Below are 57,671 nucleotides of genomic sequence, written 5' to 3'. Positions count from 1 at the left end.
GGGCTTGAGGGTGTGCGAGCCGTTGACCGGGCCCCGGCTGGAGAACGACGCGGTGGAGTCGTCCCGGTCGACGGCGCCGACGGTCAGGACGCTCGGCGCGCAGCCGGGCGAGGAGACCGTGTTGAGGGAGGGTCCGGCGTTGCCGGCCGCGATCACGAACAGGGTGTTCCTGTTGGCGCGGGCCAGTTCCTCGGTGGCCGTGGCCATGGGGTCTGAGCAGTCCGTGGGCGACGGGTCGCCGAGGCTCATGGAGACGACGTCGGCGTGCTGGTCGACGGCCCACTGCATGCCCGCGATGATCCACGACGTGGCCCCGGAGCCGGAGTCGTTGAGGACCTTGCCCATGAGGAGTTCGGTGCCCGGTGCGACTCCGCGCTTCTTGCCGCCGCTCGCCGCGCCGGTGCCGCCGACCGTGGAGGTGGTGTGGGTGCCGTGCCCCTGGTGGTCGGTGGTGTCGGGCGAGTCGGTGAAGTTCTCGGTGGCGCCGATCCGGCCCATGAGGTCGGGGTGTTCGACGTCGACGCCGGTGTCGAGCACGGCGACCTTGGTGCCCTTGCCGTCGTATCCGGCGGCCCAGGCCTCGGGGGCGTGGACCTGCTTGGTCGACCTGTCGAGGGTGGCCTCGACCTTGCCGTCGAGCCACAGCTTCTTCAGGTTCCCGGCCGCGCGGGAGCGCGGGGAGGTGATGTCGGCCCAGAAGGAGGCCGCGTCCTTCTTGGCGGCCTGGAGGGCGACGCCGTCGACCGGGTCGAGGACGAGGCCGCGTTCGGCGCCGCGCGGGGTCGCGGGCACGCTGCGGGCGACGTCGACGGACTTGTCGTAGACGGCGATGAGCGGTGTCACGTCGGAGTGCGCGTCGTCGTACCCCTGGCGCACCAGGCCGGTGACGTTGAAGAGTTCCTGGTCGACGCGGCCGGCGGCGATCGCCGCGGTGGCGCTGTCGGGGTAGACGTAGAGGTCGTCGCCGCTCTGCCGGGTCTGGACGAGTGGGGTGCCGCCGTCGTCGGCGGGCAGCGCGATCGCGGAGCTGCGCCCCGACGCGTCCTTGGTGACCAGGATCCGGTCGCCGGTCACGAGTGTCACGACCGAACTCGTGTCGCCGTGCGCCGCGGCGGCGGCGGTCCCGGTCAGGGGTCTCTCGTTCGCTGCGGAGTCCCCGGGCGTCGCCGCCGCGGAGGTCAGGGCCGTGGTGGCGGCCAGGACGACGGCTGTCGCCGCGCCCAGACATGTACGCGATATCGCGCGCATCGCTCTCCCAAATCCGTGCACCGGCGGATGCCCGCCGGTGTCACACGTCTGCCGGGTTCGCCCATGCCCGTACGAGCAGGCAGGCGGCGGACGAAGCCCGGTCGGTGCTGCGGTGGCCCCACCCTGGCAGACCGTCGGCCGATGCAGAGATGCCAGGTCACGGCGGCTTTGTGCCGTGGCAGCTTCCCGCCATCGGGCCAACTCGGCGCGGACGGCGGCCTTCTGACGCCACTTCACGCAGGTGTGTCAGGGGCCGTGTCAGGGGTGTGACAGGGCGGTGTCAGGCCCGGTCGGGAGGGTGGTGGACATGAAGACTTCGGCGATCGCAGTGTCAGGGCTGCGCAAGGCATACGGCGACAAAGTGGTGCTCGACGGCATCGACTTCGAGGTCGCCACCGGATCGGTGTACTCCATGCTCGGCCCGAACGGGGCGGGCAAGACGACGACGGTGAACGTCCTGACGACGTTGCTGAAGGCGGACTCGGGGACGGTGCGCGTCGCCGGGCACGACGTGGCGACGGAGACCAGGCAGGTGCGCGCGGCCATCGGCGTGACCGGGCAGTTCGCGGCCGTGGACGAGCTGTTGTCGGGCCGGGAGAACCTGCGGCTGATGGCGGACCTGAAGCGGGTGCGCTCCGCGAGCCAGGTGGTCGCGGGGCTGCTGGAGCGGTTCGACCTGGTGGACTCCGCGGACGCGCTGGCGTCCACGTACTCCGGCGGGATGCGCCGGAAGCTGGACCTGGCGATGACGCTGATCGGGAACCCGCGGATCATCTTCCTGGACGAGCCGACTACGGGTCTCGACCCGCGCAGCCGGCGCACGATGTGGGGGATCGTCCGCGAGCTGGTCGCCGAGGGCACCACCCTCTTCCTGACCACCCAGTACCTGGAGGAGGCCGACCAGCTCGCGGACCGGGTCGCGGTGCTCGACCAGGGCCGGCTGGTCGCCCAGGGCACCCCCGAGGAACTCAAGCGCCAGGTCCCCGGCACCCACGTCCGGCTGCGGTTCGCCGGCCTCGAACAGCTCGGCGCGGCGGCGCGGATCCTGCCCCGGGCCGTGCGGGACGACCAGGAGCTGATCCTGCGCGTGCCCAGCGACGGCGAGTCGAGGTCGCTGCGGGCGCTGCTGGACCGGCTCGACGAACACGGGCTCAGCGCCCAGGAGTTCTCCGTGCACACACCGGACCTGGACGACGTCTTCCTCGCCCTCACCGGACGCACGAGCACACAGGGCACGCAAGGCACACAGGGCACGGACGGCGCGGGCAGCGCGAACAGCACGGAGGCGATCGCACGATGAGTACGGTGACGACATCGGTGGCCGACGCGGCGATCATGCTGCGGCGCAATCTGAAGCACACCACGCGCAACCCGCTCGTACTGTTCAACGCGGTGCTGTTCCCCATCGTCATCATGCTCATGTTCGTCTGGGTGTTCGGCGGCGCCTTCGACACGGGCGAGAGGAAGTACATCGACTACGCGACGCCGGGTCTGCTGGTGATGGCCATCAGTTACGGGCTGGGGTCCACGGCGACGGCCGTGAACTCCGACATGACGAAGGGCATCATCAACCGGTTCAAGGTCATGGACGTGTCCCGCGGTTCGGTGCTGACCGGGCACGTCGTCGTCACCACGGTGCGCTGTCTGGTGGCGGACGCGGCGATCCTCGGGGTGGCCTTCGCGATGGGGTTCGACCCGGGCGCGAGCGCTCTCGACTGGCTCGGCGCGATCGGTCTCCTCGTGCTGCTCAGCTTCGCGGCCGGCTGGCTCACCGTCGCCGTCGGGCTGGCCGCGAAGACCGCGGAGTCGGCGGGCCTCGCCACCGTTCCGCTGATCATGCTGCCGTTCCTGAGCAGCGCGTTCGTGCCCGCGGACACGATGGGGACCGGTGTGCGGCAGTTCGCGCAGTACCAGCCCTTCACGCCGGTCATCGAGACACTGCGCGGGCTGCTGGAGGGCGACCCGTCGAGGGGCGACGCGATCGCGGCCGGCGCCTGGTGTGCCGGATTCGCCCTCGTCGGGTACGTGTGGGCGGTCGCCACGTTCAAGAAGCGAGCGTGACCTCGGCCAACCGGGTCCAGTCGGCCGCCGTCCCCGCCCGCACCGCCTCGGCGAACCCCTCTTCGCCGAGGCGGTGCCGCGCGCTCCGCTCGATCCGTTCCGCGTCGGGGTGGGAGCGGTCCGGGAGTCCGCGTACGCCCGTGCTCGCGGCGAGGAGCCGTGCGGCGGCCTCGTGTTCGCCGCGGCGCAGCGCGAAGTCCGCGACGCCGACCAGCACATGGGCGATCAGCGGTGCGTGTCCTCCCTCGGACGCCGCCCGGCAGGCCGCCGCGCGGTGCGCACGGGCCTCGTCGAGGTCGTCGGTGAGATACCCGAGCAGGTCGTGTGTCACCGCGCGGTTGTTCGGGCGCCGTGCTTCGTCGCCCAGAATGCCTGTGGCGAGGCCGAGTTGCCGGCGCGCCTCACCCATGTCGCCGCCCCACCGGGCGAGTTCGGCCTTCACGAGGGCCAGGTCGGCCAGCGCGTCCGACCAGGTGACCCGTTCCGCGCACCGCTGCGCCTCGGCGACGGCGGACGCGCTCGCGTCCGCGTCGCCCATCAGCCAGTACAGCTGCGCCTGCCGCGCGCGCATCCGGATGACGTCCTCGACGGCGCCCATCTCGCTGACGACGGCGGTCGCCTGCTCGTAGTAGGCGCAGGCACCGGCGAACTCGCCGCGCACGGCGATCCGGTCCGCGAGTTCGGTCAGGGCTATGGAGGTCCCGAACCGCTCGCCGAGCGCCCGGAATTCGGCGAGTGCCGTCTCCAGGTGGGCGTCCGCGTCGCGTCCGCCCTGCCCGAGCACGATCCGCATCTTGCCGAGGTGCAGCCGGGCCAGCGCACGCGCCCACGGATCCTCGTCGTCCAGGAGCAGTTCGAACGCCGGCAGGAACGCGTCGGGCGTCCGCAGCATGCGTTCCAGCGGGGTGACGAACCCGATCAGGGGGTGCGCGGACCGGCTGCGGCCGGCGAACCGGTGGGCCTTGTGGATCCACTCCGCGGCATGATGTTCGTCGCCCCGCCCGGAGCTGACGAACATCGCGATGAGGGCGTACGCCGTGGCGCGGACCTCGTCCGTCACCTCGCCGGGCGTCTCGGTGGCCGCGGTCATCAGTTCCAGGCCCTCGGCCCGGTGCCCGCTGAGCCACCAGTACCAGCCTGCGCCCGCCGCGAGCCGCGTGGCCGCCTGCGCCTCGCCCGCCGCGAGCGCGCCGCGCATCGCGGCACCGATGTTGTCGTGCTCGGCGCCGAGCCCGGCCAGCCACCGCAGTTGGCCGGCGCGGCGAAGATGCGGCTCCGCGGTCTCGGCGAGTTCGGTGAAGTGGGCGAGGTGCGCGTGGCGCGCCCGCTCCGACTCCCCCGCCTCGGCGAGCCGGTGCGCCGCGTACTCCTTGACGGTGCCGAGCATGCGGTAGCGCGGGGCGCCGTCGCCCTCGGCGAGCAGCAGCGACTTCTCGGTGAGCGCGGTGAGCAGTTCGAGCACCTGCTCCTGCTCGACCGCGTCACCGGCGCAGACCCGTTCCGCGGCGTGCAGACTCGCGCCGCCGCTGAACACGGAGAGTCTGCGCAGGACCGTCCGCTCGGCCTCGGTGAGCAGTTCCCAGCTCCAGTCGACGACCGCGCGCAGCGTCCGGTGGCGGGGCAGGGCGGTGCGGCTGCCGCCGGTGAGCAGCCGGAACCGGTCGTCGAGCCGGCCCGCGAGCTGCTCGACGGACATGGTGCGCAGCCGGGCCGCGGCCAGTTCGATCGCGAGCGGCATCCCGTCCAGTGCCCGGCAGACGCGCACCATCGTCGCCCGGGTGCGGGCGTCGGCCGCGAGGTCCCGGCGCACCGCCCCGGCCCGGTCCCGCAGCAACCGGACGGCGGGCGCGGAGTCGATCTCGGCGGGGCCGGCGTCCGCGCCCGGCAGGGCCAGCGGCTCGACGTGCCACAGTGCCTCCCCGGTGATGCCGAGCGGTTCCCGGCTGGTCGCGAGGATCCGCAGCCGCCGGCACTCCCCGAGCAACCGGTGGGCGAGGACCGCCGCGGACTCGATGACGTGCTCGCAGTTGTCGAGGACGAGCAGCGCCTCGCGGTCGCGGATCGCGGCGACGAGCCGGTCGGTCACCTCGGTGTTCGGGGCCTCGCCGAGCAGGGTGTCCCGCAGGCCGAGTCCGGTGAGCGTCGCCTGTGCCACGTCGCCGGCCGCGCCGATGGCGGCGAGTTCCACCAGCCAGGCCCCGTCCGGCAGGTCGCCGAGCAGGGTGCGCGCGGTCTCGGTGGCGAGCCTGGTCTTGCCCGAGCCGCCCGGTCCGATGACGGTCGTGAGCCGGTGTTCGGCCAGCAGCTCGCGGACCGCGGCGACGTCGGCGTCCCTGCCGACGAAGGTGGTCAGCTCGGCGCGCAGGTTGGTCCTGCGGGCCCCGTCCGGTGCGCGTCGCCCCAGCTCTCCGCGGAGCACGGCGACGTGCAGCGCGGCCAGCTCCGGCGAGGGGTCGGCGCCCAGCGCGTCGGCGAGGGCGTCCCGCGCCCGCTGGTAGACCAGCAGTGCCTCGCTGTCGCGGCCGGCCGCGGCCAGGGCGCGCATCAGCGCGGCGACGAGCCGTTCGCGCACCGGGTGTGCGGCCACCAGGTCGGTCAGCTCCGTGATCAGCGCCGTACCGCGCCCGAGGGTCACCTCCGCGTCGGCCCGCTCCTCCAGCGCGGTCAGCCGTACCCCTTCGAGCCGGACGACGGCTGCGTCGAACGCGGCGCTGTCCGGCAGGCCGACGTCTTGCAGGGCCGCACCCCGCCACAGTTCCAGGGCCTCGCGCAGCAGTCGCGCCCGCCGCGAGGCGTCCTCGGCGCCGGCCCGCGCCGCGGTGACGAGGCGTTCGAAGCGCACGGCGTCGACGGCGTCGGGCTCCACCGTCAGCCGGTAGCCGTCGGTCTGCCCCTCGACCACCCCGTCGGGCAGTGCTTTGCGCAGCCGGGACACCAGGCGTTGCAGGGCGTTCGTCGCGTCGACGGGCGGGAGTTCACCCCAGATCCAGTCGACGAGCGACGCCTTCGGGACCACCTGGCCCGCTCTGAGAGCGAGGACGACGAGCAGCCCGCGCAGCCGCGCCCCCGGCACGTCGACCAGGCAGCCGTCGTCGCCCCGCACCTCCAACGGCCCCAGCATCCCGATCCGCACGCGCCGATTTTGCCACGGCCGCGGGACGGGCCGACCGCGCCGGGAGGGGGCGGGCTCGCCGGGGAGGGGGCGGGCGCGCCGCGCCGGGAGGAGGGGGTCGGGCCGCGGCCCCTTGCTGGTGCCCCGTGCGAGGCGGTCAGTAGCGCAGCAGCGCGGCGACTCCGCCCGCCCCGGCGAGCGTGCCGTCGGGGACGAACAGCACCTGTGTGTCCGCCGCGATCGCCCGGTCGACGAGCTGCTCGACGACGTCGGTGGCCACGCCCAGGGAGTGGGGCGGGGGCTCGATGTCCTGCTTCGGTTCCGGCAGGGTCACCGGCCTGGACATCTCGACCAGTTCCAGCATCCGGCCGTCGCCGGTGATCCGGCCCGCCAGGGTCAGCCCCTCCTCCACGATCAGGTGCTGCACCCGCTTGTCGGCGACCGCGGTCCACACCTCCGCCGGGCCGCCCGCGTACTTGCCCTGCCCGTGGGCCTCGTTCAGCGCGTTCAGGGCCTCGGCCACCTGCCGCCGGTAGAACTCGGCGAGGACCGGCTGCAGCCGCCTCATCAGGTCCTGCGGGCGGTCCTTGTCCATCCCGGTGAGCGGCAGGGTCCCGGCGACGTGGTTGCCGTACGTGGTGATGCCCTTGAACGCCGAGAGGATCTTGTCGCCGCCGATGACGAAGAGCGGCAGCCCGGCGTGCTCGCCGAGCGCGTCGCCCAGCCGCTTGTCGACCCTGCGCAGGTACTGCTGGACGCGCTCCTCGTGGCCCTCGTACGGCGCGGAGTGGGGGATCAGTCCGGGCAGGGCGTCCTCCGGCGACGGGATCTCGGGGGCGCACGGGAAGCCGTGGTGGTCGATCTGCACCAGTCGGCGCACCGAGCCGTGGTAGAGGCGGCACATGTCCTGGTCGAGGACGAGCACCAGGTACGGCCGGGACCGCTGCTCGGCCCCCACGAGGTAGCGGGTCAGGAACGACGAGGAGAACTCGACCCGCGGTTCCACGTCGGTGAGCGACGTCATCTGCCACACCTGGACCGGCTCGTTCGCGGCCAGGTAGACGACCATGGCGTCGTCGGGATGGAAGGGATCGACCTCGCGCTCGATCACGGCGGGATCCAGCACATGGTCCCGCAGCTCCAGCTTGATCTCCCGCCCCACGTCGGGGTCGTCCGCCAGCCGCCGCTTCGCCTCGGTGACGAGGTCCCGCAGGGTGATCCGGTTCTTCTCGCTGAAGGGGAAGTCGGGATCGGTCGGCACGACCAGCGTGATGGCGGGGTAGGGCCGCTCCTCACTGAGAGCGGCCCGGATTTCGGGAGTCAGCTCTGAGGTGTGCATCTTGTCAGCGTCGCACCGGGCGTCGGGGCCCGCACCTCGAAGCGGGCCCCTGCCCGGTCGCCGCCCGGAAGGGGGCGGCGTAGCGTGAGCCGTAACCGTGAGCGGCGCCAAGGAGTCGAGTCATGCGTAAGAACTCTCCGGTAAAGGGACATCACGGCCTGGGTGCCCGGGGGCAGGGCAAGCTGCTCTACTTCCACACGCAGATCCCCGAGACGGCCGTCCGGCAGGCGAAGAGCCAGCCGCCGGTGGGCCGCCGGCAGCAGCACGACCACCGCCAGGCCGACGGCCGCTGGACCGCCTGACACCGACCACCCGACGCCTCCGTCCACCGGCACCGGCACAAGCACCGGCGCCTCAGTCCACCAGCAGCAGCCGCACCGTCTCCCCCGGCTGGACGGACACCAGCCGGTCAGGGAGGCGGATGTCGATGGGCGCGGCGTGCGAGGACGGTACGGCGGCCTCCAGCAGCCCGGAGCACAGCCACAGGCGCACACCCCAGTGGTGCCGGTAGCGCAGGGTGAAGCCGTAGGAGGAGAGCTCGGGCAGCGGGACCGGGTCGAGCCACAGGGCGCCGTCGCGGGTCTCCAGGCCGGTCAGTCCGCGCTGGACGAGGACGAGGGTGCCGGCCATGGCGCCGAGGTGGATGCCCTCGCCGGTGGTGCCGCCCTGGATGTCGGCGACGTCCCCGCGCAGGGCCTCCGCCACACAGCCCCAGGCGTCGGCGCGGCGGGCGCGGGTCAGGATCCAGCCGTGGACCAGCCCGCTGAGGGTGGAGCCGTGGCTGGTGCGGCGCAGGTAGTAGTCGACGGTGGCCGACCAGGTGTCGTCGCGCAGGTGGTGGCCGAGCCGGGCGAACAGGGAGCGGAGTTCGGCCGGTGAGAAGAGGTAGCCGAGCATCAGCACGTCGGCCTGCTTGGACACCTTGTACCGGTTGACGGTGTCGCCCTCGGCCTCCAGGATCCGGTCCAGGCGGCGGATGTCGTCGTACCGCTTCCGGTAGCCGTCCCAGTCCAGTTCGGCGAGGTCGCCGTAGCCGTCGAACTGGCTGATCACACCGTCGTGGAAGGGGATGTTCAGGCCCCGGGAGACGTCCTCCCAGCGGGCGGGTTCGTCGGGCTCCAGGCCGATGCTCTCGGTGAGTTCGCGGCGGCGGGGCTCGGGCAGCGTCTCCAGCAGGTCGAGCGCGCGGGCGAGCACCCAGGCCGCGGTGACGTTGGTGTACACGTTGTCGTCCAGGCCGGGTCCGGCCGCGTCCGGGTAGGCGTCGTGGAACTCGTCGGGGCCGACGACGCCCCGGATGCGGTACCGGGCGAGACGCTCGTCCCAGGCGGCCGAGTCGGCCCAGAAACGGGCGATCTGCAGGAACATCTCGGCGCCCTCGCCGTGCAGGAAGGCGGTGTCGCCGCTCGCCTCGGCGTACTGCCACACGTTGTACGCGATCGCCGAGCCGACGTGCCACTGCAGCCGGGAGTGGTCGGGCAGCCAGCGTCCGGAGCGCGGGTTGAGGTGCAGTTCCTGGGTCTCCTCGCGGCCGTCGCTGCCGCTCTGCCACGGGTACAGCGCGCCGCGCCGGCCGAGTTCGCGGGCGGCGCGGCAGGCCGTGTCCAGGCGGCGGTGGCGGTAGCGCAGCAGGGCGCGGGAGACCTCGGGCAGGTGCAGGTCGAGGTAGGGCAGGACGAACAGTTCGTCCCAGAAGACGTGTCCCCGGTAGGACTCGCCGTGCAGTCCGCGCGCGGGGACGCCGACGTCGAGGTCGGCGGTGTGCGGGGAGAGGGTCTGCAGCACATGGAAGAGGTGCAGGCGCAGGATGCGGCCCGCCTCGCCCGGCACCTCGAGTCCGGCGCCGCGCCACAGCTGCTCCCAGGCCGTGGCGTGCGAGTCGAGCAGTTCCTCGAAGCCGGGTGCGGCGGCGACGCGGTCGACGGCCGCGCGCAGCGGGTCGCTGATGGCGGGGTCGTGGGAGGTGTGCAGGGCGACGCACTTGTCGATCGTGACGGTACGGCCGGGGGTCAGCCGCAGGCGCAGCCGCTGTACGGCACGGCGGGGCTCGTGCGCGTAGGTGAGGTCCGCGTCGGCGAGGACCGCGTCGGCGAGGACCGCGTCGGCGAGGACCGCGTTGGTGAGGACCGCGTCAGTGGGGTCCACGCCTGTGAGGACCTCGCCGGTGGCGTCCGTGCCGGTGGGGCCCGCGCCGCCGGCGTCCGTGCCGGTGGTCAGCCGGGAGGCGAGGCCGACGAGGATGTCCGAGGTGCGGGTACGGCAGCGCAGCCAGGTCGTGCCGGGTGCGGCGGTGCCGGTCTCGACGTGGGTGAGGTGGCGGCCGTCGAGGTCGCGGTAACGGGCGACGCCGGAATTGGTGACCGTGCCGTCGAGCGCCGCCTCCACCTCCAGATCGCAGGCGGCGCCCTCGGCGGTGAGGTCGGTACGCAGGGCGGCGAGGTGGGGGTCGGCCATGTGGACGAGGCGGAGTTGACGCACCAGGAGCGTGCCGCCGGCGGGGAGCCGGTAGCGGGTACGGCGCTCCAGGACGCCCGGGTCGAGGTGGAGGGCGAGATGGTGCAGGTCCACGGGGGTGGTGTCGGGATTGAGCCAGTCGCCGCCGGCGGGGCGCAGGCGCAGCGGGAGCCAGTTGGGCAGGTTGACCATGTCCTCGTTCTCGACCCGCCGGCCGGCGACCTCGCAGGTGAGGCGGTCGTAGCAGCCGGCCGCGTAGGTGCCGGGGTAGTGCACACCGTCGGCGACGCACTCGGGCAGGGCACCGCGGGTGCCGAAGCGGCCGTTGCCCAGGGTGCACAGGGACTCGCGCAGGCCCTCCCGCGCCGGTTCGTAGCCGTCGTACTCCCACAGCAGACCGGTCACCGCGCGGCCTCCCTTCGCGTGTCGGGGCCGGGGTGCTCCGCGAATCCGCGTATCCAGCCTGCGCGAATCCACACCTGTGGTCCATGGGCGTACACACGCGCCTCGCCCGGCCGGGCCCCGGGAGGCCGGCCGGGCGAGGCGCCGGTTCGATCGATCGGACGGTCGATCGGACGGACGGTCGGACGGTTGATCGGACGGACGACCGGTCAGGGGTAGCTGACCAGGTCGGCCACGTTGGTGGTCGAGTTGGAAGGGCCTCCCGTGGTGTTGATGACGTGACTGATGGTGCCGGTGCCGCCGAGGGAGACGGTCACCATGCTGGTGAAGCGGACGTTCGGGTTGTTCGGTGCCTCGATGGCGTGCGCGGCGCTCACGCCCGGGTTCACGTTGAAGTAGCAGTAGCTGCCGAGTCCGTAGGCCTGGTGGCTGGTGACGTTGTCGGCGACCTTGTAGGCGTCGTAGCCCTGGGTGGAGCCGTTCATCCAGGCGGCCTGGTTCGGCGGGTCGTACGGCATCTCGTTCTGGAAGAAGTAGGTGCGCCCGCCGTTGCCGTTCCAGAGCACCTGGTGTTTTTGGAAGTGCTCGACGAACAGCCCGTACATGGTCACGTCGTCGCCGTTGACGACGAGCCCGGTGTCGGCGGTGTTGCTGGTCCAGCCGACGCCGTCGCCGTGGTCGGCGCGCCAGATCCACATGTGGTCGCCGATGACGTTGTCGCTGTTGACGACGAGGCTGGTGGCCGCCTTGCCGACGCCCGCGCCGCCGATGCGGAAGTAGACGTCGTGCAGGGAGGTCGGGTCGGCCGCGTGGGAGGCGGCGGAGCCGGCGGGACCGACCTCCAGCAGGGACTTCGAGCTGGTGGTGCCGGCGTCGAAGAGCAGACCGGCGATCTTGACGCCGTCGACGTCGTCGACGGTCATCGCGGTGACGCCGTTGTCCGGGACGAGGGTGGCGAGGCCGAGCCCGAGGACGACCGTGTCGGGCCGCGTGACCTTCAGGGTCTGGTCGAGGTGGTAGACGCCGGGGGTGACGAGCAGGTTCTGTCCGGCGGCGAGGGCGGAGTTGATCTGGGCGGCGGTGGCGCCCGGCTTCACGACGTAGAACTGGCTGAGCGGCAGCGAGGTGCCCGCCGGAGTGCCGCCCGCCCAGCTGGTGGCCGTGGAGTTGGAGCGCACCGAGGGCACGAACACCTGGTAGGCACCGGCGCCGTCGACGTACAGGAACGGCTTCTCCCGGGTGACCGGGCTCTGACCGACCGTGGTGTACGGCGGGTTGGGGAAGCTGGTGCCGGGAACGCCCTGGCTGCCGACGAACACCATGTTCCAGTTGGATCCGGTCCAGCTGCCCATCTGGGAGTTACGGGTCAGCCACTGCTGCTGGCTGCCCGACCTGACCTGTCCGTCGATCTTGCTGTCGGCGAGGAGACCGCCACTGGACCAACCGCCGTCGTCCAGCGCGAGGTTGCCGCGCAGATGCATCCGCCGGTACGGCGCCGCCTGCGAGACCGCCCAACGGTCGTTGCCGCCGGTCGGGTTGACGGACAGGTTCTCGGCGCCGCGCCAGAAGTTCTGCGTGGCGTTGCCCTGGAACCAGTCGGCCTCCGCATGCACGGCTCCGTTGACGGAGACCGCGTCCGGGCTCAGGCCGAGGCCCAGCACCTGGGTGTAGAAACCCACGTTGACGTCCGCGCTGTAGGCGCCGGGCTTGAACAGCACGGCGTAGCGCTGGGAGCCGAACTGGTTCGTCTCCTGCTGCTGGAAGATGGTGTTCAGCCTGGCCTGGATGGTCGAGGCGGACATCGACGGGTCGAAGACGACGACGTTCGGGCCGAGGTCGGGGTCGGCGGTGGACTGGTTCACGGGCACCACCTGGAAGCGCTGGGCGGCGGTGCCGTTGCACGTGTACTGGACGAACTGCACGCTGTCCGCGAGCGAGGCGCCCGGGTCGTCCAGGCACTTGCCGCTGTTGCGGTTCACGAAGTGGAAGGCGCCGCCGCCGTCGTCGACGGGCAGCCACTGCTGGTTGGCGCCGCCGCCGTAACTCCACAGCTGTATGGGCGCGTTGTCGGCGGTGGAGACGTTGGTGACGTCGACCACCTGGTGGGTGTCGTTGCGGTTGTCGATGTGGACGTAGCCGTTGCCGGCGTCGGTGAAGGTCCACTGCTGGGCGTTGGTGCCGTTGCACGCGTACTGCTGCACGACGGTGCCGTTGGCGCTGCCGGCCGCCCTGGCGTCGAGACAACGGCCGCTCGCCGCGTTCATGACAGTAACAAAGCCGCCGGGCACCGCACTGGCCGCGGCACGCGCGGGCGCGCCGGTGAGCATCGACGCGGCCGCCACGGCGACCAGCGCGACCGCGGTGGACCTCGCGCGGCGTGAGAAGGATGGCACGGGTTCTCCTTGCCGAAGGACCGGGAGCGGGCGGGTCAGCCGGTGTAGCCGGCGAAGACGCGGGTGTAGTCCCAGTCGGACTGGGAGACGCCGGAGCAGCTGTCGGCGGGGCCGCCGGTGCACGGCCGGTCGCGGTTGGCGGACCAGAAGGTGAGGCGGGCCAGGTGGTGCGCCTGCGCGTAGGCGAGGATGGTCCGGAAGTCGTTGACCGTGACCGTCTCGTTGTTGTCGGTGATGCCGTTCATGGACGAGATGCCCATGTCCCGGTAGGCCTGGTCGTCGCTGTAGCCGTACGCGTTCTTCAGCGCGTTCTTGAGGCCTTCGGCGGCCTGCGTGGTCAGGTTGCCCATGTTCTGTCCGGCGCCGCCGAAGTCGAACGGCATGATGGCCCAGGCGTCCACGGACAGCCCGGAGGAGGCGGCCCGGTTGATGAGGCTGGTGTCGGGGCCGGACTGTCCGGTGCCGATGGTGATGTACACCGTCAGGCCGGGGTTGTTGGCCTTGACGGTCTTCAGCGCGTCGACCGTCCGCTGCTGCACGGTGCCGCTGCTGTAGGCGTCGGCCTCGATGTCGATGTCGATCGCCTTCAGGCCGTAGGCGTTGATCACCTTCTGGTAGGCGCCCGCGAGTTCGCCCGCGCTGGAGCAGGAGCTCTCCAGCTTGTTGCCGCTGTACCCGCCGAAGGACGGGATGATGTCACCGCCGTTCGCCCGCACCGTGTTGACGGTCTGCTGGTCGACCCCGCCGGTGAGCGCGCGCCCGCCGTCCCACTGCGGGTTGCAGTAGCCGTTGCTGAGCACGAAGGCGAGCGTGAACCACTTCACGCCGGTGGCTTGGGTGATGGTGCTGGGGTTCGGCGGGCTGCCCCAGCCGTTGTACAGGTACGGGGCCACGGCCATCGGCGCGGCGGGGGACGTGCCGCCGCCCGCGGCGGGCGCGTTCCACTTCTGGTTGGCGCCGCCGGAGCAGCTCCAGATCTGGATCCGGCTGCCGTTGGCGGGGTTGTTGTCGGTGACGTCCAGGCACTTGTCGGCCACCGGGTTGACGATGTCGTGGGCGGCGGTGACGGTCCACTTCTGGTTGGCGCCGCCGGAGCACGACCAGAGCTGGATCTTGGCGCCGTTCGCGGTCGAACGGTCCGTGACGTCGAGGCACTTGCCGAGGGCGCGGATGGTGCCGTCGCTGCCGACCGTCCACTGCTGGGCGTTGGTGCCGTTGCAGTCGTAGAGCTGGACGGGGGTGCCGTCGGCGGGGTTGGCGCCGGCGACGTCGAGACACTTTCCGGCGAGGCCGGTGATGGCACCGGTGTCGGCGTGGGCGGGAGCGGCGGTGAGCAGACCGGTGGCGAGCGACAGAACGGCGAGGGAGACGACCGCGGGGAGTGGTCTGGCCATGTGAGGGGTGGCCTTTCGCGTGGGGGAACGGCGGGGGACGGTCCCAACACACAAGAGACGCCTGAGTGTTGAGAATCGGGAGTCTTTGTTTAAGGCGTGAAGTTAAAGGTCCGGACCACAGGCGTCAAGAGGTGCGGCGGCTGGCGTTGGGTGGGAGGCGGCCGGGGGGTGGCCAGAGGCGGACACGCGCCGCCCGGCCCCGGTCTCCGACGCCCCGACCGTCGGCCGCCCCGGCCCTCTACCGACCCCGCCCCGCCGACCGACCGCGCCGACCCCGCAGGCCGCTCCCGGCCGCCGCTCCCGTCCGGCCGCCGCTCCCGCCCGGCCACGCCCCCGCTCAGGCCGCGGGCACCTGGCCGTCCCGCTCGGCGAACTGGGTGCGATGCAGCTCGGCGTACCGGCCGCCCGCCGCGAGGAGTTCGTCGTGGGTGCCCCGCTCCACGATCCGGCCGGCCTCCACGACCAGGATCTGGTCGGCGGCCCGCACGGTGGACAGCCGGTGGGCGATCACCACGGCGGTCCGGCCCTCCAGAGCCTCCGCGAGCGCCTCCTGGACGGCCGCCTCCGAGGTGTTGTCCAGGTGGGCGGTGGCCTCGTCGAGGATGACGACCCGCTGTCTGGCCAGCAGCAGACGCGCGATGGTCATGCGCTGGCGCTCACCGCCGGACAGCCGGTACCCGCGCTCGCCGACCACCGTGTCGAGGCCGTCGGGCAGGGATTTGACGACCTCGGCGAGGCGGGCGCGGCCGAGCGCGTCCCACAGGTCCTCGTCCGACGCGGACGGGGCGGCCAGCAGCAGGTTGGCGCGGACGGTGTCGTGGAAGAGGTGGCCGTCCTGGGTGACCATGCCGAGGGTGGCCCGCAGCGAGGCGGCACTCACGTCCCGCACGTCGGCCCCGCCGATGCGGACCGCGCCTGCGTCGACGTCGTACAGGCGCGGCAGCAACTGCGCGATGGTGGACTTGCCGGCGCCGGAGGACCCGACGAGGGCCACGGTCTGGCCGGGTTCGGCGCGGAAGGAGATGCCGTGCAGCACCTCGGCCCCGCCGCGGGTGTCGAGGGAGGCGACCTCCTCCAGGGAGGCGAGGGAGACCTGATCGGCGGACGGGTAGGAGAAGGTGACGTCGTCGAACTCGACGGCGACCGGCCCCTCGGGCACCGCCGTGGCGTCCGGCTTCTCCTCGATGAGCGGCTTCAGGTCGAGCACCTCGAAGACCCGCTCGAAGCTGACGAGCGCGCTCATCACCTCCACCCGGGCTCCGGCGAGCGCGGTGAGCGGGGCGTACAGGCGGGTGAGCAGCAGGGCGAGGGAGACGACGGCGCCCGCCTCCAGGGTCCCGTGCAACGCGAACCAGCCGCCGAGGCCGTAGACGAGGGCCAGCGCGAGGGCCGAGACCAGGGTGAGGGAGGTGATGAACACCGACTGGGCCGTGGCCGTGCGCACACCGATGTCACGGACGCGGGCGGCGCGGGCCGCGAACTCCGCGGACTCCTCCTCGGGGCGGCCGAACAGCTTGACCAGGGTGGCGCCGGGCGCGGAGAACCGTTCGGTCATCCGGGTGCCCATGGCCGCGTTCAGCGCCGCCGCCTCCCGCTGCATGCGCGCCATGCGGCTGCCCATGCGGCGGGCCGGCAGGACGAACACCGGCAGCAGCACCAGCGCGAGCACAGTGATCTGCCAGGACAGGGTGAGCATCACGGCGAGGGTGAGCAGCAGCGTCACCACGTTGGTGACCACGCCCGACAGGGTGTTGGCGAAGGCCCGCTGGGCTCCGATCACGTCGTTGTTGAGCCGGCTGACCAGAGCGCCCGTACGAGTACGTGTGAAGAACGCGACAGGCATGCGCTGCACATGATCGAACACAGCCGTTCTCAGATCGAGGATGAGTCCCTCTCCGAGCGTCGACGACAGGCGCCGCCCGAGAATGCCGAGCCCCGCCTCGGCGAGGGCGACCACCGCGATGAGCAGGGAGAGCCGTACGACCGTCCCGGAGTCGTGGCCCGCCACGATCGCGTCGACGACGTGGCCGGCGAGGACCGGGGTGGCCACGGCGAGCAGGGCCGTCACCACCCCGAGCAGAACGAAACGGATGATTCCGGCGCGGTGCGGACGGGCGAAGGCGGCGATGCGGCGCAGTGTGGCGCGGGCGAAGGGGCGGCGCTCCTGCTGCGCGGTCATCACGCTGTGCAGCTGCGTCCAGGCGGTGGTCTCCATACTCATGGAAGAGAACGTAGGACCTCAAGCGTCGTTGAGGTCAATGGACCGCCACTCCTATCCCCTTCACCCCCTTCACCCTCTTCATCACGTTCATCCCCTTCATCTCCTTCGTCCCCCAGGGCTCACGTGATCCTCCCCTCCCGCTCCCATCCGCCCCGCTCCCATCCGCTGCCCGTCCGTAAGCCGCCGTCCGTGCCCGCGCCATGCGGCGTTGACATGGCACGGAAAGCCTCTGCGGATGTGACAGCGGTACGACTCCCCGACTTCTCCGGCCTGCGCGGCCTGCGCGGCCTGCGCGGCCTGCGCGGCCTCCGCGGCAACCGCGGCCTCCACGGCCTCCGCGGCCTGCGCGAGGGGCGCCTTCCCGGGCTCGCCCGGCGCGTCCCCGTGCGGCAGATTCTCTGCCTCCTGCCGGTCGTGCTCGTCGCGATCGTCGCGGTCCGGCACCGGTCCGTGCTCGTCGACGGCTTCGGCCAGTTGCAAAGCGCCCACTGGCCCTGGCTGCTGGCGGCCGGCGCCGCCACCTGTCTGACCTGGGTCGCCGCCTCCTTCTCCCGGCAGGGCGCCGTCATCCAGCCGCTGCCCCGCTGGCGGCTGCTGGCCACCCAGTTCGCGGCGGGCTCGGCCAACCACCTGCTGCCGACGGGGCTCGGCGCGGGCGCGGTGAACCTGCGCTTCATGAGCGTGTGCGGGGTGCCGCTCGCCCGCTCCTCCGCCGCGCTCGCGCTGTACTTGCTCGCCGAGTCCGTCGGCCGGCTGAGCCTGCTGGCCGCGCTGCTGCTCGCCTTCCCGGACGCACTGCGGCTCGGCACCCTGCTGCCCGACGGGGACGCCGGACCGGTGCTCCTGGCCGCGGGCGCGGTGCTGGCGGTGGCGGTGGCCGCGCTGGCCCTCGTACGACGGCTGCGCGAGCCCGTGCTCCGCTTCCTGCGCACCGCCCTCGGCGAGGCCCGCTCGGTGCACACGCGTCCGTCCCGGGCGCTCGCGCTGTGGGGCGGCTCGTTCGCCTTCCCCGCGCTCCAGGCCGCCGGTCTGGTGGCGGTGGGGCAGGCGCTGGGCCTGCCGGTGCCGCCGGCCCACATGGCGCTGGCGTACCTGGCCGCGACGGTCGCCGTGGCCCTGGTGCCCACACCGGGCGGGATCGGCTCCGTCGAGGCGGCGCTGATCATCGCCCTGGTGGCGGCGGGCGGCCCGGTGGCGGTGGCGACGGCGGTGGTGCTCGCCTACCGCATCATCACCGTCTGGGTGCCGCTGGTGCCGGGCGCGCTGACGCTGGGGGCCCTGGTGCGGCTGAAGGTCATCTGAGGCACAGTGGCCCGACGAGCCGCAGCCGAGGAAACCGGAGCGGCCGAGGCGACGAGAGCAGCCGAGGCAGCCACAACAGCCGAGGCGACAAGAGCAGCCGAGGCAGCCACAACAGCCGAGGCGGCCTGAGCAGTCGAAGAGGGAGCGTCCGCCGTGCCGGTCCGCGTGGAGCACCAGGAGCACGTCACCACGATCGTCCTGTCCCGCCCCGACGTCCGCAACGCCGTGGACGGCCCGACGGCCGCCGAACTGGCCGCCGCGTTCCGCGCGTTCGAGGCCGACGACAACGCCCGGGTGGCGGTGCTGTGGGGCGAGGGCGGCACGTTCTGCGCGGGCGCCGACCTGAAGGCGATGGGCACCGGGCGCGGCAATCGGGTCACCGAGGAGGGCGACGGGCCGATGGGTCCGACCCGGATGCGGCTGTCCAAGCCGGTGATCGCGGCCGTCGCCGGGCACGCGGTGGCGGGCGGCCTCGAACTGGCCCTGTGGTGCGATCTGCGGGTCGCCGAGGAGGACGCCGTGTTCGGGGTGTTCTGCCGCCGCTGGGGCGTCCCGCTGATCGACGGGGGCACGGTACGGCTGCCCGGGCTGATCGGGGCCGGCCGGGCCATGGACATGATCCTGACCGGCCGCCCGGTCCCGGCCCGCGAGGCCTACGACATCGGCCTCGCCAACCGCCTCGTCCCGCCCGGACGCGCCCGCGCCGAGGCCGAGGAACTGGCCGCCGCCATCGCCCGCTTCCCGCAGGACTGCCTGCGTGGCGACCGTGCCTCGGTGCTGGAGCAGGACGGGCTGGACGAGGAGAGCGCGATGCGCGGTGAACTCCGCCACGGAATGGGCGTGTTGGCGCAGGCCCAGCTGGGGGCGCGGCGGTTCGCCGGGGGTGCGGGCCGGCACGGGTCCTTCTCCGACCTCTGACGGCGCCACTCCCCGCCCACGAGGGTCCTACTCCCCCGCCTCCAGCCACTTCAGCACCGCGCCCGCCGCCTCGGTCCCGGCACGCCGCGCCGCTCTCGCGCGCTGCCCGGGGTGCAGCAGGGCCCCGGTCGCGAACACGCCGGGACGTGAGGTGTCCGGGCCGGTGCCGAGCGTGATGGCGCTCTGGCGGGCGAGTTCGTCGGCGGCGACGAAGTCACCGGTGAAGACGACCGTGTCGCAGGCGAGGGTGGCCGTACGGCCGTCGCGGTGGCGGACGCGGACACCGGACAGGCGTCCGTGGCCGAGGAGTTCGGTGACCGTGGTGTCCGTGAGGAGCGGGACACGGTGGCGCAGGCGCGCCGCCCGGACACGGAACTGGTCCGCCCGGACACGAAGCTGATCCACCCGGACACGAAGCTGATCCACCCGGACGCGGAGCTGGTCCGCCTGGGCGCTCGGGTGGTCCGTGACCAGGGCGACGACCTCGGCCCCGGCGGCGCGGACGGTGCCGGCCGCCGCGTACGAGACGCTCTCCGCGCCGACGACGACCGCGCGGGTGCCGATCGACTGCCCGAACAGGTGGACCGCCTGCTGGAGTTCGCCGGTGGTGTACACGCCGGCGGGCCGGGTGCCGGGCACCAGCCGGGCGGCGCGGGGGCGCTCGCGGGAGCCGGTGGCCAGGACGACGGCTCGGGCCTCGATGGTCTCCGGGCCCTGGGGGCCGACGGTCGTGAGGGTGCGCGGGCCCGCCCAGTCCAGGACGGTGACGCCGGTGCGCGGCACCGCTCCGGCGCGGGTGGCGGCCTCGGTGAGCAGCCGGGCGTATCCGGGGCCGGTCAGCGGATGCGTCCAGGTGCCGAAGCCGCCGTGCGCGCAGTGCCGTGGCACCCCGCCGGCCTGTGTCTCCCGCTCCAGTACCTCGACCCGGCCGGCACCGGCCGCGGCGATCCGGGCGGCGGTCGCGAGCCCTGCGGGGCCGGCTCCGACGACGAGCACGTCGACCCGGCGCGGTGGGGGCTGCGCGGTCACGGGCCGGCCTCCTCGAAGAGCCGCCGTACCGCGGCACCGCAGTAGAAGCCCTGGCAGCGGCCGGCACGGGCGCGGGTGCGACGGCGCAGGCCGTCCAGGGTGCGGGGCGGGATCGTACTGGCGAGGGCGTCGCGGATCTCGCCGCGGGAGACGCGCTCGCAGTGGCAGACGAGGGTGCCGTACTCCGGGTCGGCGGCGATGAGTCCGGGCCGCTGGTACGGGCGCGGGAAGGCCTCGCCGAGGTTGGGCATGCGCACCGGGGCGGGCTCCCGGGTCGGGCCGAGGCCGAGACCGTTCTGCGCCAGCAGGCCGACGACGTGGGCCGCGATCGCCATGGACGCCGTCAGTCCGGTGGACCGGATGCCGCCGACGGTGACGTACGCCTGCCCGTGGTGTGCGGTGATGCGGTAGTCCTCGTGCTCGGTGGCCGCTCGCAGGCCGGCGTAGACGGCGGTGACCTCCTCCTCCAGCAGCGCGGGCAGGATACGGCCGCCCTTCTCCCGCAGCCCGGCGAGGCCTTCGGCGGTGGACTGCGTGGCCCGCTTGTCGTGCAGGTCCTCGGCGGTGGGACCGAGCAGGACGTTGCCGTGGACGGTGGGGGCGACGAGGACGCCCTTGCCGAGAGCGGTGGGGACGGGCAGCAGGATGTGCCGGAGGAGAGGGCGGGCGAGCTTGTCGTGGACGATGAGCTGGCCGCGGCGCGGTGTGACGGTGAAGTCGTCGTGCCCGAGGGCCCGGTCGAGGGTGTCGGCGCCCAGTCCTGCCGCGTTGACGAGGTGGCGGGCGCGCAGGGCGCCTCTGGAGGTGGCGAGCACGTGGCCCTCGGCGCCCGCGCCCCGACTCGCTTGCTCCACAAGGGTGTTCAGGTGCAGATGGACACCCGCGCGGACCGCCTGGGTGGCGTGGGCGAGGGTCGTCGTCCAGGGGCATATGACGCTCTCGCCGGGCACGTGCAGCGCGCCCAGTGCGCCGGGGCCGAGGTGCGGCTCACGGCCGTACAGTTCGTCGGCGTCGAGGAGCCGGGCGTCCCGGTAGTCGTTGCGCTCGGCCTTCTCGGCGAGGCGGGGCAGGGCGGCCAGTTGCTCCTCCTCCCAGGCGACGAGCAGGGCGCCGACCCGTTCGACGGGGATGCCGGACTCGGCCGCGTAGGCGGCCAGCCGCCGCGAGCCCTCGCGTACGAGGCGGGACTCCAGGGATCCCGGGGCCGCGTCGAAACCGGTGTGCAGGATCGCGGTGTTGGCCTTGGAGGTGCCCTGGCCGACGTCGTCCTGGGCCTCGACCAGCGCGACGCGCAGCCGGGGGTGGCGGGCGAGTTCACGGGCGACGGCACAGCCGACGACTCCGGCACCGACGACCGCCACGTCGTACGACTCCTCGGGCAGCGGCCCCTCGGTGGTGACCGTGATGCCGCCCGGCGGCCTCTCGCGCCCGGCGACGTCGTCGGGCCGCGCCCCTTCCCCGGTGCCCGTCATGAGGCGAGCAGCGCGGCGACCGCGGTGCGGAAGGCGGCCAGGCGTTCGGCGGCCTGGTCGGGCGGGATGCGGGGTTCGTACACGGCGGCGGGCTTCCCGTCGGGCAGGGCCTCCTCCACGGTCAGCTCGGGGTCCGCGCCGAGCCGGGCGAGGACGGCGGCGCCGAGTACGGTGGCGTCGGGCAGGGCGCAGACCTCGACGGGGCGTTGCAGCAGGTCGGCCTGGGTCTGCATGAGGAGGGCGGAGCGGGTGAGGCCGCCGTCGACGCGCAGCAGGTCGAGCGGGGTGCCGAGGTCGCTCGCGGCGGCGTCGGCGAGTTCGGCGACCTGGGCCGCGAGGCCCTCGCACAGGGCGCGGACCAGGTGTCCGGGTCCGGTGTCCAGGCCGAGCCCGGTCAGGGAGCCGCGCAGGTCGCCGCGCCACCAGGGGGCGGCGAGCCCGGCGAGGGCGGGGACGAAGGTGACGCCGCCGCTGTCGGGGACGGAGCCGCCGACCGGGTCGAGGTCGGCGGCGCGGGAGATGACCCCGAGGTCGGTGAGCCAGCGCACGGCGGAGGCGGCTGTGTAGACCTGCCCGTCGAGGCAGTAGCCGGTGTCCCCTGCGAGCCGCCAGGCGACGCAGCTGACGAGGCCCGAGGTGCCGCGCCGGGGTGTGCCGCCGGTGTGCGCGAGCAGGAACGCGCCGGTGCCGTAGGTGCACTTGGCGGCGCCGGGCCCGGTGACGCGATGGGCGAGGAGGGCGGCCTGCTGGTCGACGGCGAGGCCGGTGACGGGGATCTCGGAGCCGAACGTGGTGGTGGTGCCCACGAACCCGGCGTTGTCGACGACCTCGGGGAGCGGTTCGGCGGCGAGCCCGTGGATGTCCAGGGCCCGGGGCGACCAGGCGGCGCGGTCCAGGTCGAGGAGCTGGGTGCGTCCGGCGGTGGCCGCGTCGGTGACGAAGGCGCCGGTGAGGCGGTGGACGAGCCAGGCGTCGGAGGTCGTCACGACCCCCTCGCCGGTGCGGTGGCGGCGGATCCAGGCCATCTTGGGCGCCGCGAAGTACGGGTCGAGGGGAAGCCCGGTAAGCTGCTTCAACTCATCGGCGTGCTCGGCGAGTTCGGCGCAGAGGGTCTCGGCGCGGCGGTCCTGCCAGACGAGGGCGTCGCCCAGCGGGCGGCCGGTCGCCGGGTCCCAGGCGAGGACGGTCTCACCCTGGTTGGCCAGGCCCATCGCCACGACGTCCTCGCCCGCCTCGGCGAGCGCGCGCCGGCCGGCGTCCAGGACGGATGCGAAGAGCCCGGCCGGATCCACCTCGACCCGGCCCCCGGGCAGATGGCGGGGGCGTACGGCGGCGAACCCGGTGCCGAGGACGCCGCGTTCGGGGCAGACCACCAGGGCCTTGGTGCCGGACGTGCCCTGGTCGACGGCGAGCACCGGTCCCGTCATCGCACCCTCCCGCGGACCCGGCGGGCCCCTTCGAAGATCACCGCGTGTCCAGCCTGCCGCCGGGCCGGGTCCGGCGTCAAGGACGCCCTGTGCGATCAACTCCGCTTTTGATCGGTTGAGTTGAGAATCATGCACGGCCCATCCGGCGCCCCTATAGTGACCGCCGAGCCGCACAAGATCCCTCACCCCCACCATAGGAGGGCTGTTGCCGCAGCACGTCACCCTGCCCGTCCGCTCGCGGACCGGGGCGGGGCGCTGATGGCCAGAGACGGAGCGCGCCCTACCTACGACCCCGCCGGCCACGACAACGCGCTGCGCGGCGCGCTCCAGGATCTGCGCACCGGACGCTGGATGGCGATGCGCACCCTGCTCGCGGACACCACCAGCTGGTGGCAGTGGACCCAGCGCACCCAGATCCTGGCCGCCGCGGCGGCCGGCACCGACGTGGTGCGGACCTGGCTGGCGGAGGAACCGTACAGCGGGGCCGCCGCGGTGATGCACGCCCGGGTCGGAGTGGAGCGGGCGCTGCGGGCGCGGCGCGAACAGCACCGTCGTACGCGGGAGTTGTGGATCGAGGCGTGGCGGGCCGCCCGCGCCGCCGCGGACCTCTGTCCGCAGGACCCGGTGCCCTGGGTGTGCCTGCTGGCGCTGGCCCAGCTCGATCCGGAGCAGCGCTGGGAGGAGCACCGGGAGCCGCCGCCGGATCCCATGCTGCCGCCGGGGCCCTGGGGGCTGCTGGCCCAGACCGGCAAGCGTGACGCGTACAACCGCGAGGCCCACCACCGGATGCTGCAGTTCCTGTACGCGCGCGGCGGTTCCTCGGGCCGGCTCGCGGAGCCCTCCGGGTACGCGCAGTGGGCCGCCGGTACGGCGCCGCCCGGGTCCGCGCTGCATGTGCTGCCGCTGTACGTCCGTGTCGAGCGCTACCGGCGCGCCAGCGGCCACGACGCGGCGCTCGACCTGCACTGGGTGGCGGAGGACGCGGCCCGGGAGGCGCGGCGGGTGCTGCACACCTGGTTCGAGCAGACGCACCGCGCCGAACGCTCCCTGCTGGACCTCAACCACCTGGCCCACGCCCTGTGGGGCTCCCTCCAGTTCCGGGACGCGGCCCGGGTGTTCGAGGCGATCGGCCCCTACGTCACACCCCCGCCCTGGATGTACCGCACCCGGAACCGGGGCGGCGCCGTCCAGGTGTTCCGGCAGGCCAGGGCCCGCTGTCTCGCGGCCGTCAAGGACTCCGGAACCGAGCCGTGAGGTGGCGTCCGGTCCGACGGGCCACGCCGCCCCTCTCAGTAGTCCCCCACCCCGCATCGGAGGTCTGCGCATGTCCCCCACGCACGATCCGTCGGTCGCGCCCGGCGTGCCGCAGCACGACCACGACGACGAGGAGCGGCGGCTGCGCGAACTCGGCTACCGCCCGGTGCTGGCCCGCCGGATGGGCGGTTTCGGCAACTTCGCGATCAGCTTCTCGGTGATCTCGATCCTGTCCGGCTGCATGACCCTGTACGGCTTCGGCCTGAACACCGGCGGGCCCGCCGTGATGCTGTGGGGCTGGGCCGGGGTCGGCCTGTTCGTGCTGTGCGTCGGCCTCTCGCTCGCCGAGGTCACCAGCGCCTACCCGACCTCCGGTGCCCTCTACTACATGGCCGACCGGCTCGGGGGCCGGCGCTGGGGCTGGTACACGGGCTGGCTGAACCTGCTCGGTCTGCTCGGCGCGATCGCCGGCATCGACTACGGCGCCGCCCTGTTCACGGGCGCGTTCGCCAGCATCCGGTGGGGGTTCGAACCGACCCCCGGCAAGACGATGCTGATCTTCTGCGCCATCCTGCTGCTGCACGCGGTGCTGAACCTGTTCGGCGTCCGCCTGGTCAGCCTGCTCAACTCGGTCAGCGTGTGGTGGCACCTGGCGGGCGTCGCGCTCATCGTCGGCGCGCTGGCGATCGTCCCGGAGCATCACCGGTCGGCGTCCTTCGTGTTCACGAAGTTCGTCAACGGCACCGGCTGGGACAGCCCCGTGTACGTGGCGGCGATCGGCCTGCTCCTCGCGCAGTACACCTTCTCCGGCTACGACGCCTCCGCCCATCTGTCCGAGGAGACCTCCAACGCCTCGGTGTCCGCCGCGCAGGGCATCGTCCGGTCCATCTGGGTGTCCTGGATCGCGGGTTTCGTGCTGCTCGCGGGCCTGACCTTCGCGATCCAGGACTACGCCGGCACGGTCGGCACCGGCACCGGGGTGCCGCCCGCGCAGATCCTGCTCGACGGGCTCGGCACCGACGGCGCGAGCGCGCTGCTCCTGGTCGTGATCATCGCCCAGTTGTTCTGCGGCAACGCCGAGGTCGCCGCGGCCAGCCGGATGGTGTTCGCGTTCAGCCGGGACGGTGCGCTGCCCGGCTCGCACCTGTGGCGCAGGGTCGACGCCCGCACCCAGACCCCGGTCGCCGCCGTGTGGCTGTCGGTGATCGTCGCGTGCGTCCTGGCGCTGCCGTCCCTGTACTCGGCGACGGCGTACGGCGCGGTCACCGCGATCAACGTCATCGGCATCACGCCCGCCTACGCCATCCCGGTGCTGCTGCGGCTGCGCGCCGGGGACCGCTTCCGGCCGGGGCCCTGGAACCTGGGCCGCTGGAGCAGGCCGGTCGGCTGGATCGCGGTGATCTGGGTGGCCGGGGTGACGGTGCTGTTCTGTCTGCCGCAGTCCTCGCCCGTCACCGTCGGCACGATGAACTACGCGTCGGTGGCCCTGGCCGTCGTCCTGGTCCTGGCGAGCGTGTGGTGGTACGTCGCCCGCCGCTCGTACGGCACACCCACCACGGCCGCCTACGGCAGCGACCGCGACCAGGCCGAACTCGCGGAGGGCATCGTCTGAGTGACGGGACCTGAGGCCGCGTCCGGGCGACGGGACCTGAGGCCGCGTCCGGGCGACGGGCCCCGAAGCTGCTTGGTGCGAACTGGTGTTCCGGATAAGGCAGGATGAGCGATCGCGTCGCCCGTCGGGGTACCGGCCGCGACGCGATCGCACATTCCGGACATCGAGCAGGTGAGATCGTGACGAGACTTCACATCAGGCTCCGCGCAGCCGCATCGCGCCCCGGGGGTGAGCGGTGAACCGTGCGCTGAGTCTGGACGACCTCGTCCTCGCCGGCATCGCGCTCGTGGCGGGCGTCGTGCTGGGCCTGCTGTCCCGCGCGGTGCTGCGCTGGCTGGCCAAGCACGCCAAGCGGACGAGGTGGAGCGGCGACGACGTGATCGTGGACGCGCTGCGTTCCGTGGTCCCGTGGGCGGCGATCGCGGGCGGCGCGGCGACGGCCGCGGTGGTGCTGCCGCTGACCCGGACGGTCCAGCACCACGTCGACCAGGTCCTGGAGGTGTGGCTGATCTTCGTGGCGACCCTGTCCGCGGCCCGGGTCGTCGCCGGCCTGGTCCGTTCGGTCACCCAGTCCCGCCAGGGCGTGGCCGCCTCGGCCACCATCTTCGAGAACATCACCCGGGTGCTGGTTCTGGCGATCGGCTTCCTGGTGGTGCTGCAGACCCTCGGCATCTCCATCGCGCCCATGCTCACCGCCCTGGGCGTCGGCGGTCTCGCCGTCGCGCTGGCCTTGCAGGACACCCTCGCGAACCTGTTCGCGGGCATCCACATCCTCGCCTCCAAGACCGTGCAGCCCGGCGACTACATCCGGCTCAGCAGCAGCGAGGAGGGATACGTCGTCGACATCAACTGGCGCCAGACGACGGTCCGCCAGCTCTCCAACAACCTGGTGGTCATTCCCAACGGGCTGCTCGCCAAGGCCAACATGACCAACTACACGCATCCCGAGCAGCGGTTGACGGTGCTGGTCCAGGTCGGCGTCAGCTACGACAGCGACCTGGAGCACGTGGAGCGGGTCACGGCGGAGGTCATCGGGCAGACCATGCGCGAGGTCGAGGGCGCCGTACCGGAGCACGAGCCCGCCATCCGCTTCCACACCTTCGGCGACTCCCGCATCGGCTTCACCGTGATCCTCGGCGTCGGCGAGTTCAGTGACCAGTACCGGATCAAGCACGAGTTCATCAAGCGCCTGCACCGCCGCTACCGCGCGGAGGGCATCCGCATCCCGTCCCCGGCCCGCGCGGTCTCGCTCCAGCAGGGCGCCGCGCTGATCCCGCAGCAGCGCGGCGGCGGGGACGGCGCCGGCGGGGCGACCGTGATCGATTAGGCATCCTCCGGGCGGCCCCTGGGCACCTTCCGGACGGCCCCCTGGGCACCTTCCGGACGGATCCCCGGGGACCCCCGGGCGGAACCCAGGGCACCTTCCGGGCGGACCCCCCGGGCACCTCGGGCGGCCCCCCTGGCACCCTCCGGGCGGATCCCCGAGCACCCCCGGGTGGACCCCGTACCCCGTCCCCGGGGCCCGCTTCCGACACGGAGCGCGATCCAGTCGCGGACCCCTGTCGAGCCTGCCGGGTTCACGAGATATCTTGATGTCGAGCAATGTTGCAGACGTGGAGCGGAGCACCCGGTGACTGACTCGACCATCATCTACACCTACACAGACGAGGCCCCGGCCCTCGCGACGCATTCGTTCCTGCCGGTGGTCCAGGCGTACGCGGGCCAGGCCGGTGTCGCCGTCCAGACCCGCGACATCTCGCTGGCCGGCCGCATCATCGCCCACTTCCCGGAGTACCTGACCGAGGACCAGCGCATCGCGGACGCGCTGGCCGAACTGGGCGACCTGGCCAAGACGCCCGAGGCCAACATCGTCAAGCTGCCGAACATCTCGGCGTCGATCCCGCAGCTCAAGGCCGCCGTGACCGAGCTGCAGGGCAAGGGCTACGCGCTGCCGGACTACCCGGACGACCCGAAGACCGACGAGGAGCGCGAGATCCGCGCCCGCTACGACAAGGTCAAGGGCTCCGCCGTCAACCCGGTCCTGCGCGAGGGCAACTCCGACCGCCGCGCCCCCGCCTCGGTGAAGAACTACGCGAAGACCCACCCGCACCGCATGGGCGCCTGGACCTCCGAGTCCAAGACCAACGTGGCCACCATGGGCGAGAACGACTTCCGCTCCACCGAGAAGTCCACGGTGATCGCCGAGGACGGCGCCCTGCGCATCGAGCTGGTCGCCGAGGACGGCACCACCACCGTGCTGCGCGAGTCCGTACCGGTCCTCAAGGACGAGGTCGTCGACGCCTCCGTGATGCGCGTCGCCGCGCTGGAGGAGTTCCTCGCCGCGCAGGTCGCCCGCGCCAAGGCCGAGGGCGTCCTGTTCTCCGTGCACCTGAAGGCCACGATGATGAAGGTCTCCGACCCGATCGTCTTCGGTCACGTCGTGCGCGCCTTCTTCCCGAAGACCTTCGAGCAGTACGGCGAGACGCTGGCCGCCGCCGGCCTGTCCCCGAACGACGGTCTGGGCACCATCCTCAAGGGCCTGGAGTCCCTGCCCGAGGGCGACGCGATCAAGGCGTCCTTCGAGGCCGAGATCGCCGAGGGCCCGGCGCTGGCCATGGTCGACTCCGACAAGGGCATCACGAACCTGCACGTCCCGTCGGACGTGATCGTGGACGCCTCCATGCCGGCCATGATCCGCACCTCCGGCCACATGTGGGGCCCGGACGGCCAGGAGGCCGACACCCTCGCGGTGCTGCCGGACTCCTCGTACTCCGGCGTCTACCAGGCCGTGATCGAGGACTGCCGCGCGCACGGCGCCTACGACCCGTCCACCATGGGCTCGGTGCCGAACGTCGGCCTGATGGCGCAGAAGGCCGAGGAGTACGGCTCCCACGACAAGACCTTCGAGATCCAGACCCCGGGCACCGTCCGCCTGGTCGACCGCAACGGCGACGTCGTCCTGGAGCAGCCCGTCGCCGCCGGTGACATCTTCCGCGCCTGCCAGACCAAGGACGCCCCGATCCGCGACTGGGTCAAGCTGGCCGTCACCCGCGCCCGCGCCACCGGCGACCCGGCCGTGTTCTGGCTGGACGAGAACCGCGGCCACGACGCCGTGATCATCGAGAAGGTCGAGCAGTACCTGCCCGAGCACGACACCGAGGGCCTGGACATCAAGATCCTCCCCCCGGTCGAGGCCACCCGGTTCTCCATCGAGCGCATCCGCCGCGGCGAGAACACGATCTCCGTCACCGGCAACGTGCTGCGCGACTACCTGACCGACCTCTTCCCGATCCTGGAGCTGGGCACCAGCGCCAAGATGCTGTCGGTCGTCCCGCTGATGGCGGGCGGCGGCCTGTTCGAGACGGGCGCCGGCGGCTCCGCGCCCAAGCACGTCCAGCAGCTGGTCAAGGAGAACTACCTGCGCTGGGACTCCCTCGGCGAGTTCTTCGCCCTGGTGCCGTCCTTCGAGCAGTACGCCGACTTCACCGGCAACGCCCGCGCCAAGGTCCTCGCCGACACCCTCGACCGCGCCACGGCGACCTTCCTCAACGAGGACAAGTCCCCGACCCGTCGCGTCGGCGGCATCGACAACCGCGGCAGCCACTTCTACCTGTCCCTGTACTGGGCGCAGGAGCTGGCGCGGCAGACCGACGACGCGGACCTGGCGAAGGCCTTCGCCCCGCTCGCCGAGACCCTCGCCGCGAACGAGCAGAAGATCGTCGACGAGCTGCTCGCCGTCCAGGGCTCCCCGGCCGACGTCGGTGGCTACTACCAGGTCGACAAGGCCAAGGCGGACGCGGTCATGCGCCCGTCGGCCACCTGGAACGAGGCCCTCGCCTCGATCGGCTGAACCGAGCCGGCACCGGCGGCTCACGGGCCGTCGTCCTGAATGACCCCGCCCCGGTCGGCACTGCCCGGCCGGGGCGGGCGTGTGTCCGGACGGGGCGGCGATGTGCCTGGACGGGGCGGCGATGCTGTCCGGCCTGGCGGCGGTGTGCCCGGACGGGGCCGTGTGACACCGTGATCCGGCACCACGTTCACCGACCACGCCCCGCCCGCCCTACCACGCCCCGCCCCGCCCTGGAGCAGCCCGTGCCCGTGCCCGCGCCCGCCGCCTCGTTCGACCTCCTCCCCGGTGCCGCCGAGTCACCCGTTCTCCTCCATGTGCCGCACTCGGCGCGGGCGATACCCGACGAGGTGCGCACGGGGATCCTGCTGGACGACACGGACCTCGGACGGGAACTGGACCACATCACCGACGCGCACACGGCGGAGATCGCCGAACGGGCGGCCGAGCTGGCCGGGCTCACTCCCTGGCGGTTCGTGAACCGGCTGTCGCGGCTGGTGGTGGACCCGGAGCGGTTCCCGGGCGAGCGGGAGGAGATGCTCGCCGTGGGCATGGGGGCCGTGTACACGCGGACCACGCACCGCGAGGAGCTGCGGGCCGCGGACACCGACCCTCGGCCGCTGGTCGAGCGGTACTTCCGGCCCTACGCGCGGGCGATGACGGAGGCGGTCGGGGAGCGGCTCGCGGCGACCGGGCGGGCCGTCGTCATCGACGTGCACTCCTATCCGACGAAGGCGCTGCCCTACGAGCTGCACGGCACGGGCCCGCGTCCCGCCGTCTGCCTCGGCACGGACCCCTTCCACACCCCGCCCGAACTGCGGGAGGCGGCGCGGACGGCGTTCGCGGGGTGCGGAAGGACGGGTCTGGACAGCCCCTTCGGCGGGACCTATGTGCCCCTGGAGTTCTACGGGACCGAGCGGCGGGTGAGCGCGCTGATGGTGGAGATCCGGCGGGACACCTATATGACCGAGCCCGGCGGACCGGCGGGAGAGGGCCTGAAACGCCTCGCGTCCGCCCTGGCCGCGCTCGTGGACACCCTGTAGCACCCGCACCCGCACCCGCACTCGGGTCCGGCCGCCCGCGCCGGACCCACTCCCCGGACGGCGTGCGCCCGGCGGACCCGCCCGCAAGACGTTCACCGGGCGGCGTGCCCCCACCACTTCACCCGGCCGCGCTCCCCGGCGGCAGCCTCACGCTCGGAGCCACTCCGTGACGATCACCTCGTCGCCCGTGCGCAGTCTGAGGGCGAAGGGGCCGGGGGGTGGTGCCTCGCTGGCGAAGCGGCCCAGGGTGTCGACGTCGACCGGCCGGGCCGAGCGGGGTCCGGCCAGAACCTCGATGCGCGCGGGCTGGGGCGGCAGCACCTGGCCGATCAGCCCCTCTCCCGTGACCTCGACGTCGAGGGTCAGGTCACCGGCCTGGAACGTCAGCATGCGCGGGGCCGCCGGCACTCCCCTGACCGGCAGCGCGTCCACCAGCGAGTCGAAGGCAAGTTCGGCGATCCGGGCGTCGAGGTCGTGCAACGCGTAGGCATCCAGGGCGAGTTGGATCAGTGCCTCGGGGACGGGATCCAGCACGGTGGCCGCCTGTCGCAGCTCCTCCTCCAGCAGGTCGCCGTCGAGGCCGTCCTCGGGACCCTCCGGTCCGGGCAGGTCGCGGCCGGTGAACTCGCCGCCGGGGAAGTCGTCGTGGTCCATGCCCCTCACACCGTCCCTCGGGCGTCCAGCCGGGCCCGCAGTCTGCGCAGACAGCGCTGACGCAGGGGCCCGATGCTGCCGACCGCGATACCGAGCGCGGCCGACACCTCCAGATAGCTGGGCGGCGGCGAGGCGATCAGCACGCGCAGCAACTGCCTGCAGCGGTCGCCGAGTTCCTCGAACTCCTGCCACAGCCTGCGGTTCCGCTCGGCCCGGTCCGCCTCCTCCTCGGAGTCGATGAGCGACTGTTCCGGTGTGCGGTCCTCGCTGGCCCGGTCGAGCACGTGCGGGTCGTCCGTCAGGGTCAGCCGCGCCAGTGCCTTGAGCACCTTCAGGCACTCGTGCCGTGCCGTACTGGCCAGCCAGGCACCGGCCTTGTCGGGTTCCCGGAGCCGGCCGAGGTGCTGGGCGAAGCGGAACCACACGGTCTGGTAGACCTCGTGGCCGTCCGCGTCCGAGAGCCGGTGTGCGCGCACCACCGACCACACCAGCGGACTCAGCCCTTCCACCAGCGCCTTCCAGGCCGCGGCATCGCCGTCGACGGCCGACCTGACCAGCGCGCCGACCTCTGTTCGGTCCACGGCCCCACCCCTCGTGTACGGCACGCCATCGTACGCCGTGGAGTGGAGGGTTCCGGCGCTCATGCGGGCTGCGCCGGGATCACGACCGGAACGGGACGCCAGGTCGGCGGCCGCAGTGCCGGGGCCCTCGTCCCGTGCACGTCGGCGGACTGCGTGAGGGAGGCGAGGAGCCGGGCGCCGGCCGCGCGCGGGTCGCGTTCCCTGTGCGCCGTCATGTGGGCGGCGACGAGGGCGGCGACGACCGGGGTGGCGAAGGAGGTGCCGCTCCACTGCGCGAGGCCGTCGAACATCACCTGGTCCGGCTTGCCCGCGGTGCCCTCCCGTTCCTCGCTCAACACGCCGGTGTGGCGCGGGTACTGGCAGGTGCAGGAGTAGTCGCAGCCGTACCGGCAGGTGTCGTAGGTGGAGTGCTGGTAGACGTACGGCACAGGGGTCCCGAAGCCGGTGAGGGCGCTGGTGAGGCGCTCGCCGGGGGCGTGGACGCGCACCCAGGGGCCGTGGTTGCTGAAGCAGGCCGCGGACTCGCCGTCCCCGCGCAGCGCGCCGACGGACAGCACGCAGTCCTCGTACTCGGGAAGGGCCGCGTAGGCGGCCGGCCAGAACGGGCTGTCACTCGCGTTGTTGCCCGCGGCGGCGACCAGCAGCGTGCGCTGCTCGCGCAGTTCGCGCATGAACGCGTCGAGTCCGATGAGTCCTTGCGCGCCGGCGCCGGCGGTGCCCGCGGAGAGGCTGATGATGTCGGGCCAGCCGCCCTCGTCGACGGCTTCGAGGAGCTTGGCGCCGAACTCGGACTCCAGGACGGCACCGGCGTCGCTGAGCGTGCCGCGCACGGTGATGTCGGTGTTGGGCGCGACGGCGGCGAGGATCCCGGCGATGAACGTGCCGTGTCCGACGTACTGCCGGAGCACCCCGTCGGTGCCGGTCTCGCTCGTCTGCGGGTCGCCGCTGGTGTGGGCGAGCAGCGGGTAGGAGGCGTGGTCGTGGACGAGGCCGGTGTCGACGACGAGGACGTCGACGGCCGTGCGCGCGTGGTAACGGCCCTTGGCCGGGGCGGGGTTGGCCCGCTCGCCGCGGGGAGCGGGCACCGGCTCGTCGCCGGGGCAGGCGTTCACCGCGATGTGCACGACGTGGTTGCGGCTGACCAGCCGGCGGCCCTGGCGGCCCTCGGCCTCGCGCAGGGCGCTCAGGGCGTGCGGGACGACGTCCTCGCCGTGCGCCGGATCGGCGACCCTGATGCGGGTGATCCCGGCGCGGTTGGTCTGCGGTCCCGTGCGGCCCACGTGGTCGGGGAGCAGGCCCCGGGTGTCGGTGAAGTGGCTGCGCACGGTGTCCTCGACCAGGCGGGCCTCCTCGCCGTCGCGGGCGAGGACGACACCCTTCTCGTAGAGGAACTCGGCGGAGTCCTCGGGCCCCATGGCCAGGGGGATATCGGGCATGGAGCGCTGGATGTGGTCGAACTGCTCGTGGAATCTCTGAGGTGCCATGGCGTGTCCTCCCCCTGTGCAGGTGTCCGACAGTGAGAGTCGCCGGACGTCCGATTGATACAGCCCCACGGGCCGTCAGGTACAGGGGAATTAAGACGACGGGGAGACGACGGAGAGACGGCGAAGAACCCGTGTGACGGGTTCGCCCTGGCCACTACCATGCGAGGGGTGACAGCGGGAAGCGCGCCGGTAATCGAACTGCTGCCGATGGTCTTCGCCGACCCGGCCGAGGCACGGGCACGCGCCGAACGGATCCTGCAGGCGGGTCCGCCGCCGCTGCACGCGAGCGTCGCCCACCAGGTACTCGGCATCTGGCAGCGGGACTTCGGCGACCTGAGCGTCGCGCTGCGGCATCTGCGCCGGGCCCGTGACCTCGCCGCGCGCGCCGAGTCGGCCGAGCGGGAGGCGGACGTGCTCGCGACGCTGGGGGTCGCCCTGGTGCACGCGGGGCGCACCCGGCAGGGGCTCGCCTCCTTCGAGCGCGGGGTGGCGCGGGGCGGCGGGCACACCAGGGCGCGGGTGCTGTACCGGCGTGCCTATGTGTGGTGGGTGCTGGGGCATCACCGGGAGGCCCTGGAGGACGTACGGCGGGCCCTGCCGGTCCTGCGCCAGGCCGGGGACGACATCTGGACCGCGCGGGCGCTGACCCTGCGGGCCACCGTGCACCTGGCGCTGGGCGCGGTGGAGCGGGCCGACGCGGACTTCACGGCCGCCGAGCGGCTGTGGGACACCACCGGCCAGGAGCACGACAAAGCGGACGCGGTGGAGAGCCGGGGCCTGGCCGCGTTCCGCTCCGGGGACATCCCGGTGGCGCTTCGGCTGCTGGACGAGGCCGAGGAGCGGTACGCGAAGCTCGGCACGCCCACGTTCATGCTGTCCGTGCGGCGCTGCGAGGTGCTGATGGCGGCGGGGCTCGCGCCGGAGGCTCTCACCGAGGCGGACGCGGCGATCGCCCTGCTGGACCGGATGGGCGGGCAGTCCACGCGCAAGGCCGAGCTGCTGCTCGCCGCCGCGCGGGCGGCCCGTTCGGCGGGCGATCCGCACACCGCCATCGCGCGCGCCGCCGACGCCGTACGGCTGTTCGCGGGGCAGCGGCGGGCCTGGTGGGAGACGCACGCCCGGCTGGTGCTGACCGAGGCGCGCGCGGCGGCCGGGCGCGGGTCCGGGCGGCTGGTCGCGGACGCGGCGAAGGTGGCCGAGCGGCTGGACGCCTTCGGTTCGCCGGCCGCTCCCGAGGCCTCGCTGCTGGCCGGCCGGACCGCCCTCGCGCTCGGCCGGTCCGCGGACGCGGAACGGCACCTGGCGGCAGCCGCGCGCAGCCGGCGCGGCGGGCCTCCGCCGGCCCGCGTGACGGGCTGGGCCGCGCAGGCGCTGCGGGCGCGGGCGGCGGGTTCCGCGCGCGGGGTGCTGGAGGCCTGCCGGCGGGGCCTGGACGTCCTCGACGACCACCGGATGACCCTCGGCGCGTCCGAACTGCGGGCCCGTGTCACCGCGCAGGGCGCCGAACTGGCCGCGCTCGCGCAGGAGGCGAGCCTGGCCCAGGGCAGCCCGCGCAGGCTCCTGGAGTGGAGCGAACGCTGGCGGGCCACCGTGCTGGCCGCGCCGCCCGCCCGGCCGCCCGCCGACCCGGCCCTCCTCGGCGACCTCACCGCCTACCGGGAGATCGCGGCCCGCGCGGAGGAGGCCCGCAGTGACGGCCGTCCGGTCCCGGCCCTGGAGCGCGAACAGCGGCGCCTGGAGCGGGAGATCCGCTCCCGCACCCACCACATGCGCGGGGACGCGCCCGGCTCGGGCGACCGCTTCGACACCGGCCGCCTGCTGGACCGTCTGGGCGACACACGGCTGGTCGAACTCGCCGTGGTGGACGGGCGGGTGCACGTCCTGCTGTGCGGGAGCGGCCGGGTACGACGGTTCACGGGCGGCTCGCTCGCGGAGGCGGTGACCGAGGCGGAACACGTGCAGGCCGGGCTACGACGGCTGGCGCACCCCGGCGGCGAGGGCCGGCTGCCCCTGGTGGCCACGGCCGGCCGCCGCCTTCAGGAACTCCTGCTCGCCGGCGCGGTACCGCACCTCGGATCCGGGCCGGTCGTGATCGTGCCGCCGGGCGCGCTGCACCGGGTGCCGTGGGCGCTGCTGCCCGCGCTGCGGGAACGGGTGCTGAGCGTGTCGCCGTCGGCGGGCAGCTGGCTGCGCGCCCGGGAGACCGAACCGCCGCCCGGCGGCCGGCACGTCCTGGTCCGCGGCCCCGGCCTCGCCTCGGGCGGCGCGGAAGTACCCGAACTGGCGGACCGTGACGGCGCGGCGACCGTCCTGGAGGGCGAGGCCGCGCAGGTCCCCCGTGTGCTGGAGCACCTGGACGGCGCCGCCCTGGCCCATCTCGCGGCGCACGGCACCTTCCGCGCCGACAGCCCCCTGTTCTCGGCCCTCCGGATGGCCGACGGCCCCCTGATCGTCCATGACTTCGAACGCCTCGTCCGCAGCCCCTACCGCATCATCCTCTCCAGTTGCGACACCGCCCGCCTCGCCTCGGTCGGCGCCGACGAACTCCTCGGACTGGTCACGGCGTTGCTCCCCCTGGGCACCGCCGGCGTGGTCGCCACCAGCGCCCCCGTGAACGACGCGGCCGTGATCCCCCTCATGCTCGCCCTCCACAAAGGCCTGGAGTCGGGCCTCTCCCTCGCCGAGTCCCTCCGCGACGCCCGCGCCGCCCAACCGTGCGACCCCATCCACCAGTCGACCGCCTGGGCCTTCACCGCCTTCGGCGCGGCGTGACGCCGCCTCACCGCCCTCCCGCGGCCGACCGGCAAAACCCGCACCCGCCGAAGAACCTCACGCCGGCCGCGCCTCCGGCATCGGCATCTCCATCAGCCACGGCAACGCCCCCCGGTCACTCGCCCCGAGCCTCGTGTACGCGCTGTACAGATGATTGCCGACCGTTCTCACGGACAACGTCAGCCTCTCGGCGATCTGCCGATTGCTCAGCCCCGCCGCCGCGAGAGCGACGATCTGCCGCTGCCGCGCGGTGAGTTCACCGAGCACGAGCCCCGACAACGCCGGTGTACGCGCCCCCTGGCACCGCCGGGCCAGCGCGACGGCCCGGGTACGGGAGAGCCGCGCGGCACGCGGATCCCGGTGAGCGCGTACGGCCTGCGCGCACGCCTCCGCCGCGAACAGCACGAACCCCCGCTCCGTCAACTCCTCGGCCACCCGGTCGAGCCCCGTCCCGTCCCTGCGGGCCAGCGCCTCGGCGTGCCGCGCGAACACCCCGTCGGCCGGCAGCCGCCCGGCGGCCCGCTCGGGCGCACCGAGGCGGACGGCGTCATAGGCCGCGAACACCTCGCCCCCGTCGCTCACGCCCGGCGCGCCGCCGCCGGCCTCCCCCCGTGCCGCCCCGTCCTCTCCCAATTCCCCCTGCGCCAGGTCACGTTCGCGGCAGCACCCCACGTCCCCCGGTGTCCAACGCACTCCCTCCCGCGCCCAGGCCACCGCCTCCCGCACCTCTCCGCGCAGCCGCGCGTACCGGGCCCGCACGGCGGCGTACGGCGCCGGTACCGGCAGCTCTTCGGCGAGCAGCCAGTCCCCCACCGGCGCCGGCACCGCCGTCACCTTCTGCTGCTCCAACTGTCGTACGAACACGGCCTGTTCGGCCTCCAGGGCGGGCCCCAGCCGCTCCGGCGCGGGTGTCAGCCTGCGCGCCCGCAGCCGGCCGGCGGTGGCCCGCAGGACCGGCCCGTGCAGCGGGTGGGCGAGGGCGGCACGGCCGCTCCCGTCGACGTGGACGAGCCCGTCCGCCTCCAGCTCTTCGAGGACGCGCAGGTCGAACTCGTCCAGCGGGAGGGAAAGGGGTTCGCAGAAGGCGAGGCGGTCGAGGGTCTCGCGTTCACCGGGTCCGGACCGTTCCAGGACGCGGGCCAGCCGTTCCCGCACCGCCGGGGTGACCGGGACCGGCCCCCGCCACGCCCACTCGTCGCCGTCGGGCTCGCGGGTCAGCCGCCCGGACGCGCGCAGCGCGCCCAGCAGGTCGCGCAGCAGCCGCAGGTCACCCTGGCACAGGCGGTGCAGCCGGTCCGTGGTGAGCGCCTCCAGGCGGGACGACGCGAGGAGCCCGGCGGTGTCCTCGCGGGGCAGCGGCTCCAGGGACAGCCGGGGCAGCACCTCACCCGTCCACAGCCGGGACACCGCGCCCGGCGCCGTCACGCCGTCGGTGGCGGCCACGATCAGCCGGGTGCGTCCGTGCACGGCGAGCTGGTGGACGAGCGCGGCGGAGGCCTCGTCGAGGAGGTGGGCGTCGTCGACGACGAGGAGCCGCACGCCGGACAGGAGCTGGACGGCGCGGTGCAGCGAGACGGTGTCGGGGAGCAGGTGCGCGAAGGCCGCGAAGGGCAGCCCGCGGGTCTCGGGTGTCCCGGTCACCCGGGCCCGTTCGGTGCCCCGGACCGCCTCGGTGATCAGCCGGGTCTTGCCGCAGCCCGCGGGCCCGGTCACCACGATGCCGTGCCGCCCGGAGGCCGGCGAGGCCCGGACCAGCTCCAGTTCGTCCTCACGGCCGGTGAACGGCCAGGGCAGTTCGAGGGTCTTCGCGTCCTGATCGTAAGTCGTCACGTCAACAGGAGTCCGGTTACTCAGTTCTGATACAGGGCGACTTGAGTAGCCCCCGACTCAGGCGTCGGCAGGGCGCGGGACGGCACTCTGGCAGTCCAAAGTCCGGCACCGGGGGAATCGGTCCGGGTGAACGCCTCCTTCGGGGGAGGGAGACGTTCACCCGGACCATGCCGACTTGCCGTTCGCGGGGCTGTCAGTGCTGGCCGGTAGGTTCGTGGCACGAGTTCAGGACTGACTGCGTATCTGCTGGACGTCGCCCGGACGCGGGCCCTGGTCGGATCGGGCGACGAGGAACTCCTGCGGGCCGTCCACGACAACTTCGGGGACGAACTCGCCTGCGACGACGACTACTTCCGCCACGAGATCGATCGGGGCGCCCCCACCGCCGAGGAGGCGCTGCGGGCCGTGGTGCACGGCGGACCCTTCAGCGAGGACAAGGCGCACGGCTTCCAGTACGGCTACGCGTTCCAGCGGATCTGCGAGCTGACCGGTTCCTTCCTGCCGAACGACTGCTTCATGCCGTTCCGCGGCGACTGGCTGGAAAGACGAAGGCCTCACCGCGCTGCGCGTCACCGCCGTGTCCGTGGCCTCCTTCGGCCACGCCGGTCTGCCGGACCCGCTCCCGTACACGTACCTGCCGGGCTGCGGCGAGTGGGCGCCCGAGCAGATCGCGCGGGCCCTTGAGCAGTTCGAGGCCACCAAGTCCGCGGGCCACGCCCCACCGCTGGAGCCGGAGGTCGTCGAGGCCGTCATGCAGTGCCTGGGCTGGCTGCGGCACGCACAGGCCCGGCCCGGTTCCGGCCTCTTCGGCTTCGTGTCCTGAGGACTTCGCGGCATGCCGCCGCGAACGGCGGTGCCCTGGAAGACATGCGCACCACCCCACTCGGGGTGAAACGGCATGACTGGATCACCCTCTGACACCGCGGCCCGCCACGGAAAACTCCCCGGCAACACATCAGGGGCCGTCCCGGATCCCTCCGATACGACCCTGAACCGCGACGTCGTTCACTCACTCGCACAGCAGCCGCGACGTCGAGCGGCCTCAACCACCGGGCCCTCTCGGGCCTGACGCGCTCACGCATCACGTCTGCCCGCCCCGATCGCGGGTGGGCGGCTGCTCCACCACGCGCGGCATATCGGAACTCACAACGTTCCCGCCGACAGCAGGCGCCCGTCGTTTCCCGCCCCACGGAACCCCACCCCCCTGCATGCCCGCGAAGGCACCGAACAGGCCCGGCCGCTGTCCCGGCTCGCCGTCGCCCGGCACGTGCGGCAGATGATCCGCACCTGCTGGGAACTGAGCAGACTGCGGAGCTCGCCCACCTCAAGCTCTGGAAGTGGGCTCACATGCTCGGCTTGGAGATCACCGAGACGACCAGCGGCAACGGCGATGAACCGCCAGCCTGCGCGGCCCTCGTCCGCTGACGTTGCCGTCACCGTTGCCGTCAAACAGCCAAAGTGCCCCGCCGGAATCAATCCGGCGGGGCACTTTGTTGATGAAATGCGCGGTCTTTCGCGACCCCCTATGAGATCAAGGGGTCGTGGTCGACACCAATTCCCTCATCCGGACAAGGAAAGGCATACCTTCCCTTTCGGCGCGCATCGCAACATCACGGAACAGGAGCTTCTCGTCAGACTCATCAGCACCAGACAGGAGGCCGATATCCCGCACTTGCTGCCCGTAGTGAGTCATCAACCTGTCCCACGAAACGTCGCCTTCGGCGCCTGGACGTTCGGCCTCACCTTCCGCCCAAACAGAATCAACCTCAAGAGCGCCAATAACGGCATTGAATGCGTCACTTCGCGATTCTTCGAGGTAGGCGCGCAACGCCAGAGTCGCGGCAGAAATTGACTCCACAGTCAAAGCTTGCGCGAGGCCAAATTCATCAACCGTGTTGATCGACTCAAGGTCTGACTCTGCACTCCTGATCGCAGCCTCAAGCCTGGGAGCAAGTTCGATGGCAGAGGCGCCCGGCCTGGCGCGCAGAACTCGCCACGCCCCCACCAGGCCATCGTGAACCAATCCGTATCCTTCCAGCTCAGCGTGGGCCTCGCTGTACGCCTGATAGACGGGAAGAGTCCGGTGGGCTGCGGCCAGAGAGAGCACGAAGACTCTCTCCAGGGCCAGCTCGCCACACGCTGCCTCGATCCGGCCAATCTCTTCCTTTGTGAGCATTTGCACCCCTTCCGATGCAGCCACGATCGAGAGTTACCTTACGCCGGGCGGAAGCCAGAGAGCGGTCCTAGGGCTCACAAGTGTCGCACCCTGGTTTGTCAGGAACTGAGAACAAGCAGGACAGAAAGGCCTACTGGCTGCAATCCCACCAGGACTAAGACCTAGGTGCTGAGCTGCAGTTACTAGCTTCACTTCAGCATGCGCACCATTACTCATCGATATAGCCAATTCTCCAGCGTCAAGAGAATCAGCCCTTTGGATCAGAGTGAGGTTACTCCTCGCTCCAACAGCAGACAGATCGATGCCTCCACCAACGCCGTCAGCGTGCAACACCCCGGTAGTCCTGTACCGCTGGCCGCCTGACGAAATCAGAGAATGCAAGTCGTCGGCCCTATCGGTCAGATGACCTAGGTCGGCAGCCCCGCCGCCACAGTTGTGAACAAGGACCGGCGTAGCCCCCGCCAGCACATAGTACGTGTGCAGTGTGCCGACGGTGAGGTCGTAGGTGGTCTTGTGCTGGTGGAAGTTGTGGACCTTGGCCACGATGACGCTGGTGCCGGCCGTGGTGCGGAGTTTGGTGCCCGGGGTGAGGTTGTGGGCGTCGGTCCAGCGGTGGTGGGTTGTGTCCCAGAAGGGGTGGTGCCAGGTGGTGGTGAGGGTCTGCTTGCCGGGCTTGTCCTGCGGGGGGCCTCGGGTCGGAGCCGTGTTCAGGGTGAGGGTGGTGAAGTCCTTGTCCGTCGTGGTGACGATGACGTTCTGGACCTTCTCCGGTGCCGTGACGCCGGTCTGGGGATCGGTCGCCAGGACTGTGTCGCCGGCCTTGACCTCACTGATCGGTTTTGATGTGCCGTCGGACAAGCGGACACCGGTACTGGCCGTGAAGCTGTGCAGGCAGCCTGTGGCCTCGGCGCCGGCGCTCTCCGCGCTGCGTGTTTCCGCCAGCGCGTGTTCGGCCTTGACCGCGTCCTCGGCGAGTTTCGCGGCTTCTTCGGCGTCCTTGACCGCCGTGTAGGCGCGGTCGAGGGAGCGCCAGATCTTGAAGGCTTCGACGCCGACCTTGATGGCCTTGAAGACCTTGCCCCAGGGGACTGCGGTGAGGGCTGTGTTGACGCAGCCCATCACGTCGCCCTTGGTGAAGCAGTTGTAGGCGTCGGTGAGGCCGATGACGTCGGCGACCAGGCTGAGCAGCTGGTGCTTGAGGCCGGTCACCTGCTTCTTGGCCGCGGCGGCGGCCGCGTTCGCGGTGGCCTTGGCCCGCTGCACGGCCCGGGCTTCGGCCTGCGGGTCGTAGGTCTTGCTGCTGATGTTGCCGCCGGCCGCACCGTAGCGGTGGCCGTCGGAGCAACGGCCGTGGTGGCAGACGGCGGTGTTACGGCCGCCCGGGTCGACAGGGCCTGTCGTGACGTACCGGGTCGGGTTGCTCTTGCTGGTGCCGGTGCCGCCGATCGGGTAACCGATGCCGCACTGGTCGGCCATGCACAGGCCCGACGGATCGGACTCGGTGACCGGGGAGTCGCCCGCGTAGTCGTAGGCGTTCCACGTCTGTGGGGAGCCCGGGTCCAGGAGAGGGTCGGGGCTGAGGAAGCGGCCGATCGTGGGGTCGTACTCGCGGGCGCCGAGGTTGGTCAGGCCGGTGTTGTCGTCCTGGGTTCCACCGACGTAGCCCTGTTGCCCGACCCATGTACCGGTCTGGTCGCGTGATTCACCGAACGGCTTGTACTGGCGGCGGACGACCTGCTGGGTCTGGGAGTCGATCTCCAGGGTGCCGGTGCCCTGGCGGTCGGGGATCAGGTAGGTGAACTTGCCGTCGGAGGAGTGGGTGGCGACGGTCTCGCCGGCGATGGAGATGTAGCGCACGCCGTCGGCGGTCGAGGCGCCGGGCTTGAGGGTGATCTCCTCGTCGCCCGTGTAGAGGGTGGTCCCGTTCGGACTGTGGCGGATCAGCAGGCCGCCGTCGGCGTCGTAGAGGTACGTGGTGTCGCCTGCTGAGCCGGTCGAGGCCAGTTCGGAGAGGCGGCCTTCGTCGTTGTAGGTGAGGGTGTCGGTGCCCGTGCGGGTGCTGCGGGTGTGGACGTTGCCGTCGGCGTCGTAGGTGTAGGCGTTGGTGGTGTCGGCCGTCGCGTCGCCGGGCACGACCGTGTCCACGTGGGACACCGCGTGGGCCGGGCCCTTGTCCGCGGTGAACGGGGTGTACGAGGCGGTCGCATCACGGGTGGTGTCGCCGCTGGTGTTGTGGTCGACCTGGGAGGAGCGGGCGCCGGTGACGTCGTACGTCCAGGACTGCCAGTACGGGGACGGGCCGCCCACGGTCGTCGAGGCACCTGGTGCGGGGGTGGCCGAGCAGTCGTCGGTGGCCGTCCACGCGTCCTTCAGGCGCTGTGCCCAGTCGTAGTCGAAGCACTGGGTGTCGGTCGTGCCGGTCTCCAGCTTGTCGGTGATCTTCGTGACGTTGCCGGAGGGCTGGTAGGTGTAGCCGGTCTTGTCGGCGATCGCGGCGCCCGATCTGGTGACGGTGGTGGACCCCATGAGGCGGTGGGTCTGGTCGTCGTAGGTGAGGGTCTGCTGCGCGAAGTTGCCGGACGTGCCGTAGGTGAACTGCTGGGGCTCGTCGAACTCGGTGTAGGTCAGGCCGCTGACGTAGGCCCAGCCGTTGGTGTCTCCGCCCACGCCGATGGGGCGGTCGAAGGCGTCGTAGGTGTAGGAGACGGTCTCCTTCGGCAGCTTGACGGCTGCGGGGTCCTGGTCGCTGTAGCCGGCCAGGGTTCCGGTCAGGTTGTACCTGTTCTGGTGCAGGTAGTTGCCGGCGAGGTTTCCTTCCGCCGCAGGGAGCGTGAGCTGTGTGGCCTGCACCCAGCCGTGGCTGTCGTACCCCAGGACCGTGCTGGTGTACGCGGACCCGCCGGTGCCGCCGACGTAGCGGATGGACGCGGTCGGCTTGCCCTTCTTCAAAGTGTCGTACGTCCAGGCGGCCAGCTTGTTCGACGCCGACTGCGCGACGCCGCCCGTGGTGTCGTACTCGGCCGTCCTACGGCCCATCTCGTCGTACGTGTAGCTGATGGTCTTGCCGCGATCATCGGTCGATGTCAGCAGCTGGCCCGCATTGTCGTACGTGGAGTGGGACGAGCCTGTGTCGGGGTCGGTCTGGGAGGTGCGGCGGCCCAGGAGGTCGTAGCCGCTGGACCAGGTGTGCCGCTGGCCGTCGTCCTGACCGGTCTGGTGGCCGGCCCCGTCATAGGAGTACGTGACGGTGTCGGCGGTGCCGGTGGCGGTGCTCCCGTGATAGCGCAGCAGTTTGACGAGCTGGTCGCGGGCGTCCGTATACGTGGTGGTCGGAGTGGCTCCGAAGGGCTTGGCTCCAGCGGACGGAGTGACGTCGACGCGGTCGGAGCCGGGGTAGGCAGTGGTGGTACGCCAGGTCTCGGAGGCGAAGTGGTAGGCGATCGAGGCCGAGACCCGGCCGGCGCCGTCGTAGACCGTGGCGGTCTGGGACGGCGTCTGGTTGTCTGCCGCGTCCACCAGCGTGCTTGTCGGGGCACCGGAGTTGTAGTACGAGTCGGAGGAGCTGACCGCCCAGCCGTGCGCGTCGTAGACGGTGTCGGTGATCGTACGGCCGCCGTCGACGGTCTCCGTCTGCGTCTCGCGCGGACGCAGCATCGCGTCGTAGATCGAGATGGAGGTGCGGAAGGCGTTCTTGCCGGTGAGGGTCTGGGTGGTGACCGTGGACGGTGCCGACGGCGTGAGGTTGTAGCTGTACTTGATGTTGGGGTTGTTGTCGGTGGGGAAGCCCGGGCTCCAGACCTGGGTCAGGCGTCCCAGCGCGTCGTAGGTGCTGGTGGTGGAGTAGCCGGCGGCGTCGGTGGTCTTCAGGTCAGGCCAGGTGATGTTCAGCGCGCCGCAGCCGCTGATGTGGGACTCTTCCTCGTCCGGCGGGTCCGCCCAGGCCCGCGCCGCGTCAACGGCCACGGACCCGAGCGTTCCCGCACCGGGAATCGGCGCACAGGTCGCCCACGTGACAGACGACGTCACGGGCTCCGAGCTCATACTGACTCCGGATCAGGCGCTGCTCACCGGTGCCGACACCAGTTACCCGGTCTACATCGACCCCACCTGGAACCCTCACTACGCGACCGGCAGCAGGCAGCATTACGCGGAGACGCAACAGGGCTGCTCGTCAGCGAAGAACTACGACTCCACGCAATACGGAGATCCCGGCGTCGGCTACAACAGCTGGTCCGGGTGCATCGGCGACGAACGCTCCTACTTCCAACTCGGCATCCCCGCCAGCGTCTGGGGCACCCACATCGTGGCCGCCACAGTCAACACCAAGGAGAACTACTCGGCCAGCTGCAGCCTGAGCTCCGACGTCAAGCTCTATCTCACGGGCGCCATCGGTGCGGGCACCACCTGGAGCAACCGGCCCGCCCTGTCCAGCCTGCTGGCGACGAAGAGCTTCGGTCCCGCCTGCACCAGCGAACCGTCCGGCGGCTTCTCGGTCACCTCCACCATCGCCAAGAAGGCCGCCGCGAAGGATTCGAGCTGGACCTTCGCCCTGGTCAACAGCCAGGAGAGCAGCAGTGACGGCAACTACTTCAAACGCTTCGCCAGCAACCCCTCCATGTCCATCGAGTACAACCACATCCCTACTGCGCCTGGAACGCTGGCAGCGAAGTTCGGCACGCACTCGGTCGGCTGTGGAACGGGGACGCCCTACCCCGTGATCGGCAAGACCCTGGTCACCACGCCACCCACCCTCAACGCCGTCGTCAGCGACGGCGACAAGGACGCTCTGGCTGCGACGTACAAGTACTGGGTCAACAGCTCCGCCGCCACCACGACAGCGAGCGCCACCGTCGCCAGCGGCGCCAACGCGCCGAAGCAGCTTTCCTCCAGCTTCATGAGCGGCCTGAAATCGGGTGACGTGGTCAGCTGGAACGTCACCTCAAGCGACGGCAAGGACACCAGCAAGGCGTCCTCCACCTGCCACTTCACCGTCGACCTCACCGCGCCCGACCCGCCCACCGTCGCCGACCCTGCCGGTCTCTACCCCAGGGACGAACCCGGCATCACGGCGGCGGGCACCCCGGACACGTTGACCCTCACCACCAACAGCGCCACCAAGTTCCTCCACGAGCTGGACGCCACCCCGCCCACCTCCAACACGCCTGCCGCCGAAGTCGCCCCCGCTACCGCGAACAAGGCCAGCATCACCGTCACGCCCACCGCTCCCGGCACCCACACGCTCTACGTCTACGCGGTCGACTCCGCCGGGAACGTGTCCGCCCAGGAGCAGTACCAGTTCACCGCGCTCGGCCACGTAGGCAACGCGGACAAGCCCTTCAGCAGCCTGCAGGCCGCGTTCAACAACACCGCCGTCACCGACGACGCCAACAAGGCAGCCGCGGACGCGGACGGCTACGGCGCCACCATGTCCCTCCAGGACCTCAAGGCAGCCGGCTGGCAGCCCGGCGGCAAGATCACCGTCGATGGCGCGCTACGTTCACCCTGCCCGCCTTCGGCTCCGCCACCGGCGACAACGTTCTGGCAGCCAACCAGACGATCCAGATGAACAGCGCCAGCGGCAAAGCCCTGGTCTTCCTCGGGTTCTCCACCTACGGCCTCGTCAGCTCCGAACGTGCCGAAGACGACTACTCCAGCCCCGTCATCCCGGACGGCACCTCGGTCAGCGGCACCGAATGCACCCTCGGCAACGGGCAGTACGAGGACTGCCGCGCGGGCGGACCCTACGGCTCCATCACCTACGCCGACGGCACCACCGGCGCCTACCACCTGACCGTCCCCGACTGGGTCTACGGCTCCAACGCGCTGGCCGCCGTCACGCTCCCCCACCGCAACCTCTCCACCGGCACCCAGGAGACCCGCAGCACCAGCATCTACGCCTTCGCCGTCCCCCTCAAGCCGGGCGCCAAGGTCAGCTCCGTCACCCTCCCCGACCTCACCGCCTCCGCCCGCAAATACACACCCGGCCTGCACCTCTTCGGCATGGCCGTCCGCGACACGACCACCGCAGCCGCCGGTTCAACGTGGACGGGGGCCTGGAACAGCCCGAACGAGGGCGCGTTCAACTACGAAAGCACCGACTACAAAGACCAGACCTTCCGCATCGCCGCCGACCCCAGCCTGGCCGGTTCCAGCGTCCGCCTCAGGCTCTCCAACGCTCTCGGCCGCACGCCGATCACGATCGACCACGCCACCCTGGCCACGCAGCTCTCCCGCGCCGTCCCCACTGCCAAACCCGCCGACCTCACCTTCAACGGCGGCAGCAAGTCCGTCACCATCCCCATCGGCGGAGAGATCTACACCGACCCGGCCGCCTACACCGCCACCCCCGGCAAACGCCTCATGATCAGCCTCCACCTGGTCAACGACTCGCCCTACCTCGTCCAGCACAGTTGGGCAAGCGCCGCCACCCAGTACGTCAGTGCCGTCGGCTCCGGAGACCACACAGCCGACACCACCGACACCGCGTTCACCGGCAGCGGTGTGTTCTCGGGCTACTTCACCAACATCCTCACCGGAATCGACGTCACCACCAGCGACAGCCGGCCCACCGTGGCCGTCCTCGGTGACCAACTCGTAGACCCCTTCGCCGACGCCACAACCCCCGGCCTCGCCACACCCCGCCTCTCCGACGACCTCGCCACCGCCCTCCAGACGAACCAACAGGGGGTACCCGACTACGGCGTCGTCGCCACCGGCATCGAGAACAACCGTCTCACCACCGAACAGGCCTCCGGCGGACCGGCCACGCTCACCCGCCTCGACCGCGACGTCTTCACCCTTCCCGGCCTCACCACCGTGATCGTCGACGAAGGACTCAAAGACATCGTCGCCGGAACCGACGACACCACGGTGGAAGAGGCGTACGCCACCCTCGTCGCCCAACTCCGCGGCTGGGGGATCAAGGTCGTCCTCACCACCCTCACCCCCTGCCAGGGCTACACCCCCTGCACCACAGCCGTCGACGCCAACCGCACCGACACCAACACCTGGATCACCGACCAAGTCGACTTCTCCACCCCCACCGTCACCTACGCGGACACCGAAACAGCCCTGGCGGTCCCCGTCGATCCCGACTCCACCACCGAACCACTGCCGCTCAAACTCGACGCCGGCACAGCACCGGGAAACTACGACACCGGCGACCACGTCAACCTCACCGCCAACGGCTACCTCGCAGCCACAGCCACTCTCGACTTGACCACCCTCGGACCCGACAACTGACAACTGGACCCGGCGAGGTGCCCGGACGTACACCGCCCGGACACCCCGCCCTGCCCCATGGGTCCAAGAGCAGCTCTTGCTGACCAGCACGGCCATGCCTCCCCACGACCACAGCCCCTACGCGTCTCATCCGGGACAACCAGCCGCCATGGCGCGCCCGCACACGACGCCCGTCCAGCGGGTCCATCGACCTCACGTGCCCTCCTTGCCCACTCCAACCAGCGTCGAGCCGAGTCTTTTCCGGAACTTCCGGCCCCATGAACCGGCACGAGCGTGAAACAGTCGAAAGGTCATTCGCGCAGGTCAGCAGGACTCAGTCCGACAACGTGGCACGTCACGGGATCGCCAGGTGGGCACCGGTCCTCATCTGGTCCCCAAGAATGACCAAGGGCCGGTTTCGGATGTCTCCCAAACCGGCCCTGAACCGCGACTTCGTAAAGTCGGGACGACAGGATTTGAACCTGCGACCCCTTGACCCCCAGTCAAGTGCGCTACCAAGCTGCGCCACGTCCCGTTGCGGTCCCACGCGGAGCTTTCCGCGTGATCACGCAGGTCAACCCTACCGCACTCGCGCGGGTGCCGATGCCGTCCGGTCCGCGGCGGGGCCCACGACCCGTCCGGTGGCACGGCCGACCGGGACGAGGAGGGCGGCGCCGGCCGCGCCGAGGCACAGGAGGGCGAGCAGGGCCCAGCCGTGGGTGTAGCCGGAGGCGTAGGGCAGGCCGGAGGGCTGGAGGCGGCCGGTGACCAGGACGCTGGTGAGGGCGGCGCCGATGGAGCCGCCGATGGTGCGGATGTTGGCGTTCATGCCGGTCGCGGCGCCGGTCTGCTCGGGCGGGACGCTGCCCACGATCAGGTTGGCCATGGAGGCGAAGGCCAGTCCGATGCCGAGGCCGAACAGTCCCGCGACGACGGCGATCTGCCACTGTTCGTCGTGCCAGAGCGTCAGGAACCCGCAGGCGAGCGCGCCGAGCGCGGCTCCCGTGGTGAGCAACGGCTTGGCTCCGACGCGGGGTTCGAGGCGGCCGGAGACGACGCCGGAGAGGAACATCGCGAGCAGCATCGGCAGCATGAGCAGTCCGGACCCGGTGACGCTCGCGCCGAAGCCGTACCCGGCGGCGGACGGCGTCTGGACGTAGCCCGGCAGGAAGGACCAGATCGCGTACATGCCCGCGCCGAAGAGGAGGGCGACCGTGTTGGTGGTCCACACGGCGGGCAGCCGCATCACCCGCAGGTCGATCAGCGGGCTGCGGGAGCGGGCCTCGCCTGCGAGCCACACCGCGAACAGCACCACGGCGGCGGCGAACAGGCCGAGCACCTTCGCCGAGCCCCAGCCCCACTGCCCGGCCTGGCTCAGCGGGAGCAGAAGGGCCACCAGCCAGGCCGAGAGCAGTCCGGCCCCGAGCCAACTGACCTTCCCCTGCGCGCGTTTGGGCGACTCGGGGACGTAGCGCGCGGCGATCAGGACGGTCGCGGCGACGACGGCCACCGGGATCCAGAACAGCCAGCGGTAGTCGAGCGCGGAGACGATCGGGCCGGCGGCCACCATGCCGACGCCGCCGCCCGCGGCGATCACGGCGGACAGGTTGCTGATGCTGCCGCTGACCCGGGAGGCGTCGAACTCGTCCCGGATGATGCCGAAGGAGAGCGGGAAGAGGGCGCCGCCGACGCCCTGGACGACCCGGGCGACGATCAGGACGCCGATGTTCGGCGCGAGCGCGGCGACGAGACAGCCGGCGAGGACGGCCACCAGGACCGCGACGAGGGTGCGCTTCTTGCCGGCGAGGTCGCCGACGCGGCCGAGGATCGGGGTGAAGACCGAGGCGGACAGCAGGTACGCGGTCATCACCCAGGTCGCGGTGGACTGCGAGGTGTGCAGGGCGTGCTGGACGGTCGGCAGGGCCGGCGCCACGAGCGACTGGAGCATGGAGAACACGCCGGCACCTGTCGCCAGGACGGCGAAGGTGAGGCGGGTGGACTTGCGGGGCATGCGGGTGGACTTGCGGGGCATGAAGGAGCCTCTCCGGAATCCGAACGCGGAGGGTGGAGGGTGGAGGGTGGACTGTCGGGACGACGTGGAAGGCCGGCCGCCCGGAGGCAGCGTGGGAAGGCCGGGAAGTGATGGGAAGCGATGGGAAAGTGCCGGGAGGTACCCAGAGGTGCAGGGATGCGCCGGGGGCGCCGGGAAGGTGTGCGCCAGGAAGGTGTGCGCCCGGACGCGTCCGCCCATGGCGAGGCCACCCCCGCAGTGCTAAAGTGGAGGCACCCCTCCACTGTAACGGAGGCACCCCTCCGGTTCAACTGATTCCCTGCGGGAGGCAGCAGTGACGGCCACGTCGTTCCCCGTCAGCGAGATCGTCGCGTCCCGCCGACCGCACCGTAAGGACGCCGCACGCAACTTCGACGCCCTGCTCGCCGCCGCCCGCGAGGCGTTCGCCGAGCACGGCTCGGAGGCCTCGCTGGAGGACATCGCCCGGCGCGCGGGCGTCGGTATCGGCACCCTCTACCGGAACTTCCCGACCCGCCGCGACCTCTTCGAGAGCGTCTACGCGGACGAGGTCAACGCCCTGTGCCGGGCCTCCGTCGAGGCGGCGGCGCTGGAGCCGTGGGAGGCGCTGACGACGTGGCTGGACCGGTTCGCCGGCTACATGGTCACCAAGCGCGCGGTGCGCGAGGCCCTCAACGACGAGTCGGACATCTTCATCGCCTGCCGCTCCTCCATGTACGCGGCCGGCGGCCCCCTCCTTCAGCGGGCCCAGGAGGCGGGCGTGGCGCGCAAGGACATGGACTTCGGTGATCTGCTGCGCATGGTCGCCGGCATCACGGCGACGGCCTTCGACGACGACGCCCAGCGCGAGCGGGTCCTCGCGATCGCGCTGGACGGGGTGCGCGCCACGCGCTGAGGCGCCGTCTGCGCGAGGAGCGCGTCCGCCGCCACCACGGCCACCGGCCGCTGCGCCCGACGAAGTGTCCTCCCACCAGGCCCGATGCCGCACACACTGTCGACGGCCGGGCGCCGGACGCGCTCGCTAGGGTCGCCTCATGACGCACAGTTTCGCGCTCCACATCCCCGACGCAGACCTCGAACCCGAACCCCTCGCCCCGGAGCAGATCGTCTCCGGGAACCCGGAGGTGACCGGGAAGGTGGTCTGGGAGTCGGCGGACGGCCGGCAGATCCGCGGGATCTGGCAGATCACTCCGGGCGTGGTCACCGACACCGAGGCGGACGAGCTGTTCGTCGTGATCAGCGGGTCGGCGACGATCGAGGTCGAGGGCGGTTCGACGCTGCGGGTGGGGCCCGGCGACATGGCCGTCCTGCGCGAGGGCGACCGTACGACGTGGACGGTCCACGAGACGCTGCGCAAGGCGTACGCGATCAACCTCTGAGCGTCCGCGGGCGGCGCGTCGACCCGTTCGTTGACGCGCGGCTCATGTCCGTACAAAGGTGGCCCGGACAAGGATGTGGACCGTCCGTGGAGGGGCTCTCATGGTGGATGCGCTCGGGGTCGCCGTCGTCGGGTTCGGCTGGATGGGGCGGGTGCACACCCAGGCGTATGCCCGCGTCCGGCACCACTATCCCCAGCTCGCACTGCGCCCCGAACTGGTCACGGTCGCCGAGGAGGTGCCGGGGCGGGCCGAGGAGGCGGCGGAGCGGTTCGGGTTCGCCTCCGCCACCCGGAACTGGCGCGAGGTGGCCGCCGATCCGCGCGTCCGGGCCGTCAGCATCACGGCGCCGAACTTCCTGCACCGGGAGATCGGCGTGGCGATGGCCGAGGCGGGCAAGCACATCTGGATCGAGAAGCCGGTCGGCCTGAGCGGGCAGGACGCCCGCGCGGTGGCCGACGCGGTCACCAAGGCCGGTGTCCAGGGCGCGGTCGGCTTCAACTACCGCAACGCGCCCGCCGTGGAGACCGCCCGTGCCCTGATCACGGGCGGCGACATCGGCACGGTCACCCACGTCCGCATCCGTCTGTTCAGCGACTACGCCGCCCACCCGGACGCCGCCCTGACCTGGCGCTACGAGCGGGAGCGCGGTGGCAGCGGGGTGCTCGGGGACCTGGCCTCGCACGGCGCCGACCTGGCCCGCTTCCTGCTCGGCGACATCACGTCGCTGGCCGCCGACACGGCGGTCTTCCTTCCCGAGCGGGCTCGCCCGGCCGGCGCCACCGCCGGTCACACCCTCGCCTCCGGCGGCGAACGCGGCCCGGTCGAGAACGAGGACTACGTCAACTGCCTGCTCCGCTTCGCCTCCGGCGCCCGGGGCGTCCTGGAGGCCTGCCGGGTCTCGGTCGGCGAGCAGAACAACTACGGCTTCGAGGTGCACGGCACCAGGGGCGCGGTGTTCTGGGACTTCCGCAGGATGAACGAGCTGGCGGTCAGCCGCGGCACCACGTACCAGGACCAGCCGGTGAGCACGGTGTACGTCGGCCCGGGCGACGGCGAGTTCGCCGCGTTCCAGCCGGGTGCGGCCAACGCGATGGGCTACGACGACCTGAAGGTCGTCGAGGCCGCCCGCTTCCTGCGCTCGATCGCCGAGGGCCGGCCGTACGGCGCCACACTCGCGGACGCGGTGCGCAGTGCCGCGGTGCTGGACGCCATGGCGGAGTCGGCCGAGCGCGGGGCGTGGGTCAGCCTGCCGGTGTCGTAGGCCGGATCGGGCACGGGTAGCCCATGGGCCGACTCCTTGAGGTTCCTGAGGGGATTTCGATGGCTCGCCGCTGGTTGTCCGAGGTGTTTGTACTGACAAGAATGGCAGCGCCGCGTGGCGCCGGAGCTGACAGGGCGGGAGCATCATGGGACTTCTCGACGACAAGGTCGTCCTCGTCAACGGCGGCACCCAGGGCCTGGGCGCCGCGATCGCGCGCGCCGCGGTCCGCGAGGGTGCCGCGGTGGTGGTCACCGGCCGGCGCACCGAGCCGGGCGAGGCCCTGGTCACCGAGCTGTCCGCGCGGGGCGGCCGGGCGATGTTGGTCCGCGCCGACCTGGGGGACGCCGACCAGGCCAGAGCTGCCGTGGCCGAGGTCGTGGACGAGTACGGCCGTGTCGACTGCCTGGTGAACTCGGCGGGGCTGACCTCTCGGGGCACGCTGCTGGACACCACGCCCGAGTTGTTCGACGCGCACATCGCGGTGAACCTGAAGGGGCCCTTCTTCGCGATGCAGGCGGCGGTCGCCGACATGCTGGCCCGTAAGGCGCCCGGCACGATCGTCAACGTCATCACCATGTCGGCGCACGGCGGACAGCCGTTCCTGGCGCCGTACGTCGCAGCGAAGTCCGGGCTGGTGGGCCTCACCCGGAATGCCGCGCACGCCCACCGCTGGGACCGGATCCGGATCAACGGCCTGAACATCGGCTGGACCGCGACCGAGGGCGAGGACGCCGTCCAGCGCGCCTTCCACGGCGCCGGCGACGACTGGCGCGAGCAGGCCGCCGCCCGGCTGCCGATGGGCAGGCTGGGCCAGCCGGACGAGATCGCCGACTTCGTGGTCCTGCTGCTGTCGGACCGGTCGGGGGTCGTCACCGGGTCGGTGATCGACTGGGACCAGAACGTCCTGGGCGGCCTCGACTGACGCCCTCGCACCCCTCAACACCGCTCGCACCCCCCAACACCGCTCGCACCCCCCAACACCGCTCGCACCCCCCAACACCGCTCGCACCCCCCAACACCCCTCGCACCCCCCAACACCCCTCGCACGCCCCAACACTGCACGCACCCCTCAACACCCCTCGCCCCCAACCCTCCCGCACCAAGGAGCCGCACCCCCCATGCGCATCGGAATCCTCGGCCTCGGCCGCATCGGCGCCTTCCATGCCGAGACCCTCTCCGGGCTCGACGCCGTCGAGTCCCTCGTCGTCACCGACCCGTTCACGGACGCGGCCAAGTCCGCCGCCGAGCGCTTCGGGGCCGAGGTCGCCGATTCGCCGGAGGCGCTGCTGGCCGCCGGCGTGGACGGCATCGTCGTGGCGGCGGCGACCGACGCCCACCCCGCCCTGATCCTGGCCGGGGTGGAGGCGGGCGTCCCCGTCTTCTGCGAGAAGCCGGTCGCGCGCACGATGGCGCGGGGCGTCGACGTCCTGAGGGCGGTCCGGGACAGCGAGGTGCCGATCCAGATCGGCTACAACCGCCGCTTCGACGCGGGCTTCGTCGCGGCGCGGGCCGCCGTCCGGGCCGGTGAACTGGGCACGCTGCACACGGTCCGCTCGACCACGCTGGACCCCGCGCCGCCGCCCGCCGCCTACATCGCCGCCTCGGGCGGCATCTTCCGCGACTGCTCCGTGCACGACTTCGACATCATCCGCTGGGTGACGGGCCGCGAGGTCAGCGAGGTGTACGCGGTGGGCGGCAACCGGGGTGCCGCGTACATCGAGGAGGCGGGCGACGCCGACACCACCGGCGCGATCCTCACCCTGGACGACGGCACGATCGCGGTGGTCTCCAACTCCCGTCACAACGCCCGCGGTTACGACGTCCGCATGGAACTCCACGGCTTCCAGGACTCCATCGCCGTCGGCCTGGAGGACAAGCTTCCGCTGCGCTCGGTCGAACCCGGTGCGACCTTCCCGTCCGGCACCCCCCACGACTTCTTCATGGACCGCTTCGCCGACGCCTACCGCGCCGAACTCACCGCCTTCACCGAGGTCGTCGCGGGCACCCGCCCCTCCCCCTGCACCGTCGCGGACGCGCTGGAGGCAGGCTGGATCGCCGACGCCTGCACCCTGTCCCTGCGCGAGCACCGACCGGTGACGATCACCGAGGTCCGCACCGCCTGACCGGCTGCCGCTCGCTCCGGGCCGGCCCGCCACCATCCCGCTCGGAGCGGTTCAGAGGCAGTAACGCACCAGCCATTCGTCCGCGTTGTAGTCGACCCGTGCCGGGTCCGGCACGGTCGCCGGCCTGGTCTCCACCATGTCCTCGGGACGTATCCGCTCGGGCAGTTGGCTGAAGCGGTTCCGGTCCGGGGCGTCTGCCACCTCGGTGGCCGATACCGCGGACGTGTCACGGTCGCGGCGCTGCGTACGGTCTGCCATGTCGTCCTCCCGTCTTGCCCGACTTCCCCGTCTTCCTCGCCCCACCCGTCCTCGCGGACGTTCCCCCGTCACCCGTCACAACGCCCGGCCACCCCCGCCGGTTCCCGGCCACGTCAGCGGTTCTCCTCCGACGGGTTCTCCTCCGGTACGTTCGCCTCCGGCGCGTTCCCCTCCGGTGCGCTCTCCCCCGGTGCGTTCTCCCCCGCTACGTTCGCCTCCGGTGCACTCTCCCCCGGCGCGTTCGCCACCGGCGCCGTCAGGTCCTCCGCGTCGGGAAGCTCCTCGACGTCGACCCCGCGCACCTGGGCCAGCTCGTGTTTGAGGGCCGCGAGTTCGGCGCCGCCTGCCATGTGGTTGGTCAGCTCCTCCAGGCCGACCTCGCTGCGGTCGGCGCTGAGTTCGAGGGTGCCGAGGCGCAGCACGCTGAAGTGGTCGCCGACCATGTAGGCGTGGTGCGGGTTGTGGGTGATGAAGATGACGCCGAGGCCGCGGTCGCGGGCGGCGGCGATGTACTTCAGCACAACGCCGGACTGTTTGACGCCGAGCGCGGCGGTCGGCTCGTCGAGGATCAGCACGCGGGCGCCGAAGTGGACGGCGCGCGCGATGGCCACGCACTGGCGCTGGCCGCCGGAGAGCGTGCCGATGGGCTGCTCCAGGTCGTCAAGGACGATGCCCATGTTGCGCAGTTCCTGGTCGGCGGTCGCCTTCATGCGGGCGATGTCCAGGCGGCGTACCGGCCAGGGGCCCCGAGTCAGCTCGGAGCCGAGGAAGAAGTTCCGCCACACGGGCATGAGCGGGACGGTGGCGAGGTCCTGGTAGACGGTGGCGATGCCCTTGCCGAGGGCGTCGCGCGGGGTGCCGAAGCGCACCGGGGTGCCGTCGACGAGGAAGGCGCCCTCGGTGTGCTGGTGCAGCCCGGAGACGATCTTGATAAGAGTGGACTTGCCGGCGCCGTTGTCACCGAGGACGCAGGTGACGCGGCCCGCGTGGACCGTGAGGTCGACGCCGTGCAGGGCGCGGATGTTGCCGTAGGACTTGCCCGCGCCGCGCAGTTCGACGATCGGGGCGTCCTCGGCGTGCGCCGCGTCCTTGAGGACGGTGCCATGGGTTCCGGTTCCGTGGGTGCCGGTGTCGTGGGTGCCGGTGTCGTGGGTGCCGGTTCCGTGGTCGGTCATCGGGTCACCTCCTGGTCGCCGTGCGCTGGACCCACAGATTGATCAGGACGGCGCCGAGCAGCATCACGCCGAGGAAGGCCTTGAACCAGTCGGGGTTCCAGCCCGCGAAGACGATGCCCTGGTTGACCATGCCGAACATGAACGCGCCGAAGACGGGGCCGATCGCGGAGCCGTATCCGCCGGTGAGCAGGCAGCCGCCGATGACCGCGGCGGCGATGTAGATCAGCTCCTGGCCGACGCCCTCGCCTGACTGCACGCTGTTGAAGGAGAACAGGTTGTGCATGCCGACGAACCACGCGCCGAGACCGACCAGCATGAACAGCGTGATCTTGGTGAAGTCCACCGGCACGCCGACGGCGCGGGCGCTCTCCTTGTCGCCGCCGACGGCGAAGATCCAGTTGCCGTACTTGGTGCGCAGCAGCATCCAGGTGGCCAGGGCCGCGAAGGCGAGCCAGTAGAAGATCGTGATCTTCACCTCGACGCCGCCGATGTCGACGGAGGACGCGAAGATCTTCTTGGCCTGGTCGAAGCCCTCCATGTCGCTGATGTCGTCGGTGGCGACGTTCCCGGTGACGAGTTTGGTGACGGCGAGGTTGACGCCCTGGAGGATCAGGAAGGTGCCGAGCGTGACCAGGAAGCTGGGCAGCCCGGTCTTCACCACCATCCAGCCGTTGAAGGCGCCGACGGCGAGCGAGACGATGAGGGCGACGATCACACCGGTCCACACGTTCACGGTCAGCTGGTAGCTGAGCATGCTCGCGGTGAGCGCGGAGGTGATCACGGCGACGCCGGAGGACAGGTCGAACTCCCCGCCGATCATCAGCAGGGCGACCGGGAGGGCCATGATGCCGATGGTCGAGGACTGGTAGAGCACCGTGGCCATCGAGCTGCCCTGGCGGAACGAGGGCGCCACGATCAGGAAGAAGACCAGGACGGCCAAGGCGCCCAGGAAGACGCCCACTTCGGGCCGGGCGAGCAGGCGCAACGCCAGGGGGCGCCGTCGGATGCGGCCGTCCTCGCCCCCGGGGCCGGACGCCGGCGGCCTCCCGACCGCCGGCCCGGCCTGGTGGGCCGTGCTCATCACCGGGTGCCCTTCTCGGCGAACCCGGCGACCTGGTCGACGTTGGACTTGTCGACGAACGCCGGGCCGGTCAGGACCGGCTGCTCGCCGCCACCGCTGTAGTTGCCGTTGTTCTTGTACAGCCACAGGGAGTCGATCGCCAGGTAGCCCTGCAGGTAGGGCTGCTGGTCCACCGCGAACTGGATGGTGCCCTTCTTGATGGCGTCGCTGAGCTGCTTGTTCAGGTCGAAGGTGGCGACCTTGGCCTTGCTGCCCGCGTCCGTCACCGACTGCGCCGCGGTCAGCGCGAACGGGGCGCCGAGGGTGACCACGTAGTCGATGGAACTGTCCTGCTTCAGCTTGGCCGTGATCGTCGACTTCACGGACGGCATGTCGGCGCCGTTCACGTACAGCGTCTCGGTCGTGCCGGAGAACGTCTTCTTCACTCCGTCGCAGCGCTGGGTGAGACCGATGTTGCCCTGTTCCTGGATCACACAGACCGCGTTCTTGGCGCCGACCTCGTTCAGCTTCTTGCCGAACGCCTCGCCCGCCACGGTCTCGTCCTGCCCGAAGAACTCCAGCAGGCCGAGCTTCTTCCAGTCGCTGACACCGGAGTTCAGGCCGACCACCGGGATCTTGGCCGCGCCGGCCTTGGCGACCACGTCCTTCATGGCGTCGGGCTTGGCCAGGGTGATCGCGATGCCGTCGACCTTCTGGTCGATCGCGTTCTGCACGTAGTTGGCCTGGGTGCCGGCGTTCGGGTCGGCGGAGTAGACCAGCTTGATGTTGTCCTTGGCGGCGGCGGCCTCGGCGCCCTTGCGGACGATGTCCCAGAAGGTGTCGCCGGGCGACTGATGGGTGATCAGGGCGACCGTCATCCGGGGGGTGTCGGCCTTGCCCGCCGAGGCACCCGACGCCGTCTCTTCGGCCTTCTTCCCCCCGGAGCCACTGGAGCAGCCGGCGAGGGCGAGGGCCGTCGCAGCGGCCACGGCGACAAGGGGGGCCAGTCTGCTGGAGCGGGAGCGAGAAGAGCGGTCCATCTTTCCTCCACCTCACTGTGCTGCGGCGAAAGGGGTGCTGTGCGTTGGGACGGGATCCAAGCCCTTGCGAAGCCCGAAGTCAATACTTTGTCAAGACATC

General features: G+C 71.8%; 41 protein-coding genes and 1 tRNA gene (1 of these 42 only partly in view). 19 read left to right on the top strand and 23 right to left on the bottom strand.

Annotation, left to right across the window (positions count from 1 at the left end; genetic code table 11):
* Window positions 1–1,248, bottom strand: partial view of a S8 family serine peptidase gene (locus ACGFYV_RS14620; RefSeq protein ID WP_393878726.1) — the beginning only. It extends 2,532 nt beyond the left edge of the window; 1,248 of the gene's 3,780 nt are visible here — the first part of the coding sequence; its start codon is at window positions 1,246–1,248; its stop codon lies off the left edge, out of view.
* A gap of 307 nt (window positions 1,249–1,555) precedes the next feature.
* On the opposite strand from ACGFYV_RS14620, the gene ACGFYV_RS14615 reads away from it, so the two are divergent.
* Both ACGFYV_RS14615 and ACGFYV_RS14610 read left to right on the top strand, forming a co-directional pair.
* Window positions 1,556–2,548 carry an ATP-binding cassette domain-containing protein gene (locus ACGFYV_RS14615; protein WP_393878725.1) on the top strand — a complete coding sequence of 331 codons (993 nt, stop codon included), beginning with the start codon at window positions 1,556–1,558 and terminating at the stop codon, window positions 2,546–2,548.
* On the top strand, window positions 2,545–3,309 hold the full coding sequence (locus ACGFYV_RS14610) for an ABC transporter permease (RefSeq protein WP_393878724.1): 765 nt from the start codon (window positions 2,545–2,547) through the stop codon (window positions 3,307–3,309). Before ACGFYV_RS14615 ends, ACGFYV_RS14610 begins: the two co-directional genes overlap by 4 nt.
* On the opposite strand, the gene ACGFYV_RS14605 is transcribed toward ACGFYV_RS14610, so the two are convergent.
* Window positions 3,293–6,442, bottom strand: coding sequence for a BTAD domain-containing putative transcriptional regulator (locus tag ACGFYV_RS14605; RefSeq protein WP_393878723.1), 3,150 nt, complete (start codon window positions 6,440–6,442; stop codon window positions 3,293–3,295). The two genes, ACGFYV_RS14610 and ACGFYV_RS14605, sit on opposite strands and share 17 nt — an antisense overlap.
* Before the next feature lie 136 nt (window positions 6,443–6,578).
* Complete coding sequence (locus tag ACGFYV_RS14600) at window positions 6,579–7,760, bottom strand: hypothetical protein (RefSeq protein ID WP_393878722.1); 1,182 nt, start codon at window positions 7,758–7,760, stop codon at window positions 6,579–6,581.
* A 122-nt stretch (window positions 7,761–7,882) separates the two neighbouring features.
* Here ACGFYV_RS14600 and ACGFYV_RS14595 point away from each other — a divergent pair, with 122 nt between their 5' ends.
* A complete protein-coding gene (locus ACGFYV_RS14595) occupies window positions 7,883–8,062 on the top strand; it encodes a hypothetical protein (protein ID WP_393878721.1) in 180 nt (59 codons plus the stop codon).
* A 52-nt stretch (window positions 8,063–8,114) separates the two neighbouring features.
* Here ACGFYV_RS14595 and ACGFYV_RS14590 read toward each other — a convergent pair whose 3' ends face one another.
* The 4 genes from ACGFYV_RS14590 to ACGFYV_RS14575 all read right to left on the bottom strand — a co-directional run bounded on the left by ACGFYV_RS14590 (window position 8,115) and on the right by ACGFYV_RS14575 (window position 16,618).
* Window positions 8,115–10,619: a glycoside hydrolase family 65 protein gene (locus tag ACGFYV_RS14590; protein ID WP_393878720.1), complete on the bottom strand. Its 2,505-nt coding sequence runs from the start codon at window positions 10,617–10,619 to the stop codon at window positions 8,115–8,117.
* A gap of 206 nt (window positions 10,620–10,825) precedes the next feature.
* Window positions 10,826–12,943 (bottom strand): RICIN domain-containing protein, encoded by a 2,118-nt coding sequence (locus ACGFYV_RS14585; RefSeq protein ID WP_393878833.1) that lies wholly within the window; start codon window positions 12,941–12,943, stop codon window positions 10,826–10,828.
* A gap of 101 nt (window positions 12,944–13,044) precedes the next feature.
* Window positions 13,045–14,403: a lectin gene (locus tag ACGFYV_RS14580; RefSeq protein ID WP_393878719.1), complete on the bottom strand. Its 1,359-nt coding sequence runs from the start codon at window positions 14,401–14,403 to the stop codon at window positions 13,045–13,047.
* Window positions 14,404–14,740: 337 nt separating this feature from the next.
* Entirely contained in the window at window positions 14,741–16,618 is a 1,878-nt protein-coding gene (locus tag ACGFYV_RS14575) for an ABC transporter ATP-binding protein (protein ID WP_393878832.1), read from the bottom strand.
* A gap of 390 nt (window positions 16,619–17,008) precedes the next feature.
* Between ACGFYV_RS14575 and ACGFYV_RS14570 the strand changes: the two genes are divergently transcribed.
* Window positions 17,009–17,926, top strand: coding sequence for a YbhN family protein (locus ACGFYV_RS14570; RefSeq protein WP_393878831.1), 918 nt, complete (start codon window positions 17,009–17,011; stop codon window positions 17,924–17,926).
* Window positions 17,927–18,079: 153 nt separating this feature from the next.
* Window positions 18,080–18,844, top strand: coding sequence for a crotonase/enoyl-CoA hydratase family protein (locus ACGFYV_RS14565; protein ID WP_393878718.1), 765 nt, complete (start codon window positions 18,080–18,082; stop codon window positions 18,842–18,844).
* A 27-nt stretch (window positions 18,845–18,871) separates the two neighbouring features.
* Here the strand turns inward: ACGFYV_RS14565 and ACGFYV_RS14560 are convergent, their stop codons facing one another.
* From ACGFYV_RS14560 to ACGFYV_RS14550, 3 genes are all read right to left on the bottom strand, one after another.
* Entirely contained in the window at window positions 18,872–19,873 is a 1,002-nt protein-coding gene (locus ACGFYV_RS14560) for an NAD(P)/FAD-dependent oxidoreductase (protein ID WP_393878717.1), read from the bottom strand.
* The gene (locus ACGFYV_RS14555) at window positions 19,870–21,279 is read right to left on the bottom strand and encodes an FAD-dependent oxidoreductase (protein WP_393878830.1); all 1,410 of its coding nucleotides are present in this window, start codon (window positions 21,277–21,279) and stop codon (window positions 19,870–19,872) included. Before ACGFYV_RS14555 ends, ACGFYV_RS14560 begins: the two co-directional genes overlap by 4 nt.
* A 62-nt stretch (window positions 21,280–21,341) precedes the next feature.
* Window positions 21,342–22,772, bottom strand: coding sequence for an FGGY family carbohydrate kinase (locus tag ACGFYV_RS14550; protein WP_393878716.1), 1,431 nt, complete (start codon window positions 22,770–22,772; stop codon window positions 21,342–21,344).
* 258 nt (window positions 22,773–23,030) lie between these two features.
* Between ACGFYV_RS14550 and ACGFYV_RS14545 the strand changes: the two genes are divergently transcribed.
* The 5 genes from ACGFYV_RS14545 to ACGFYV_RS14525 all read left to right on the top strand — a co-directional run bounded on the left by ACGFYV_RS14545 (window position 23,031) and on the right by ACGFYV_RS14525 (window position 30,528).
* Complete coding sequence (locus tag ACGFYV_RS14545) at window positions 23,031–24,026, top strand: hypothetical protein (protein WP_393878715.1); 996 nt, start codon at window positions 23,031–23,033, stop codon at window positions 24,024–24,026.
* Window positions 24,027–24,096: 70 nt separating this feature from the next.
* Window positions 24,097–25,638, top strand: a complete 1,542-nt coding sequence (locus tag ACGFYV_RS14540) for an amino acid permease (RefSeq protein ID WP_393878714.1) — start codon at window positions 24,097–24,099, stop codon at window positions 25,636–25,638.
* Between the two features lie 235 nt (window positions 25,639–25,873).
* Window positions 25,874–26,965 carry a mechanosensitive ion channel family protein gene (locus ACGFYV_RS14535; protein ID WP_393878713.1) on the top strand — a complete coding sequence of 364 codons (1,092 nt, stop codon included), beginning with the start codon at window positions 25,874–25,876 and terminating at the stop codon, window positions 26,963–26,965.
* A gap of 303 nt (window positions 26,966–27,268) precedes the next feature.
* On the top strand, window positions 27,269–29,488 hold the full coding sequence (locus tag ACGFYV_RS14530) for an NADP-dependent isocitrate dehydrogenase (protein ID WP_393878712.1): 2,220 nt from the start codon (window positions 27,269–27,271) through the stop codon (window positions 29,486–29,488).
* A 248-nt stretch (window positions 29,489–29,736) separates the two neighbouring features.
* On the top strand, window positions 29,737–30,528 hold the full coding sequence (locus ACGFYV_RS14525; protein ID WP_393878829.1) for an N-formylglutamate amidohydrolase: 792 nt from the start codon (window positions 29,737–29,739) through the stop codon (window positions 30,526–30,528).
* A gap of 147 nt (window positions 30,529–30,675) precedes the next feature.
* On the opposite strand, the gene ACGFYV_RS14520 is transcribed toward ACGFYV_RS14525, so the two are convergent.
* The 3 genes from ACGFYV_RS14520 to ACGFYV_RS14510 are packed head-to-tail and all read right to left on the bottom strand — an operon-like array spanning window position 30,676 to window position 33,247.
* On the bottom strand, window positions 30,676–31,182 hold the full coding sequence (locus ACGFYV_RS14520) for a hypothetical protein (RefSeq protein WP_393878711.1): 507 nt from the start codon (window positions 31,180–31,182) through the stop codon (window positions 30,676–30,678).
* Between the two features lie 5 nt (window positions 31,183–31,187).
* Window positions 31,188–31,826: an RNA polymerase sigma factor gene (locus ACGFYV_RS14515; protein WP_393878710.1), complete on the bottom strand. Its 639-nt coding sequence runs from the start codon at window positions 31,824–31,826 to the stop codon at window positions 31,188–31,190.
* The gene (locus tag ACGFYV_RS14510) at window positions 31,823–33,247 is read right to left on the bottom strand and encodes a S8/S53 family peptidase (protein ID WP_393878709.1); all 1,425 of its coding nucleotides are present in this window, start codon (window positions 33,245–33,247) and stop codon (window positions 31,823–31,825) included. Before ACGFYV_RS14510 ends, ACGFYV_RS14515 begins: the two co-directional genes overlap by 4 nt.
* Before the next feature lie 159 nt (window positions 33,248–33,406).
* On the opposite strand from ACGFYV_RS14510, the gene ACGFYV_RS14505 reads away from it, so the two are divergent.
* Window positions 33,407–36,019, top strand: coding sequence for a CHAT domain-containing protein (locus tag ACGFYV_RS14505; protein ID WP_393878708.1), 2,613 nt, complete (start codon window positions 33,407–33,409; stop codon window positions 36,017–36,019).
* 57 nt (window positions 36,020–36,076) lie between these two features.
* Here ACGFYV_RS14505 and ACGFYV_RS14500 read toward each other — a convergent pair whose 3' ends face one another.
* Window positions 36,077–37,849: a LuxR C-terminal-related transcriptional regulator gene (locus ACGFYV_RS14500; RefSeq protein WP_393878707.1), complete on the bottom strand. Its 1,773-nt coding sequence runs from the start codon at window positions 37,847–37,849 to the stop codon at window positions 36,077–36,079.
* Window positions 37,850–38,074: 225 nt separating this feature from the next.
* The gene (locus ACGFYV_RS14495) at window positions 38,075–38,263 is read right to left on the bottom strand and encodes a hypothetical protein (protein ID WP_393878706.1); all 189 of its coding nucleotides are present in this window, start codon (window positions 38,261–38,263) and stop codon (window positions 38,075–38,077) included.
* A 163-nt stretch (window positions 38,264–38,426) separates the two neighbouring features.
* Between ACGFYV_RS14495 and ACGFYV_RS14490 the strand changes: the two genes are divergently transcribed.
* Window positions 38,427–38,672 carry a hypothetical protein gene (locus ACGFYV_RS14490; protein WP_393878705.1) on the top strand — a complete coding sequence of 82 codons (246 nt, stop codon included), beginning with the start codon at window positions 38,427–38,429 and terminating at the stop codon, window positions 38,670–38,672.
* A 708-nt stretch (window positions 38,673–39,380) separates the two neighbouring features.
* Here the strand turns inward: ACGFYV_RS14490 and ACGFYV_RS14485 are convergent.
* Together ACGFYV_RS14485 and ACGFYV_RS14480 are read right to left on the bottom strand one after the other, a co-directional pair.
* Window positions 39,381–40,049 (bottom strand): hypothetical protein, encoded by a 669-nt coding sequence (locus ACGFYV_RS14485; protein ID WP_393878704.1) that lies wholly within the window; start codon window positions 40,047–40,049, stop codon window positions 39,381–39,383.
* Window positions 40,050–40,058: 9 nt separating this feature from the next.
* Window positions 40,059–43,988, bottom strand: a complete 3,930-nt coding sequence (locus tag ACGFYV_RS14480) for an RHS repeat-associated core domain-containing protein (RefSeq protein WP_393878703.1) — start codon at window positions 43,986–43,988, stop codon at window positions 40,059–40,061.
* Window positions 43,989–44,034: 46 nt separating this feature from the next.
* Here ACGFYV_RS14480 and ACGFYV_RS14475 point away from each other — a divergent pair, with 46 nt between their 5' ends.
* Together ACGFYV_RS14475 and ACGFYV_RS14470 are read left to right on the top strand one after the other, a co-directional pair.
* Window positions 44,035–45,591 (top strand): hypothetical protein, encoded by a 1,557-nt coding sequence (locus tag ACGFYV_RS14475; protein ID WP_393878702.1) that lies wholly within the window; start codon window positions 44,035–44,037, stop codon window positions 45,589–45,591.
* Complete coding sequence (locus ACGFYV_RS14470; protein WP_393878701.1) at window positions 45,588–47,267, top strand: hypothetical protein; 1,680 nt, start codon at window positions 45,588–45,590, stop codon at window positions 47,265–47,267. Before ACGFYV_RS14475 ends, ACGFYV_RS14470 begins: the two co-directional genes overlap by 4 nt.
* 440 nt (window positions 47,268–47,707) lie before the next feature.
* Here ACGFYV_RS14470 and ACGFYV_RS14465 read toward each other — a convergent pair.
* Window positions 47,708–47,781 (bottom strand) — tRNA-Pro (locus ACGFYV_RS14465).
* Between the two features lie 45 nt (window positions 47,782–47,826).
* On the bottom strand, window positions 47,827–49,257 hold the full coding sequence (locus ACGFYV_RS14460) for an MFS transporter (protein ID WP_393878828.1): 1,431 nt from the start codon (window positions 49,255–49,257) through the stop codon (window positions 47,827–47,829).
* 334 nt (window positions 49,258–49,591) lie between these two features.
* Between ACGFYV_RS14460 and ACGFYV_RS14455 the strand changes: the two genes are divergently transcribed.
* The 5 genes from ACGFYV_RS14455 (at window position 49,592) to ACGFYV_RS14435 (ending at window position 54,038) form a co-directional block, all read left to right on the top strand.
* Window positions 49,592–50,170 carry a TetR/AcrR family transcriptional regulator gene (locus ACGFYV_RS14455; protein WP_393878700.1) on the top strand — a complete coding sequence of 193 codons (579 nt, stop codon included), beginning with the start codon at window positions 49,592–49,594 and terminating at the stop codon, window positions 50,168–50,170.
* 139 nt (window positions 50,171–50,309) lie between these two features.
* Window positions 50,310–50,654, top strand: a complete 345-nt coding sequence (locus ACGFYV_RS14450; RefSeq protein ID WP_393878699.1) for a cupin domain-containing protein — start codon at window positions 50,310–50,312, stop codon at window positions 50,652–50,654.
* A 100-nt stretch (window positions 50,655–50,754) separates the two neighbouring features.
* Window positions 50,755–51,915: a Gfo/Idh/MocA family protein gene (locus tag ACGFYV_RS14445; RefSeq protein ID WP_393878698.1), complete on the top strand. Its 1,161-nt coding sequence runs from the start codon at window positions 50,755–50,757 to the stop codon at window positions 51,913–51,915.
* Between the two features lie 145 nt (window positions 51,916–52,060).
* Entirely contained in the window at window positions 52,061–52,837 is a 777-nt protein-coding gene (locus tag ACGFYV_RS14440; protein ID WP_393878697.1) for an SDR family oxidoreductase, read from the top strand.
* 196 nt (window positions 52,838–53,033) lie between these two features.
* On the top strand, window positions 53,034–54,038 hold the full coding sequence (locus ACGFYV_RS14435) for a Gfo/Idh/MocA family oxidoreductase (protein WP_393878696.1): 1,005 nt from the start codon (window positions 53,034–53,036) through the stop codon (window positions 54,036–54,038).
* 51 nt (window positions 54,039–54,089) lie between these two features.
* Here ACGFYV_RS14435 and ACGFYV_RS14430 read toward each other — a convergent pair whose 3' ends face one another.
* The 4 genes from ACGFYV_RS14430 to ACGFYV_RS14415 all read right to left on the bottom strand — a co-directional run bounded on the left by ACGFYV_RS14430 (window position 54,090) and on the right by ACGFYV_RS14415 (window position 57,571).
* Window positions 54,090–54,296 (bottom strand): hypothetical protein, encoded by a 207-nt coding sequence (locus ACGFYV_RS14430; RefSeq protein ID WP_393878695.1) that lies wholly within the window; start codon window positions 54,294–54,296, stop codon window positions 54,090–54,092.
* Between the two features lie 113 nt (window positions 54,297–54,409).
* Complete coding sequence (locus ACGFYV_RS14425; protein ID WP_393878694.1) at window positions 54,410–55,471, bottom strand: ATP-binding cassette domain-containing protein; 1,062 nt, start codon at window positions 55,469–55,471, stop codon at window positions 54,410–54,412.
* A 4-nt stretch (window positions 55,472–55,475) separates the two neighbouring features.
* The gene (locus ACGFYV_RS14420) at window positions 55,476–56,552 is read right to left on the bottom strand and encodes an ABC transporter permease (RefSeq protein WP_393878693.1); all 1,077 of its coding nucleotides are present in this window, start codon (window positions 56,550–56,552) and stop codon (window positions 55,476–55,478) included.
* Window positions 56,552–57,571 (bottom strand): sugar ABC transporter substrate-binding protein, encoded by a 1,020-nt coding sequence (locus ACGFYV_RS14415; RefSeq protein ID WP_393878692.1) that lies wholly within the window; start codon window positions 57,569–57,571, stop codon window positions 56,552–56,554. Before ACGFYV_RS14415 ends, ACGFYV_RS14420 begins: the two co-directional genes overlap by 1 nt.
* Window positions 57,572–57,671: the final 100 nt, after the last annotated feature.

Origin of the sequence: Streptomyces sp. NPDC048297 (assembly GCF_043201585.1) — a bacterium.
Taxonomy (GTDB): Bacteria; Actinomycetota; Actinomycetes; order Streptomycetales; family Streptomycetaceae; genus Streptomyces.
Note: the sequence above shows the minus strand (reverse complement) of the source record. Positions and strands in the feature narration are given on the sequence as shown.

Excerpts from the sequence above, each read along its gene's own strand:
- ACGFYV_RS14550 (WP_393878716.1), bottom strand. The coding sequence starts at position 22,772 with ATGACGGGACCGGTGCTCGCCGTCGACCAGGGCACGTCCGGCACCAAG.
- ACGFYV_RS14545 (WP_393878715.1), top strand. The coding sequence starts at position 23,031 with ATGGCCAGAGACGGAGCGCGCCCTACCTACGACCCCGCCGGCCACGAC.
- ACGFYV_RS14445 (WP_393878698.1), top strand. The coding sequence starts at position 50,755 with ATGGTGGATGCGCTCGGGGTCGCCGTCGTCGGGTTCGGCTGGATGGGG.
- ACGFYV_RS14575 (WP_393878832.1), bottom strand. The coding sequence starts at position 16,618 with ATGGAGACCACCGCCTGGACGCAGCTGCACAGCGTGATGACCGCGCAG.
- ACGFYV_RS14615 (WP_393878725.1), top strand. The coding sequence starts at position 1,556 with ATGAAGACTTCGGCGATCGCAGTGTCAGGGCTGCGCAAGGCATACGGC.
- ACGFYV_RS14610 (WP_393878724.1), top strand. The coding sequence starts at position 2,545 with ATGAGTACGGTGACGACATCGGTGGCCGACGCGGCGATCATGCTGCGG.
- ACGFYV_RS14595 (WP_393878721.1), top strand. The coding sequence starts at position 7,883 with ATGCGTAAGAACTCTCCGGTAAAGGGACATCACGGCCTGGGTGCCCGG.
- ACGFYV_RS14580 (WP_393878719.1), bottom strand. The coding sequence starts at position 14,403 with ATGGCCAGACCACTCCCCGCGGTCGTCTCCCTCGCCGTTCTGTCGCTC.
- ACGFYV_RS14460 (WP_393878828.1), bottom strand. The coding sequence starts at position 49,257 with ATGCCCCGCAAGTCCACCCGCCTCACCTTCGCCGTCCTGGCGACAGGT.
- ACGFYV_RS14520 (WP_393878711.1), bottom strand. The coding sequence starts at position 31,182 with ATGGACCACGACGACTTCCCCGGCGGCGAGTTCACCGGCCGCGACCTG.
- ACGFYV_RS14505 (WP_393878708.1), top strand. The coding sequence starts at position 33,407 with ATGCGAGGGGTGACAGCGGGAAGCGCGCCGGTAATCGAACTGCTGCCG.
- ACGFYV_RS14430 (WP_393878695.1), bottom strand. The coding sequence starts at position 54,296 with ATGGCAGACCGTACGCAGCGCCGCGACCGTGACACGTCCGCGGTATCG.
- ACGFYV_RS14435 (WP_393878696.1), top strand. The coding sequence starts at position 53,034 with ATGCGCATCGGAATCCTCGGCCTCGGCCGCATCGGCGCCTTCCATGCC.
- ACGFYV_RS14440 (WP_393878697.1), top strand. The coding sequence starts at position 52,061 with ATGGGACTTCTCGACGACAAGGTCGTCCTCGTCAACGGCGGCACCCAG.
- ACGFYV_RS14585 (WP_393878833.1), bottom strand. The coding sequence starts at position 12,943 with ATGCTCACCGGCGCGCCCGCGCGTGCCGCGGCCAGTGCGGTGCCCGGC.
- ACGFYV_RS14470 (WP_393878701.1), top strand. The coding sequence starts at position 45,588 with ATGAACAGCGCCAGCGGCAAAGCCCTGGTCTTCCTCGGGTTCTCCACC.
- ACGFYV_RS14515 (WP_393878710.1), bottom strand. The coding sequence starts at position 31,826 with ATGAGCGCCGGAACCCTCCACTCCACGGCGTACGATGGCGTGCCGTAC.
- ACGFYV_RS14510 (WP_393878709.1), bottom strand. The coding sequence starts at position 33,247 with ATGGCACCTCAGAGATTCCACGAGCAGTTCGACCACATCCAGCGCTCC.
- ACGFYV_RS14540 (WP_393878714.1), top strand. The coding sequence starts at position 24,097 with ATGTCCCCCACGCACGATCCGTCGGTCGCGCCCGGCGTGCCGCAGCAC.
- ACGFYV_RS14450 (WP_393878699.1), top strand. The coding sequence starts at position 50,310 with ATGACGCACAGTTTCGCGCTCCACATCCCCGACGCAGACCTCGAACCC.
- ACGFYV_RS14425 (WP_393878694.1), bottom strand. The coding sequence starts at position 55,471 with ATGACCGACCACGGAACCGGCACCCACGACACCGGCACCCACGACACC.
- ACGFYV_RS14600 (WP_393878722.1), bottom strand. The coding sequence starts at position 7,760 with ATGCACACCTCAGAGCTGACTCCCGAAATCCGGGCCGCTCTCAGTGAG.
- ACGFYV_RS14420 (WP_393878693.1), bottom strand. The coding sequence starts at position 56,552 with ATGAGCACGGCCCACCAGGCCGGGCCGGCGGTCGGGAGGCCGCCGGCG.
- ACGFYV_RS14415 (WP_393878692.1), bottom strand. The coding sequence starts at position 57,571 with ATGGACCGCTCTTCTCGCTCCCGCTCCAGCAGACTGGCCCCCCTTGTC.